Raw genomic sequence first — 56,022 nt, forward strand, 5'->3', positions numbered from 1 at the left:
AATTTGCTTTTCTGTAAGTGTATATTTCTGACACGCCGATCGCACTTTATTCGCCACCTGAACGTCCCCTAGCGAAGTCACGTAATCGATCGTTTTGCTCGTTTCTTCGGCCAGTTGCTCTCGCTCCAGACCTTCCGCTTCCTGGATGACAAATTTCAGGGTCGTGATTTTCTTCCGTTCCTTCGCTGCAATTTCCCAATCAAAGTATAAGCCACAGCGTTCAGAAAGCTCTTTTTGGGTATACTTTAGAATCCTGGTCTCAAAGTCCGTAAAGCTTTTATAAGCGGTCAGATTCAAGCCAAGCAAGCCTTTAAGCCGATCAATTTCGATGACCCATTCATTTTTCTTGCGGTACATCATCAGCAGTTCATACATTCGAATGGCATGAACGCTTTTAAGACTCAGAATGGTCTGTAAATCAGTCGTAGTGTAACCGTTGGCAAGCTCCAGGAAAAGTTTATTGCATCGATTGTTCAACTCAACCGTAATCGTTGAATGGGCTCCCACTTTGGCTTCGTAGTTCGCGTAAGTGAATGGAACAATGTATCCGAAATAGTCTTTGCTCTTGGTAGACTCGTCGAAAAAGATTTTCCGCGATGTAATTTTATCCAGAGATTCTTTAATCCTAACCAGATTTGTTTCCTTGATATCGGTAGCCGGAAACGTAACAACCAGCTTGTCATCAACATTCACTCCAAAGCCTTGCCGATTTTTCAAATGCAGCAGGGTAATCAACAGAATATGCTTTTCTACAGTAGTGAATTCCTGTTTCGTTAAGTTAAGACTGTTACTGATATGAATTAAACTTTTCATAGACAGGCACGAACGGTTAAACAATCAGCTAAAATTAAAAACTATTACCACAATAAAAAACTACATGTTGCTTTTTACTGTGGTAATAGTGCCAACCTCATGCAATTTGTGGTAATACCTCATGCAATTTGTGGTAATACGATTTTATAATAAACTGACTGTCAATATTTTATCATAGTTATCCACACTCCAGCAATCAATCAATTAATATAATATCAATTTTATCAATTAATTGGCCCCGCTCTTTTTCGGCCTGCGTCGGCTCCGCCGCACGCTCATTTTTGAAAGGAAAGTGAAATCAAAAAAGGTAAAAAAATTAGCGGTGAACTATGTTTTTAGTTTTAAATGGTTCAACTCGTTTTGTATTGTAGTAGAATATTTAACGGTCTGTCTAACAATCAATTACATATTATACAAAAACCTTCTACAACAATCGCAAAGTTTTGACTCTATCAACTTCTAGATTTTTTGCCATTCGACCTAGTACCGATGAATGATGAACTTAGAAAATCTCATGCATTTTGTGGTTATTACAGGCCTACAAACTACTGATAATCAAGCAACTAAGTCAACCTCATGCAATTTGTGGTTTTTCCCACTATTTGTAGATTACTGATCTGATTATCAGCACTATATAACCTACTAATTCCAGCTATTTCCCAATGTTTTACTGAAGTTTTGTAAAATCTCATGCATTTTGTGGTTATTTGACTGAACCGCTGAAGCAACGATATACTGATTATCAGTCAGTTATCAAAACGTCATATGTCTTACCTAAGCAATAAGCTCATGCATTTTGTGGTTATTTTCATTGATATCTTCAACTCTTTTAGGCGTTTATGCTTCTGGGGGGCATTTTTTCAAACCTCATGCAATTTGTGGTAATAGTTTTGCTATTAATCACAAGGTGCGAAGCCGACGTTTCAGAAGAACTGTTTACTATTCCCATGAAAAAGGGCACGTGAATACATGCCCTTTTTCATGGTTGTCTTGTCTGACCTATTTCTCTGAAAGCTCTTTCAGGTCTTTCTCTAGCTGACTGTAAATTGCTTTCAAAAGGTATTTTCGAATGGACAATTTTTCAATTCGGGTACTCTTTGCTTTGACGATCTTCTGGATACTTTCTAACTCACTTTGATGAAACTGTAATGTAAAGCTTTTCAATGGGTCCGTTTCTTCCTTTTCTACGGCCTTGCTGATCCCGTGGTCGGGCTCTGCCTCTGCCGAGATACTTCCCCCCTTATGAATGAATTCAAGTGCCTTAGCGTTGAAGTCTGGGCTTTCCTTCGTAGGCATCTTGACCTGGATTTTTGCCTTTGCCATGCTTATACTTGTTTAGAGTTCTGAACCCGTTCCATTAACTTTTGCAGAAAATCCGTAAACTCCCGAATCGCAGTCGCATCTTTTGGCTTATATTCATTGATTCCCATACCGCGGATAGCCGCATGACTGTATACGACCCGATCGCCTAACTGAGCGTCTAAAAATTCAATATCCTCCGATGCTTTGAGGTACTCCATCCATGACTCTACGTACTGGCTCCGGGCCTCTACCCGATTAAGCACTGAAAAAGATTTTAGTTTCGGGTTGATTAATCGTACTTCCTTGACCAGCTTCTCAACCTTGGCAAGGGTCCACATTTCAAAACTACGTGGAACAAAAGGGACCAGATATACGTCTGAGACTGTCAGCGAAGCCCGCTGGGAGATCGTATCCCTGCCACCCGTATCAATGACCACATCAGAAAATACCTCTCCCAGATCGCGAATTGACGTATAAATTTTATCCCCATTAAGCTTTACCAACGTATAGCCTACGACGCCTTCAAAGGTATCATGCCTGAATTCCGTGAAATCCGCTGAGGTTTCCTGCTCATCCGCATCAACCAAAAGTACCTTTCTGCCCTGTTCGGCAAGAAAAATAGCCACGTTCGTAGCTACCGTAGTCTTTCCACTTCCTCCCTTTGTACCCCCTACTGTGATGATCATACGTTCTGTTATAGGTTGTTATATAGATTCCTAAAATAGTTCCTGATTCAGTTCTTAGTAAGGAACCATACAAACCTATTGAAATTTTTCTGACCTTCATAAAAGATTTTATAAAAAGAACTAAAACAGGAACCATAAATAGAACTTATTCCAGTTCTATTCACAAAGAGCCACTTCGAGTAATTTTTAAAATGAGCATGTACTTTATAGTTTAAACAGGTTCTTATTTAAGGACCTGTTTAAATTCTTATTTAAGAACTTTGTTTATATAAAAATCTGGTAATCAGTTCATTTTACAATAACGCTGGCGGGCAGCTGAGAGGCTGAATCTTGAAGCTTTCTACTTTCGATTTCTATTGCTTTGGTCTTCCACATAAACTGTTTCGTTTTTACTGCGAAGGCAAAGAGCAGGTTTCCTCCCGACGCCTTCCGGAAATCAGCCCATTTTCCGAAACTATGTTTTCCAAAATTTCTGATAGTTACCTTCAGGGATTCGTCGTAGTACTAGATTGTCTTTGAAATGCGTTCGGTCAGAGCCACTCCCTTGTACCGCACCGACGGCTCAATAGTTCAAACGAACCGTTCAGGGCTTCAACTTTAATAATCTTGCCACTTTCCCACTAAAATTCTGGACGGCGTTTTCAGTTTAAGAATATAGCAGTCGTTTCGTGACTTCGATAGAATTGCATGGCTAGTACCTGACCATTCAGAATGAACTTGCAGTGACGGCCCTTCGTGTGGTAATCCTGCTCGGCTCCCTTCTTTTGAAACCGACGCCGTAACATTCTGGCCATTGCTAAGTAGAAAGTGTTTTGTAAAGAATACGACCTTCAAAATTTTGGGCAAAGTAATGAAAGCCTAAACGCAGTAAGACAACTCATTTTTCATGTATACTGTCAAGGAATTTAGGAAACTGGATCATTCATAAGGCCATCAGCAAATGACCTTTCATCTGCCAGTCAATACTTCCAGTTCACTTTACAAGCACACGGGAATTCCTCGTCCTTTTTGAGTAAGTTCTCTACTTGCTTCTTTAGAACTTGATCAAGTTCTAAAATTAAACCATTTTAAGTTCCAGATTAAGAACTGACCAATAGTTGGTTTTAATGAGAAAACTTTTCCATCAGGAATCTAATTAAGAACTTTTTTAAGTTCTTAATTAGATTCCTGATGGAAAACTAAATCCCTGATGATTAAGTAAATACAAAAACAGTATAACTTATAGTAATCTTTTAGCTGGTAGAAAGTCCTAAACCGATGGCCCAAGGAAACTAATTATGTTCCAGAGCCCGCCTTTATCGTTCACATACCTATTCATTTTTGAACAATGAAGGCAGATAAAGCTATTTTGATAGTGAATAGGTAAGCCGTCAGGATAGGTACAGAGCTTGCTCACGACGCGGTGAGATCCTGCGTTGGTCTTACTTTAAAGATGGGTGAAACAACTTCCTAGAGCATATACAACTAGCGTTAATGTCTCCATGGAACGAATGTATGCTTCTGTCGGAGGGTAAATAGTAGTACATCGCTAGAGTTGCTAGTGATTTGGACAGAAAGCAGGCTTCATATTACTGCCGTGGCCTTGTAGTAACTGACCTAATCTGAATCAGTTTTGCGGTACGTTTTCATGATTACACCATACTAACTCTGCCGAAAATACTGGACCCACACGCTATAGTAATTGCCAAAATTTAGGGTCAATACTTTTAACCGGCAGTTTGGCTTTTCTCAAGTGAAAGGGTCACAGTATCTATCTTTTGCAACACTTCACATCAATTTTTTGATAAAAAGAGGTACTACTAAAATCAAATTCAGACCCTGAACAAGCACTTATTTAAGGTCCAAAAAAGGTTCTTATTTATGGTCTGCCTTAATCTGACTGTAAGCGTTCACCAGATTTAGGACTCATTTTAAGTTTAGGTTCTTAAAATAGTTCCTGATTAAGAATAGTTTAAGAACTACTGAGAGACATTGAAAATAGATAGTTTAGAACTGTTGATAGAACTAAATTAGATTCTGAAATAGGAACCTTTTTAAGTTCCTAACTATTTGTAAATCATTAGTAGTGAGCCGTTTGAAGATGAATTAATAAATTATGCTTTGCTGTTGTATAGTGTCTGTGGAATAGCTGCGATTTTCTTCTGGAATTCCAATGTTCAACCGTTAAGGTACGAAAAAAGCGTAGAAAATTTTCGACCCAAAGGAGTCGGGTAGGGAAAGCAGTAGGTACATTTTAGCTCTATGCCTGCATACCGCCTGAACGGTTCTTCGTGAGATCTCTGTTTGGGTAATCAAAACATAGAGCAGTAAAAAGACGTATAAGCCACGTCCGTTGTTCATATTTAGAAAGTACAATGAAGTCCCGCTGGGCAGTCTTCCCCTATCGTTTACTGATTGCTCATCCAGCAACACGTACAAAGCCATAAGTGCTTTCAGGAAGTGACGGCTCTCTCAGATCGGCGGTACTCTAATTTTCGAGGAAGATTTTAACGCTTAACTCTTTCTTCATCCTAACGAGCAGAGCGTCGATTTCAGGGCGTAGTTCCGCCAAAATCGCGGAAATGATAAATGAAGCTTACCAGAAAGTACCGGGATAAGACCCGATTCTGTCGTTCTTCGGTATACAGCTCCGTAACGTTTCGGCTGACGTTTGTATTCTGCCTGAGCAAGTCAAAAACGAATAACTGAATTTCTGCCTGCTGCTTTTTCAGAAACTTCTGACTTAGCACAACGTTCCAAAGCGTATATCGCTGAGCCGGGCCAGCCGTATTCCCACCGTAACTCTGATAGGTTGCATCGGTACTAAGTCGCAGGTGAAAATCCCACTCATAATAGAAAGTACCCGAGATGGATGTATTCACGAAGGCCGTATTTCGCTGACTTTGGAGGGAATACCGGGCTGACTGATACGTAAGCGTCTTTCGGAGATTGTAGCCGAGTTGCTTCTCGTACGATGAGCTGAGTTGAAATTCCGGACTAATCAGTACGTTATTCAACTGATTGATCTGATCGTTAACCAGTGTCAGGCTGCGATTGTAAGTAATCGATGAGCCTGTACTCAGGTGTAGTTTGAGTCCCTGCAGTTGCCGACCATAGTTTGCATTGCCTGACACCAAATAATGACCATTTGTGTTGACGGGTAAGGTCGTCTGCACGCCCCGTTCATCAAAACGAACGGATTCTACAATCTTATTCGTCACCTGACTGGCGTTGACGTTCACAAAGAAATTTTCGAAGGTGCTGGGATTAAAGGAGTTGTAATTGAAGTTAAGTGAATGAGTAAACTCCTGCCGCAGATTAGGATTACCCTTCTGGATTAATAAAGGATTGGTATTGTTCGCAACGGGCTGTAGCTGATCCACACTCGGAGCCTGGGTCTGACCCTGATAATTGACCCGGAAATAACGGTCGTTTTTCAGACTTATGCTCATCATGGCTACTGGTAACAGGCTAATGAAATCCCTGGTAATCGTCCGGTTCTGGGAAACACTCTTCAATCGGGCCTGCTGTACGTCCATCCCAAGATTAAACAAATTTTTCCCCTGATTTCGCTGGAAGAGTAAACCTGCTGCCTGGCTGGGATAGCTGGACCGAAAGCGGTTGGAAAGCGAATCATTCCGACGGTCATACTGCTGAGTCGTTTCGTTGAAATCGCGTACTTCCCGGTTGGAATAACCCGGGTTGCTCTGGAACTGATAGTGAAATTCAAGTCGGTTCTTTTCCGAAAGCGGCTCACTGAAGGCTGCATTGAGCTGATGACGGCTGGAACGGGTCAATTGCTCGTTCTGCTGGTTTACTACTAAATTTTGTCGTTTCCCAAAGTATTCGTTGCTCGATCGCGTAAGCCCGCTGTTCTGCTGCCGATTCAGAAAAAGGGTATAGTTTAGCAGCAGATTTCTCCCTTTTTTTAGAAAATTCCGGTTAAAGCTGACATTTGTCGAACCGCTGATTCCGGTACCACCGCTCGTATTTTCAGTGCGACTTTCGTTGATTGGATTTATGAGATCAGTACCCGTCGGAAAGGTTTGGGAGTAGCGGTCAGAACGGTTCTCGGATTGCTGGAGTAGTAAGGACGAGTAAACGCGTAAGCTTGTCAGAGAGTCTATCTCATGATTAAAATGCATGTTCAGCGTATGACTCCAGTTTTCGGCGTCAGACAGGCTCGATTCACGCAAAAGATAAGACGTATCGGGTAGAGCGTAGGTTCGCAGGCTTTGTTGCTCGTTGCGGGACTTAATCCGGTTGCCCCGGTAGCTCAGACCCAAATCCGTATGCTTTCCCCAGCGATTCTGATAGTTCAGACCGCCCAGTAGCGTTCGATTAATGGAACTGCTACTGCCCGGTCCGTTATTGGTATTATTGATTTGAGCGATGACGGAAAACTGGTTGGCTTCCTGAAAACGGTTCAGGTTCAGACGAGCCGAATAGCGGGGCGTACGGCTCGTCTGATCCGGCCCTCCACTCAGCTCCTGATCGCCAAAGAGCCCTTTTCTACGATCTTTTTTGGTAACAATGTTGATGGTTTTATTACGCGTGCCATCATCCATTCCGGAAAGTTGAGTCTTATCCGATTTCTGATCGATCAGCTGAATTTTCTCCACCATATCAACCGGCAGATTCTTCGTAGCCATTTTAGGATCACCGTCAAAGAACGGTTTTCCATCCACTAAAATGCGAGGTACGTCCTGACCCTGTGCTTTGATGTTGCCCTCCTTATCGACCGTAATGCCGGGCAGTTTGCTGAGCAGTTTTTCGACGACGGCACTGGGTTCTGTCTGAAAAGCTTGCGGATTGTATTCGATGGTATCTTTTTTGACCGTCACCGGTGGAAGCTGACGACGAATGACCACCTCCGCCAAATCCCTGGCATTGGCCCGTAAGCGTATGGGATCGAGTTGAAGGGTTGAGTGGTTTACCTGAAGCGGGGAACGATGCATCTGGTAACCGATGTACGTAACGATGAGCCAGTAGGAGCCTTTCGGAACGGCTGGAAAAGCAAACTGGCCCGCCTCATTACTGCGGGTTCCTTGAACCAGTACTGAATCAGGAAAAGTAAACAAAGCGATACCGGCCTCAGAAAGAGCCGCATGACTGGCAGAGTCCTGAATCTGACCCTTCAGATGCACCTGCCCACTCGCCCATTGCCAGGTCCCACAAATCAATCCCAGAACGAAAAGCAGTCGCATTGTTTATCGAATAGACTTACCACAGTCACCAACCTTAGACAAAGATGGTAAATGCTTTTGATGAAATACCTGAATTTCAATCCAGTTGTTTACCTGAATTTCTGAGTTCTTTACCTAACAAATAGCAGGCTTCTTACCGGACGAAAAACGTACGGCTTGCGTTTAGCAGAAAAAGCTGCTGTGTAACCTCCAGCCGGAAGAGATCGCCAAAGAACTGAAAGACAAACGCAGCATAGAAGTTCAGTATTTCAGCTTCGTAGCCCTTCTTTTCAGGAATTTCAAATAAAAACAATGCGTATCTGTTTTTTCAGCTAGTGATAATCAGAAGCATTCGAATAGCCAGCCATTAGCTACTTCGGATGATTCAGAGTAGCTCAGCCGGAGGGATGGTGTTAGGGCAACAGCCACTGCTTTTTACTTACCCGCTTTGTTGAATTGCCTGTGAAAAAGTTTCGAAAGGTTATCAAACCAGAATGATTGTACACTCAAACCACTTATTTTTTCATTGCTGAAGATTGATGAGCAGAGGCATATTCACTCGGGGTTTGACCAAAATACTTTTTGAACTCTTTACTAAAGTACTTGCGATCATCGAAACCTACGGCGTAGGCGACCTCATAAATGGTGAGGGGCTGACTGGTCAGAAGCTGAGCTGCTTTCTTGAGCCGAATCGTTTTGATGAAATCATTAACCGATAAGTCAGTCAGGGCTTTTAATTTTCTATAAAGGACAGGTGTACTCATGCTACTGCTGAGGCCAGCATATTTACGCCAAAATCGGGATGATCCAGATGGTCTTCAATAATGTCAATCAGCTTATGAAGAAAAACTTCATCCTGCGTATTGATAGGAATTTGCTGCGGCTCCAGCGTCATCATACGGCTATATTTTTGCCGCAGGAGTTCCCGGGAGGCGAGCAGATTACGGATCTTAAGCTGAAGAATTTCAACGCTAAAGGGCTTGGTCACATAATCGTCTACGCCCAGAGCCAGGCCACTGACTTGATGAACCTGACTGGCCCTTGCCGTCAGGAGCATGAGTGGAATATGGCTGGTGCGATCGTCCTGCTTTAGCTTCTCGGCGAGCTCCAGCCCGTCCATTTCTGGCATAGTTACGTCACTCACAACCACATCGGGAATCTGAGTACTGGCTAATTGCCATCCTTCCCATCCGTTTCTGGCCGTTAGGATCCGATAGGAGGGGAGTAGGGTTTCCTGGATAAACGCCAGTACTTCCGCGTTATCTTCGATCAGGAGTAAAACGGGTTTACTCAAATCATCCGGCAAAGCCGCAGGTGTGATGAAAGGAGTAGGGAAAGGTACTGTACGCGTCTGCCAGGAGTCTGCTTCTACTAGTGGTTTTGATGCGGAATGATCCGCATGTTTGGGTAGAGCAATGGTGAACGTAGTTAAGCCCGTTCGGGAAGCATTGGGTAGGACACTTTCAACGGTTAAGGTTCCCTGATGAAGTTCAACGATGCTTTTGGACAACGCCAAGCCAATGCCATACCCGGTGGTCTGGTGGGTGAGTTCCTGGACCTGAAAGTAATTAGTAAAGAGTTTCTTCATGTTTTCAGGAGCAATGCCCTGACCGGTATTGGAAATCTGAATGAGTAGCTGACTGGATTGCTCGAAGATACAAACGTCGATGCATCCCTGTTCGGGCGTAAACTTAAAAGCATTAGTCAGCAAATTGAATAGCACTTTTTCCATCTGCTGCGGGTCAGCGTACAGTTTTAAAGCGGGTACCTGAGACTTAAAAGAGGTTTGGATCCGAAGGGCCTGGGCCGCATCCTCGAACGAGTCAAAAATCTCACCCACAAAAGCCACGATATTCAAGTGGGTAACCTTCAGCTCCAGCTTTTTTGACTCGATTCTACGAAAATCCATCAGCTCACTGACTAATCTAAGCAAACGGTTCGAGTGATTTTTTACGTGCTGAAGTTGCCGGGAAGCAGAAGGATCTTCTCGCAAAGCATCGATGAGGGTATCAATGGGTCCGAGGATTAACGTCAAATGCGTACGAATCTCGTGGGAGATGTTGGTAAAAAAATTCAGTTTTAACTGGTGAAGTTCCTGGTTTCGCCGGAGCGAAGCCCGCAGCCAGAAAAAACGGATGAGTATGAAAAGTAATCCGCTGAAACTGCAGGCGTACAGTAAATAAGCCCAGCCGGTAGCCCACCACGGAGGAAGGATTCGAATGCGAAGCGAAAGTGGCTCCGGGGTCCAGATGCCATCGTTGTTGGCCGCCTTGACCCGTAAGGTATACTCCCCCGGGGCGAGGTTAGTGTAAGTGACCGAAGGAATCCTGACGTAATTCCAGTTTTTTTCGAATCCCTGCAACTGATACGCATATTGATTTTTGCCCGGTTTGATGTAATTGAGCAGGGCGAAATCCAGTGAAAAAACATTTTGATCGTGCGTAAACGTAAGGCTTTGGGTGGAGCTAATGTCTTGGGTCAAAAGTCCCTGGGCATCTCCAACCTGAACGGGCTGGTTAAATAATTTAAGGGAAGTGAATGTCAGCGGTGGTAAAAACTGATTCAGAACGATGCGGCTGGGGTCAAAACTTACCAGGCCACTATTGGTGCCAAAATACAGTAAACCCTCCGGGCTTTGGTAGTAAGCCCGGGGACTGAATTCATTGCTGGGCAATCCGTCACTGGTCGTGTAGGTCTTAAACGTTTGTTGCGATGGGTTGAAGCGGCACAGGCCGTTTTCCGTACTTAACCATAGGTAGTGCTGGCGATCTTCAAGGATACCCAGTACATTATCATTGGGCAGTCCGTCTTTTTCGGTAAAGGTTGTGACGGATTTTTCATCCGGATTCAACCGACAAAGGCCCCCATAGTACGTACCTATCCAAATCTGACCCTGAGCATCTTCCGATACGCAATTGATGTCCTGCGATTTTAAATTCAGGGTATTTTCTGAAGTAAACCAGGTCATTTTTTTTCCCGTGGAGTCGAGCCGGTTGAGGCCCGCACCAGTAGCAATCCACAGGTTTTTTTTAGAATCCAGAAAGAAGCTACGGATGCCCTCTCCACTGATCTTGAGCGGAGTAGAATGCGTATGGATCGTTCGAAAGAGATCGATGTGGGGATCGAATACGCTAATACCGTTGCGATCGGTTCCCACCCAGATGTTGCCTTTGGCATCTTCGGCTACGGCAATGACGTTATCAGAGGCCAGAGAATGGGGATTACTGGGATCGTGCCTGAAATGCTCGAATCGTTGACTTTGCGGATGATACGCGTTAAGACCGCCCAAATGCGTACACACCCACAGAACGCCTCTTTTATCCCAATGCATGCTTTTGATTAAATTAGAGCTGATGCTGTGCGGATCGGAAGGCTGGTGTTTATAGGCCTGAAAGGATTCTTTCGTCGCATCGAAGGTGTTAAGTCCTCCGCCTTCGGTGCCAATCCAGAGCTTACCCCGGTCGTCGGCCGTAATGTAGCTAATGACATCGTTACTCAGACTACGGGTGGAGGGGTGATTCTGATAGATGGTAAAGGGTGTCAGGGACGAATAAATAATATCAACACCGCGGTAATACGTGCCGACCCAAATCGACCCGTTCGTGTCTTCAAAAAGCGAATAGATGGAATTCTGACTCAGGCTTTTGCGATTTTCCGGATCATGTCGGTACGTTTGGAGCTGCTGTACGTCTGGATCATACCTGTATAAGCCCTCCAGCGAAGCAATCCAGAGTTTCCCCCTTTTATCCGGCATGATCTTACGAATATTCGGATCAATCTTTGCGGGCAGCAAGGCGGAGAAGTGTCGCTGTCGGTACAGATTTACGCCACCATACTTGGTGCCAATCCACAGGTTCTTATCCTTATCCTTGGCCAGACTCGTAATGAAGTCGTCGGTTAAGCCGTCTTTTTTGGTAAACCAGTGGAAAGTCCCGTTTTGTGGGTGAATTCGAATCAGACCTTTAGACGTGCCCATCCAGACGTAGCCTTCCGGGTCTTCAACCAGGCTTCGTACTTCCAGGGAAGGCAGGGAAGCAACCGCCTTCAGCAAAGCCCGAGAACTGGGTTTGCGGGGGGTGGTTAAAACACGGACGCCCGCCGAAGTACCGACCCAAATGCTTCCTTTTGAATCTTCAAAGAGACAATGAATAGCCAGGGTCGCAAGGCCCTGCTGTTTTTCAAGGGGGCTATTCAGGCGATGAAAGACATTGTTCCGGGAATCATAGTAGTTAAGCCCCTGCGTGGTGCCTACCCATAGCTTACCCCGGGAATCGGACAACAGGGAAAGAATGTAATTATCGGAAAGGGTAGTGGAGTCGGAAGGATCGTTTTTAAATACGCTAAAATTCCGGGTGTCGTAGCGATTGAGTCCGTACCGGGTGCCCATCCAGATAAAGCCACGGCTATCTTGAGCAATGGCTAGAACCGAGTTCTGGGACAGTCCGTTCTCCGAACCCATATGATTAAAAGCAATGTTCTGGCCCTGGCAGAAGCTCTCCCCTAACAGGCCAAGTAGGCCCAGAATGATTCAAAATAAAGAGGGGTTCATGCGTACCTATCGAATATACCAGAGTCAGGCAAATTTTAGAAGGGGCATTCGGCGGAGGGGCATAGATTATTTTATGTGAGCCGTTATTCGCTAAGTCTTATTCCTAAGCCAAAAAGCCTCTTTTGCTGTTGATTTAAGATTTTCTACCCATTCTTTAAGGATTTTCTCCGCCCTTGCTCATGTCCTTGTCTGAGCTTTGTCTGCTCAAATCATCAAGCCTTTTCTATTACCTAACACTACTTCAATGATTCATTTAAGGAAACATAAAGCAGAGCCATGGTCGCTCCAGAATATTCCTTTTTCCCGGGCCTGGCTTCAATGGATGCTTACCTGGATATTACATGTTACTCCCCTTTGACGTCGGTATTTCTTAATACGAGTCAACAACCTAACCGGAGCTTATGGTTTTGCAGCTGCATGGAAGTCTCAATGAGCTTTTTTAACTGCCCCGCGTTTAATCCTGGCTCTGCTGCTGTCGCTTGCCCATTTTACCTGAGTAGATGAATTTGCCATCTTCCTATTGTAGACGGCAGCTACAGGGATTGGTCTGTGCAATCGACTGCACGTAAGTAGTGAACTGAGCCCAGTTGCCCCGGGCCTTCGCAGGTACCCGTAACCATTGCTGAATGCTGGCTAACCCATCCGGATTCGCCTACAGGTGCTGGTAGCCGGCTCAATAGCGGGCGAAGCAGGCGTGCGTCGGGGGGGTAAGGCCCGTGCCTGACGGCTTTCCCGCAGGACGTTGTGGCGATTAACCAACTCGTTGTACTTCTCAATGCGGGCCTGCCACTTTTGGCCATCTAACCACTCCTGCTCCAAGGTCAGCTCGAGTTGACTCAGCCGGACCGCTTGTGCCTCGTACGGCTGCCGTAGGCTCATTAGCGTATTAACCAGATCGGTTCGTAAGGCGATTGTTCCCGGCATGGAATCAAAAAGTAGGCTCATAAGCGTATTGACCAGATCGGATACGTTGTTGGCTTTATGCTTCGGGTGCACGTACCACTAGTGAGTTCGCTGGAGTTGCTGTGTCAGTTGCTCGATTGGAGTACGATCCGCCGAGTCGGGCTGAACGACCGTTTCAGACCGCTGATTCAGCAGGGCCTGTTGTATGGCCGTTTGCTTTCCGCAGGCTTGGCCGCATTCATCCCGTAACTGTTTCAGCTCGGTCCGCTTCGCCGGGTCAGGCCGTATAATTTTCACGACCACCAGCTTCTGCTCCAGTCCGTGTTTGAGCCGATTGGTTTCAGTCTCGTACTCAGCCGAGTTGGCCTTCTAGCACGTGACCAGCTGGTGATCTTTGTGGCCCGCTGCTGACCCTTTGATCGGCCGGACAGCTTCTGCCGAAAGCTGATCCCAAAAACACCCTTAGTATTGGTCGCAAACTGGGTAATAATCCCGTGCCCGGTCAGCACCTGAGTTAGCCTGGGTAGCTGTGCTGAGTGTACGGATTGTGATTTGCACAAGAATGAGTTCGGTCAGTTGCAACTTTTTATAAACGACTGCACATGATTTGCAAGCTTTTCATTAAATATAACTAATAATGATGATTTTGGCGTGCATATAACTTATATTAATGAACAATTATACTATAACATTTTACAGACGAGCCTTTAAGCTTTGTAATTATTCCTATTTTTGAAAATTTGCTCCGTGAAACAGTTAATTATTAAAATAATTTAAAATATGGGTTAGCCATTTGTTGCGTACTTCCGAGTCTCTACCCAAAAGTAGGGGGAAGTCGAGTCTCGGACTTGAAGCCCAGAAGCAAGCCGTTGAAAAATTTGTTGAATTGAAAGGAGAGGTGTTTAACTAGCCTCACCGATATTGAATCCGGTAAGAAGAATGAGCGGCCCCAGCTTCAAGCGACCATCGTTTATTATAGTAGTAACTCTAGCAGACCTGAGAAAGTAGGCTAAACGCGAGGGGATGCCGAATTGTCAACTTAATGCTTAGACTAATCAAATTAACCGTTAGATCAGAGCTTTAAATAGCTGAGATTACTTTTTATTTAGAATACAAGTATTTTATTATACACTTGAGAGAATATTTTATAATGAAACTAGTAGTTACACAACTGTTCATAGGTTTGAGGATTGATTGCTCATCATTCTCACATGATTTTTATAAGGTATATATATGTTAAAAAATAAACTATATTTAGTTATAAATAATGATGAAACTCTACAATAGAATATGGTGGCAACTCTATTACATAGTTTCATCATTATTTATAGGTACTAATAATTACTCTTAAAAGCTAACAACGAAGTATTTTTAAAATATTAGTTAGCTCTTAGATATTAGTTTCAAATTTTTAAATCAGTAGTAATAAACCCAGGTCACCTGTTTCTCTTCTTACAAAAAACGTAAGTGCAATATTCCTGTCCGTTACGCACTCTTACCTTAGTAAGGTTATCGTGGACTGTCTTTAATTGTTCATCTACGGATGATGTAAAAGGGAATAGAAGGGCATCACTTTGCCAGTAACCTAGGCCTTGATCAAACCGAAGTGTTAAACGATTTCCATTTTTAAAATAGAGCTCGAGATTACGAGCATGACTCATCTCTTTTGTGTTAGTGCAGTTCGTGACTATGCAATCTATGGATGTTTCTTCCAATATTGCTTGAGTAAAATCTTTCCGCGAATTCCTTTCATGGGGATACCAATTTGAATAAATTTTACGAGTGCTTAAAATTTGCTTTTCGGAAGAGTCAAGCACTTTTACTTCCATCCATGCGTCTTCATCTACCGAAAAAGGAAGAGCTTTTAAAATTTGAGCTAGTAATGTAACGGTTAAAGGAGAAACCAAATAACGATCGGTATAGTAAATAGAAGATATGGTGTTTTTACCAAAATCTGCTATATGTCCTGCAGCTTGTTTTTCAATTAATTTCCAAAACTTCTGACCAAACTCTGCTAAGCTGCCGTTGAGTTGAGTATCGATAACTATTTCTACTACATCTGGATTGCTAATAGGCAATAGGGTATGTTTATCTACTAGAGAACCAATAAGTAATGAAGAAAATTCGGAACTTCTTACTAACAGATGTCCATCAGTTTTTCCCCAGTTTTCATTTAATGCAAGGGCCTCTGAAGAAGTAGTAGCAAAAGCTAATAAGCAGTTTTGATTTCTTCCTATCAGAGCGGCAAGGTGGCCTACTTCTAGAGCCATTGGTGTGTCTAGCACATGCAAAGAAATCCGGCTATCGATTGATAGGAGGCTGTATAAATCCCTTTTCTGATCCTCATCGAGAGACTGTAGCTGATCCGTATGTAGCCAAAGTTCAAGGCCTGCAAATTTCTTCAGATAGTCGCTTAGCCATTTGCGTAAAGAGGACTCTGTACTATTCCATTGCGTACAGTCCCCACCTAAAAGTAGTTGCAAAACCTCCTCGTCTGATTCGGTCCTTCGATAACCTAAAGCCTGCTGAAGATTGTAAACGCAGTACTTGGAAGCAGAACCCAGGAGTTGATCCTGAGCTTTTAGGCCTAAGTTTTTAATGAAAACATCAGTTAACAGTTGTAAAGCTTTGTGGCGATCAAGCTTTGTGGCCACTTTTTGTGCGTCATGTTGTAAGAGGCAACTCTCACAGGCATTTTGACAATCAGCCGTACATTCTAACAACCGCTTGGCATTAGCAAACATTTCTGACAGAAAATGAGGAGCCTGAGAGGCAAATCCCGAGCCACCCCCATTAGTATCATACAGACAAATGCTATACATGGGCCGATCGTCCAGTTGCTGATTGCGAACCGGGCGGATTAGTACACCCATTTCTTCAGCATTAACACCCAGGGCTTGGGTCAATCCGTGCCGGAGGGCGATACCTAAAGACCAGGATAAATCTAGATTCTCAGGTACATCGGTTAACAAAAATTCCTGATTGGTGTCTTTGATAAAAAGCTCGAATACATCGGTGTGATGAACATGCCCTAAATGTATCTGACGTTGTATACTATATGTGTCGGGGGTACAGTACATTTCTCCTTCATGACGCCCGGCTTGTTTACCTCTTAGTTTTTTGTGGTGACTAAAGTTAGCAGGCATACTTCCATCTTCATTCATGGACTCGGCATATCCACAGGCTAAACAAACGGCAAAACCCTTACCCCACTGCCCGGAGTTATGATAGAAAATCTGACCACGTTCGTCGTTTTTATAAAATCCCAGGGAAGGATTAGGCAGTGGAACAATTGACGTAGTTGTGTTAATCCATGGAGTCTGAGTCGGTAAATATTTCTGCTGCGAAACATTGTTAGTCACCTTCTCGTAAAAGCCCGTAGCAAAGCCGGTGGGTTCAATATAGGTTAATACGTTCTTATCTTCTCTTTGACCAGTTAAAGATTGGCCGCATTCGGTACAAGCATCGGAGAAGCTAGGCCCGGCTACCCCTGACGCCCCGCAATGTGAGCACCGCCAGGCTGTCTTTAGTTGTTGGACTTCTTTCACGCTGTCATCAGGGCTATGCCAGTTTAGCGTAATTCCTTTTGAAGTAAATACCCGGCCATCTAATACAATCTCAGCACCCGGAGCGTACTCACTTAAGGCCAGAGCAATTCCTCGGGTGGGCTTGTCTTTAATCCGCCCGCCATTGTCTTCCCGCTGTGTAGAGACATTTTGTAGCGAAGTAGCTCGCTGAAAGTTAGCGATGGTATACGGATTGAAAGTTGCAATATTAGTAGGAAAACCGTACCCTGGTAGGAAACCTCCTGTAATGAGTTCCGTTAATAGGTATTCTTCTTTATGACGCTTTAAGTCAAACGAAATACGTTTTCCATAGGGCGTTTTTGCGTCACTATCACTTGAAGCTACCAGTTCCGTTTCTAGGTAATGTAGTTCATTTAACCATTTCTCTTCAATGTCTTCCAGACAGTGAGCTGCTTTTCTGCAAAGTGTTTCTAGGGACTCGGGGTCCAGAACGGTAATTCGTCGAATGGCATCCAGTGCTTGTTTCGTGGTGGCATCTACTGCTGTATCGGCTAGGCCCTTAAGCCAGTTTTTCATGCGTTGTCCGATCGAAAGCGTACCGTCACTGGGATTAAAGAACCAATGAGTAGTCAGTTTAACGGCATTGCCAGTGAGTTGGAGCTGGTCATTGATAAAGTGGCCGAACAACCAGGCGTTGAGGTGCCTTTGTACAATTCGATCACTTTCTAACGTAATCTTAGGTTGTTTCATTTTAGCCGTAAAGGGCCAAAGCGGATTACGAAATACTTGCTGATCCAGCGGATTGTTTTTGCATAAGGTGAGCGATAGCGAGCGAGATTCCTTCCGCCGTCCCGCTCGTCCAGCCCGTTGTAGGTAGTTCGAAGGATGGGGTGGAACGTTATTATTGTAGACAATGGTAAGTCCACCGATGTCTACGCCCATTTCCATGGTTGTAGAGCAGCTAAGTACATTAATTTCGCCCGCTTTGAATAAGCGTTCGTACCGTTGCAGTTTATGGGATGCTTGCTGAGCCGAGTGTTCGGCAGTTCGGTAAAAATAACCGCCGTCCGCAATTCGATCACTTTGTTCGGTCCATACGCCAATGCACCTTAGGCTCTCTACGGTGGGGTCAGTACGCAGCCAGTCTCTTATTTCCTGAGTGATTGCTGGGTAAACCTGAGCTTGAGCCTCTGGTACAGTTGGCATTTGAATGGGGGTACATTGGTACTGTCCCGCTTTTGCTCCAGTAGGTAAGTAGGGTGTAACGCCGTTTAAGGTAGTATCCAACACGCGGAGGGTTACCGGACACTGCCAAGCCTGAGTGACGGTTTTAAATTCAAATTTTTCTAAGGGTAACTGAAACTTGCCGGCAGAATCGCTTTCCAGAATTTGCGATTTAAAAGTCAAATCATGCCAGGCCCTTTCCATGAAGTATTCCAGCGTCTCGATCTGAAGATGCGTAAGGTTTTCCAGATCAAACTTAAGGATATACGCTAATAATCGAATGGTACGGTGTTGACGAATACCTTGTTTTCTGGAGTATGAAGCCCATCTTTGGTTATTCCGATCTGTACTTTCCTGGCTCGAAGGAGCTAATAAATACCGTGAAATAAGTCGGGTGCCTATCCAATTTAACCACGCTTGCTCCAGTCGAACGTAACCGCCATCCCGAACGTAAAAGTCCAGACAGATTTTTAGAAAATCTTTCCAGTCTGAAAAGGTAAGGCCATGGTTTTCCCAATGATCAGGAGCTGCAACAATTTGATCTAGCCCTTTATAGCTTACGGCACATAATCCTAAGGTTTCCAAAGAGTTAGCTCGCTTAGGTCGGCGACCAAACTCGCGTACCAAAAGCAATTGAGCCATTATCTGGTTCGTATGAAAAACGTCGGGTTCCAGTTCACGGTAGTACTCGTACATCCGACCTATGTCTTGTTCGCGAGTAAGCCACTGAAGCATTTCATGCCAGCTAACGGTCTTCTCTTCCAGGCGAACCAAATCCACTCGAAGCTTCTGTAAGGTATCTTTTAAGGCGGGTACTGTCTGAGCTAGTGGTTCAAGATTTTGAAGTTGCGTCCGAATCGAATCTATCTCCGCTTGATTACGATTTCTCTGCAATTTTTGATAGACCAAAGCTCTACCTTTAAGCCGTTCAGCGTCCTGCTGCATTTTCACAGCAATACGAGCCGTTCCCTGTCGACTATCCGTGAACGTAATAAGTGTTCGTCCACGCATGGGTCTTTCTAAGGGCTTGTCTCCATCGGGTAGATATTCGAGTAAAGTAGGGACTAGGGAGCTGGTGTAGAAGGGCATTCCCAGACGGGCCGGGCGGAAAGGTTCCTGTTGTCCCTGCCCTTTAAAATCACAACTTGTACAAAACTCGGCTTGCTGGGTCCAGTAGATATGGAGGGGCTGCTCGGCCTTTGACGAATCAAGAATTCCTTTGGAGTTTAAGGTGGATTTGCTGAAATGATCGTGTGAACGCTGGCTTATGATTACTGATGCGGAATTTAAGGGTTTCTCCAGTCGATCATTCCCATCATCGGGCAAGTCCAAATCGAATTGAAAATCATCGACATCCTCCAGGCCGGTTTGAATCAGTTTATTTTGGCCTTTTGAGGTGGTTTCCAGGCGAGCCCGTAAATGTCCAGCATTGCATTCATTGCAAAAGATCAATTCGTATACCGGAGCTCCGCAGTCACAGGTAAGTCGTTGTTGCGTATATACATACCCGAACCCCCAGCTCGGATCCATCAGCGAGGTACCATGTTTTTTAGTACAATTTTTATCCGTACAAGCCCAAAGTCCGTGTAAAACTTTGTGAAAGAAATGGCCTCGTAGCGGTAGAAAATGCACCCGGCCCTGACTACTATCCGTTTGGACCTGGTTTGATGAGGCTAGGTCAAGCCAGCCCAACGCCTCTCGTTGGCGGGTTTCAGAATCGGTATTAGAGGCACCGAGATGATTCGCTATGTCGGAGAGTTTACGAGGCTTGGGTTTGCCTTGATCCAGAAGAAAATTACGCAAGCGACGAGCCGTTTGATTGTTTGCTACGGCATTTCCCAGGTCTTCATCGGGTAGGGCTTGTAAGGCTGGCAGACTGTCTTGGTTGAGCGGCGTTACCTCCAGGGGCGGCACCATTCGGCTACCATCGATGACTTCAATGGAATCTTTTGCAATGCCCCCCAGATCCGCCAAGTATTGCTTAAGCCGATCTGTCGCTTCTTCATCAGATCCAATCGTAGCGGACGTGGCAATAAATCGTACATCTTTGGCCGCCACACCAAATCCAATTAAAACCCGCCGGATGAGCAAGGCCAGCTCGGCCGCCTGAGAACCAATATAGGTGTGAGCTTCGTCAAGTACAATGTATTTGAGTTTGCCCTGTGATTTTTCTAAAATGGGACGATCCTGACGACGAATGAGCATGTATTCCAACATCGTAGGATTCGTAATGAGCATAGGCGGGGGCGATTGCCAGAGCGTCTGCCGGTCGTAGACTTCGCTACGGGGCCGCTCCTTGAGAACAGTAGCCGATAATCTTTCCGGTGTAGTTCCATTGTACAGGCAAAAACGCAGTTTACTCTCATACGCATACGTCCAAGCTAGCAACCGTTCCCGCTGGCTATTAATCAGGGCATTTAAGGGATAAATAAAAAGGGCTTGAACGCCTTCCAAAGAGCCCCCTCCGGATTCAATTTGTCCGACCAAATCATTGAGTATCGGAACCATAAAACACTCTGTTTTACCCGAACCGGTACCACTAGTTACTACAATCGATGTGGGCTTTTCTTGAGCCAGAGTGTTCCAGGCCCTTACCTGGTGTGTATAGGGCTTATAATAGGATTTTAAAGCCTGGCCCGATAGGTCAAGCTTGTACGTATCAAAGGGCACGTTAGTGTGCTCCTGATCCAAGGCCTGAACTAGCGATGCTCGAAGTTTTTGCTCATCGGCCAATTGCTGAAAAGTAAACTCGCTGGGCGTCCATGGAAAAACGGGCTCAAATACAGGATCCCCCAGCATTCGGTTACCTGAACTCAGCTCGTAAGCCAATTGCTTCTGAATGTGCTGACGAAGGGGTTTAGACTTAATTCCTAAGGTACCGAGCGTTGCTTCTACCGAACGACTTTGAATGTCGTTAAAAAGAGCTTGAAAGTAAGGTTTCATCACTAAGGGGTACGGGTTAACCAGCAGTAGGCCTGGGTTAAATTATAGAGATATTCAAAGAAGGACTCGTCAAAGCCAATCAGGCAAGAACAGGGGTAGGGCTCCAGTTCGGCTAAACTCAGAGCATCCGGATGCACCGATTGAAAGGCCAGTACTACCGGTAAGTATACCAGTGGACGTAAGTAATGCTGAGGTACGGGAGGCAATAAGGCTCTTAGTGGGGCAGGTAAAAGTTTGAATCGTTCTTCGAGTTCCGCTTGTAAATGCGTGGGTACCCGGTTTTGGTGCTTTTGGAGCAGACCCACAATACCTTGGCTACCGAAGATTACATTCTGAATCATGCTAGACAGAATGAGGCTGTGCTGACACACAGTAAACTCCGGGCTCATGGCTTCTTCCAATACTTGGTAACGAATAATCTGAGCCAAGCTCTTCAAAGAATAGCCGATTTCAAGCTCTTGAAGCTTTTGCTGAAGAATAATCTGAACCACTGCTTCGGGCAGCGTTTGAAGCAGGTATTGGTGGTACGCTCGGAACCCTTCTACCCATACGTGCACCGGCATCTTGTGCCAATTGACCGAGACCTGCTGACTAAGCCGAGCGATGGTAGCGGATTCAAAACAAAGAAAAAAGTGAACTATGGCTTTTTCTGATTTGACCAGAGCCGGCCACACGTCCAAAGCTGTGAAGGCCAGATGTTTCGTTGCTTGATACAGCTCCTGAAGTGTAATCCAGTTTACATTCGCAAAATCGTAGGCAATTCGGTCGAATAAATCAATAAATAGTCGTTGACGATCTTTAAAGGAAAACGAGGAAGCCTCATGAAATTCTGCAATCGTTTCGGGGGGTTCTTTCAACCCTTTTCTGCCCGAATCGCTACCCCAGGCCGTAAGGCCAAGGGTGAATCCTGGCTTGAAAAATAAAACCATCGGCCCTGGGCGTATTCAGGCAAACGCCAACCCTCTTCATCCCAGGAAAGCGAAATAAGCTTTTGCTGGGTAAACCGTTCATCCAAACATAAAGCCTGTAAAGAAATGCCTGCCGTTGGGAAAACAGTACCCGTCACTCGAATACAACTTGTTTCTGGATTATAACCTGTGCTGTGCGTATATAAGCCGACGCAAATACTCAAACCCCCGTTATACTGAATCCGAACCTGTGCGTCAATGCCTTGGCCATACGATAGCAGCCGCTCGATGTCACTTTTATAGCTGAGTAGTGAAAGTTCCTGGTTACTGAAAGGCTCAATTTTAATGCGTCTGCTCAGCTGATGAAGTGAGGCATCTCGGTTGTGAATATCCTGAAGCGTAAATGTGAGATGACTTAACTGAGTTTGAGCCGTGATATTGTTTACCGTAAGTTGCGTTCCCAGTAAGCTTTGTACATCCACTTTCTGATAGTTAGTCATGAGTAGCCCCTGACCATCTTTAAAGCAACTTTGTACTGAAGGATAAGGTACTACTAGCGTAAGCTCATGGGTAGTCTGGGGAACAAGGCGTAGTCGAAGCAGCTCTCCCTGGCTTCCTTCTTTTACCTTGATTCGATAATCGCTGCCGTCTTTGATGATCTCCGGTTCCGCATCTAGCCCTTGGCAATCTACGCTCAGGCGAAGATCGGCTGTATTGCAAATTAGTATTTGTTGTCCTTCAAAACGCACTTGAAAATTGGCTGGTAGTACGGTGATTTCTCGACAAAAAATAACCTCACCCTCGGCCCCCACACTGCGTACTTTAAAACGACCAATTGGGCATCCATTTACCGGGAGGTTGGTCCAGATTCCCCGACTTTTGTATTGCAGCGTATCTCGGAGAGATACTGCCCGGTTACCGATTACCCTACGGATTCGGGGAAATCCTAGAAATACATTCGCATTCTTTTTGGAATAAAATGGGAGCGTACGAGTTTGGGGTTGGATGGAGATATAATACGAATCTTCACTGGGTTCGGCTAGTTTCACCCGAAACACCTGAGCTCCTGCGGATCTTCGAACAGGTAGGTGCCCGTAATGGCGTAGAGGGTTTGGCTGGGGGAGAAGGCACCCCAATGAATAATCTTTTCCGGCTCTCCCTTGGGAATGAAATCATTAGGGCAAATGACAAGGGCTTGGTTAGTAGACAGCCGTGTGCTACCCAGCCCTTTTAATTCAGGCTCCTCGGTATGACTAAATACCCAGGGCTGGCGTTCATCAAAACCGTCACTGAATGGTAAATGAACCACTGCCTGAAAATCGGTTTGAGCGTCGGTAAAAAGCAGTCGCCAGGGTTTCTGGTATATAAAAGGTGGTAATAAGTAGTGTTGTAAACCTTGAATGGATAAGTCGCCGGTACCGGTTTTGAAGCCCACTCCAATCAGTTGATCAGCTTCATTCGTACCAATTTTGATGAATACTTTACCCGATAACGCTTCGTACGCTTGCTCATCGATTTTTAGATTTGCAGGTTTGTAGAAGCCGTTCTGGAGCGAAAGAATCGAGCGTATCTGCCACCCATTTGAAGTTTGGGTCAACCTGTAGAATACGTTGATTTTAGATGCTTCTTCCTTTTTGATACGAACCACATCCACCAGTAAATCATCCAAAAATGAGGCTGCACTCGGACTATCATCAATTCGTAGGGGCAGTTTTTCCCGCCATTGCGGCAAGCATTCATTTAGATAGCTTAAGGGTTCAGGCTGTCGGCCTAAATCATACCTATTTTTAAATTCTAGTAGCGGGTCAATTACTTTATATACTAGTTCGTAAAACGCTTCCCCTCGCAGTGCCTTAGGCAGCGTTCCTGCCAGCTCACCAATGCAGTCAAACGTATCCTCTTTACGGGTATGGTAGGTTTGTAAAAATGAAAACGATTTTACCAGCAAGTCTTTAATATATCCTTCATGACTTAATAAACCTAGCGGTAAACCAGATTCAAAAAACTAGTGTAACCCAGTAAAAGAATTAGGACCTGTGTCGTGTTGGAAGATGGGTCTGTTCCAGTACCTACAGCCTTTACGCATTAAATCATCCCGCCGGGCGGGCGTGTTCCATTCGGGTCGTCGGATTTGCTCAAAGATAGGGAGCCATTCCCAGAACCCACCCTTATAGTGACGCCGCCACCACTCGGCCGCAAACAGTACAAAACAAGCAGCAGTCTGGTCCGTGAGTACCATAGTCGCTAAGAGCGTTCGTAATGATTCATACTCCTCCTGCGTTGTTTTATACGTATATAACGCAGTACCCTTTGGAATACGCAGGTTTCTTTGGGTTAAAAACGTTTGCAAAAATGCCGTATTAGCTGCTATAGTCAACATAAATTATAGAAGAAGGCTAAGAAATTGTGATTTACAAGGAGCAAACATTTTACCGACGAAACGACAAAATGCGTTCATAGGTAAGTGATTGATAATCAAAAAAATAAAGGAATACTTATCGAATAGAAATGATTAAAAGAGTAAGTAAGCCGAAGTACCGGCAAAGGAAAGTTTTAGAAAAGAATAGGTTCATAGTAAAGATGAGGGTTAAAGCATTAGTGATTTAAGATAACTAAAATCGTTTGTATAGTAGTTCACACTGAGTATAAGGCAAACTATTGAAACAAGAGTTGCTTGTATAATTATATATCTATATACAGGAAAAGGTTAACATACCTTTTCCTGTACTAATCCTTCGTTCAAGGGGTCATTACTGGTACGGAGTTGAATCTTAGCATAAAACGAAGGATATTATAGGCATGATTTAATATATAATTAGCTCTGTTCAAATTGTTTAAGCGGTATTCCTGCTTCACTTTTCCATTCCTGAGGGCCGCTGGCGGATCGGGTAAGGATGGCGTCGGCAGCTCTGGAAGAAGAAGTGAAGATATAATCCTGTTGCAGAACATAAAGGTTACCTTCTAATACCAGTAAACCTTCTTCAATCATTTTTTGACGCTCAACACGAATGCTTTTTGAAAGTGAAGACTGCTCTTGTGACATAAACAAGGAGTCTTTATAGACCACAAAACCTTCGGTAGAAGGGCTTCCTTTGGCTAGAGCACCAGCCGTTATTTTACAGTAAAAAACAGCTTTACTCACTTGAGTAGATTCGACGGTTTCTTCTAGTGTTTCAAAAATTCGGTGACCGAGTGTTGCGGTTAATAATTTAATGTAGTCTAGAAATTCTTCTAGTTCAGCTTGTTCGGCTTCAGATAGTTCTGAGCGAGTAGGTATATTCTGTTCAATCGTATACCGGTTAGCTGCACGAGCTAATTCGTAAAGTCGGTTCTCCAGATACTTTACACTGGCTTTATTGAGATATTTGTCTTTGCTGCTGAAGAAAATAACTTCATTCCAAAAGTCTTTACTGCGTAAATGATCTTCCAGCCGTGTAATGACCACTTCTGCTTCTCCAATGTAAGCCTTATCTTCATTATCAATCCCCTTACCCATTAGTAGGTATACGCCAGGCTTTTGGAATTCAGGTCTGTTTCGGTATTCCTTGAGTTTAATCCGAGGTATCTTTACGCCAATCCCAGTCCAATTGCTAAGTTCTGCGGTAGTTAAACCATTGGGAGTGCCATCAACCAGAAACAGACGTATTGTTTTACCGTAGGAGGCCATGCGTAAATTCTTGAAAAAAGTATGAATAAAAAGTAGAATAGAACGTCCTGATTAAATTATCAACTCACATTCGAAAACTCATTAATCCGCTTCAATTTCTCAATGAGCAAAGAAGACTTTTCCTGGAAGACCCCTTGTACGCCATCCTGATGATAATGCGTAAAAGGAGCTTCAAAGAGTAATCTGGGATGAACTGAACCCTGTTGCGTTAGTAAATCGATGAGTTCATTGATGAAATTCATTTGGGTAGAAGTTAGGGGGCCGTTTTGAAGAAAAACTGAAAAAGCCTCCTTCGCTGCAGATCGATCTAAGCCAACGATACTGCGGACGAATAGACCCAGGGGTTGATTACCTAGTTCTTTCTCAAAGGCCGTTCGGGAATCGAAGCCCGCTCCCTCAAACAACATACGATCCAGCTCCGCTAATTCTGCCTGAGTGATAGGCAGGCCCTTGTGTAATTTTCGAATGGTCAGGTGGTCACTGTTCTCCAGAATGATTCGTCTCAATTTGGCATAATGACTCTCCAGATTCCCGTAAGAACCTCTGAATTCTTTTACTTCAATGTCCGTCATTAATTCATCCTGGAAAGAGGTAAAGACGAGTTCCTGTTTTTCAGAACCAAGTAAAACCATTAATTCCCGCCATTCTTCCCGGATTTGCTCTAAACTAGTTATACTGACCTCATGCCAGAATTCAGGTTGTAATACTGCTTTGATGGAAGAGAGGTGAGCAGCCACCAGCGGCACATTACTTTTATTCTCAACAAAATCCCTGGCAATGTCCTGTACGCGGTTAATGTACCTCAGACGCGTAGGATCTGACCGCAACGTAGCCAGCTGAAGCGAGAGCATTAGGAGATCAAAGCGTTTAGTTAATTCGTGTGACTGCTGGTCATGAACCAAGGGGGCAATGTGCTCGGTTACTTCCCGAATATCTTTTTCCCGTAAGCCATTCCAGGCATCTCGCTGGTTGAAGGTCTCAACGGCCCGCCAATGCATTTGCACCTCAAATCGCTGCGGATCTAAATTGCTCGTTTGACGATGCAGATACGAATCAATAACCCGGGCGGCCAGAGTTGCATCCTCATGTGTAGGCCGGGACTGTTGTAGTAAATACACCAGCTCTGTACGGGATGTAAAAAGCTTTTCGCTCAGAGAAACCGTTCGGCTAGGCTTGATACCTTCAGGATTCTGATCGAAGAAATCAAAAACTTGACAAACGTCGAATACGTAAAAATCCTTTTTATCATCATCCGGACCATACAAATCTCTGCATAACCGCGTGCCCCGGCCCAACATCTGCCAGAATTTCGAAGCCGAATATACGGGTTTGAAAAACACGAGATTAACTACCTCCGGTACGTCAATTCCCGTATCGAGCATATCGACGGAAATGGCAATCTGAGGACGTCTATCTTTGTTTTTAAAGTTTTTGATCAGGTTCTCGGATTCACTGTTGTAGTTATCAATGACTTCCGCAAACTGGCCTGGCTGACTTCCCTTTTGAAATTGCGGGTAACGCGTATCAAAACGTTCTTTCAAAAACTCCGCGTGTCGGTGGTTACGGGCAAAAACAATGGTTTTACCGATCTTTTCACCGCCTTCCACATACTTTCCATGGGTTAGCAGAGCCTCCCAAACTTTATCAACGGTATCGGTATTGAAGAGCCAGGAATTAATGGCTCGGCCATCTACCTGATCGGGAATTTCACCCGTTAGGGGGTCACGAAATTTGCGTTCATACTCTTCTTTTTCTTCGGCCGTCAATTCGGCGTATCGAATGCCGGAAGTCGGGAATTTAAGACCCAGTTCTACTTTTTTAATAGGTACAAGAAAGCCATCGGCTACGGCCGTAGCGTACTCATAGGCATCCGTGGGCTGGCTTGATTCACAATGAAAAATAGCATAAGTGTCCCGGTCCGTTTCGTCTTTGGGTGTAGCCGTCAGTCCCAGATATAGGGCATCGAAGTATTCAAATAGGCTTCCGTATTTGTCGTATATCGAACGGTGAGCTTCATCGATTACCACTAAATCGAAATGACCGATGCCGTATAAACGTTGCCCGTTTTCGTAGTCGGTATCAATCCGATTGAGTATGGTCTGATACGTAGAAAAGACAATCCGGGCTTCTCCTAAATCATCGTCTTTAGTCAGGTCAATACTGGTAAGCGAAGGCAGGTTCTTATTGAAATCTTCCTTTGCCTGCGTGACTAATGCATTCCGATCCGCCAGAAATAGAATCCGCTTCGCCCAGTTCGCTTTTGATAATACGTCTACAATAGCTGCTGATACCCGGGTTTTGCCCGTACCCGTAGCCATGACCAGTAAGGCTCTTCGTTGATTTTCGTCCTCAAAGCGTTCACTTACTCGCTTAATCGCCCGTTTTTGATAGTAACGGTTGGCAATGGTTTGATTTACCGGAATCTCATGTAGGGACTTTTGCTGGGTCCGTCGGAAGATGGCCCGCTGCATTTCTTCTTTTTTATGAAAGCCGTATACTTTTCTCGGTGGGTATCTCAGATCATCCAGAAAGTACGTATCAAAACCATTGGTATAGTAGATCAGCGGACGCTGACCGTATTCTTTTTGCAAAGCATCCGCGTAGCGAATAGCCTGCCCCCGGCCCTTTTCTACTTGCACCCGTGTGCGTTTGGCTTCAACGACAGCCAAAGGTTTCCCATCATCGCCCCATAAGACGTAATCAGCCTTTAACAGCTTTATCTCGCCGGTTTCATCATCCACAGCGTGGATGGCAAACTCACTGGTGCGGGCAGCCAACGGATTCCAGGCGGCTTCTTTCAACAGCAGATTGATGTATAAATCCCGTGTCTGGGCTTCGCTGAGTACCTGAGGTGCAGCAACCTGGCCATTGTGCTGACGGCGTTCTTCATATTTGAGTTGCTTCTCGCGGAGTTGCTGTAACTCATCTTCCTGCTCGGTTTGTATAATTTTACTGCGTTCTAATTCCTGAGCCGCCGCCAGTACCTGAGCTTTCAATTGCTCCAGCTCTTTTTGCAATAGGCTGTCAGAGCTGGTTGGAATCAACGATTCATCAAAGCTTTGGGCTTCGGGAGGGTATTCGGCGAAGGTACGGACAATGAAGAGCGAGAATCGGAACAGATACTTGACGCAGGCCAGGGATTCCTCCGGCGTGATGGGGATGTGACTACTGGTATGAGCAGCCGTATTACCAACCTTCCGAATCAGATGTAATTCTTTACCGAACTGAATACCGTAGGAATTTTTGAAACTGTATTCGTGCAGTAAGTCGTTGATGTTGGGTTGTTCTTTTTTAGGTAGATCCAGGGAGGAATCCGTTTCATACAGCCAGCGAAGCAGGTTTTCAAGTACGTTGCGAGCGTACATGGCGGAAGCTTTGGGATCGCTAAAAACATATTTCTCAGCTTGAAGGGCGTCTTTCGCCAAAGAGGTCCATTCCGCTTTTAAAAAAGAGAAATTAGATTTCATAGTAGTGGTGTAGGTCGGGTAATGTTTTACGGGTACGGACGGTAGAGAAAAGGAAGCGGCTGAACCTCAGTCCAGCCGCTTCAGAAACTGGACTAAGCGTTGACTACGCTGTCTTTACTTAACATTTCCTTGAGTAACTCCAGGGCTGATTGACGCTGCCGGTCAAGCTCCTGAATTTGCTCGATGATGTCCTCGGGCCGGTCGTAGGTTTTGGCTTCGTATACCACTTCTTTGTATCGGTTGATGCTCAGGTCGTAGCCATTCGCCCGAATTTCTTCCAGGGGCACCAAAAAGCTTTGCTCGGTGCGGCTGCGGCTGGCTTCTTCGCTGAGGTTCTGCCAGCGGGTTAAGACATCCGCCAGGTTATTGTCTTCGTGCTTACTTCCGGCCAGCCATTCGTCAAACAGCGTCCAGTCGGACTTGGCGGTTTGACCGTCCGTTTCCAGCGTTTGGGGCTGGAAGCCCAGCGGCTGCCGCTTGTCGTCCAGGCTGTAGCCATCGGCTTTCAGGTCGTAGAACCACACGTTTTGCGTACCGCCCGAATTCGTTTTGGTGAAGATCAGAACCGCCGTGCTAACCCCCGCATACGGTTTGAACACGCCGGAAGGTAACGAGATAACCGCCTGAAGCTGATGATTCTCAATGATTTCTTTCCGGATCTGCGTATGAGCTTTAGAAGAACCGAACAGAACGCCATCGGGTACGATTACGGCGGCCCGACCGCCAATCTTAAGGCCGCGAAGGATTAAAGCCAGGAACAGCAATTCCGTCTTTTTCGTGGAAACGGTAGCGGCGATGTTTTTTTCTACGGCTTCCTGATCGAGCGTTCCCTTGAAGGGCGGGTTGGCCAGAATCAGACTGGCTTTTTCCACGAAGGCACTGTTGGCTTCCGAAAGGGCGTCTACGTCGTAGAGCTGGGGCGATTCGATGCCGTGCTGAAGCAGGTTCATGGCCCCGATCCGGATCATGGTGGCGTCGAATTCCATACCCATGAACAGGCTTTTTTCAAAGTGTTCTTTCGCCGCCGGATTACCGAAAATCTCCTGACGGTAATGCTGACTCAGGTATTCGGCGGTGCCGACCAGGAAGCCGCAGGAACCCGCCGAGGGATCGCACACGATGTCTTTGGGGTGGGAGCCATTAACTCCACAATCAGCTTGATAATGTGCCGCGGCGTGCGGAATTGCCCAGCCTGCTTGGCGACCGAAAGCTTACTGAGCAGGTACTCGTAAATATCGCCTTTCGTATCCTGATCGGTCATGGAAACCTGATCGATAAGATCGACAACTTGCTGGAGCAGGCGGGCGTTAGGAATAAGAAAGGTGGCCCCCTTCATGAATCGCTGAAAATCGCTGCCGGCGTAGTTTCGCATGAAATCAAAAACGCCGTCTTTCTGCGTAAACAGATTCAGCATTTCGCTGGATTCCAGTTCTTTGAACCGGCTCCAGCGGAGATGATAGTCTGATTCGGGGTACACCGGATCGGTAATGTCTTCGCCCAACAAGGAAGCTTTAAACTCTTTAGTAATTTGAAGATCATCGAGCCGTTTGATGAATAACAAATACGTGAATTGCTCGATAACGGTGAGCGGGTTAGAGATGCCTCCCGACCAGAAGGTATTCCAGATGCGATCTATTTGAGAGCGTTTTTCGCCAGTTAACATAGTGGTTCGTTGTTAGGGGAGGGTTGTTGAGATAGTTTGCTAACAACCGTCTAATCGTTGGTAATTTGTAGAGATCTTCTCTAGAAAGTTTCTACCGTTTTTTATACTTCTCCAGCGAATGCTTTGCTTAATAAGCTTTGAAATAAGGCTTCACTGGATTCTAATTGTCGCTGAACGATTTCCTTTTGTTCTTCTATTTCGGTGACTATTTGAGCGAACTCATTTTGTAATTGAATAGGAGGTAATATAAAAGGAATTTGTTTCAATTTAACTCCAGTTAAATGAGCAATTGTTGATATTGTTACAAAGTCTTTCAACTGATTATTGTCACAATAATATCTAAACAAGAATTGTATAAAAAGAGGATCGGCTGTTTCAAGATTTAATCTTAGTCTGTGTATAGCTTTTTGAAAATAAATATCAGTTAATTGATCTTTCCAAATAGCACATCTACCTACTTCGCCACCTTCACAAATTAATAAATCACCTGGTCTTAGTTTAAACTCTTCTCGTTCGTCTTCAGAAAAGTCCATTTTTGCTAGGTTATTTAGCTTGAACCTACCCCAAAGAACATTTGAATTTCCTAAATATGGGAAAGTATTATTGCCAGTCTGCTTTTTTGAATCAAGCATTTTCCCTAAGCGAGCTATGCCAAAATCTCCTAATTTTTTCACTTCCCACCCCATAGGATTACTCACCGGATCCCCGAACATCTCCAGAAACGTACTTTGAATCAATTGATTATAGTGTTGCAGGAGCTGGCGGTCTTTTTGCCGAAGCTCATCCGCCTGATCTAAAATCGCCGCAATTCGCTTTTGCTCGGAAAGGGGGGGGAGGGGAATTTCTAAGGACTTAACTATGCCTAATGAAATATTTTGCAATGTTCCGCCAACAGCTCTATTCAAAAGGAAATCTCTTTGTGACACAAACCAAAACTTTAAGTATTGTAAATCAACTTGATTGGTATGATTTGGTCTAATTCCTAAAATAGCCTGATTTGTTGACATCGAACAAGCTGTAATCCCTACTTTACCAACTGATCCATACATTGCTAATAGCAATGTATTTTCTTCAAATATTCTATTGTTGATAGAAGCTAACCCTTTTTCAGTTATTTTTTCTTCAGTGTCTATTATATATCCACCTTGAGCGGTTTCTATATCACTAATTTTAGCCCAAGGTATTGTGCCATTTTCATAGAATTCACTATTACTTCGAGAAGGTGTACCTCCACTATTCATTTTGCATACTTCTCCCAACTTCACCGTTTTCCAACTCATCTTCATTGAATTAAAAGTTAATAGCAGCCACAACTGCCGTATCTACAAAAGTAAAAAATCGCGAACTGAGATACTAATGCAAGGTTAGTAATTAGTTTAGTATCCAATTTTCATTGAAAAGGTTAACAGTTCATTGATTGTACCTCTCTGTTTTTCATGTCTTTACCTACGCTCAAGACCCTGCTGCTCATTGAAGAACTGCCCACGGATGGGCACGCTCCCATGAAGTTTCTCTGTGAGGACAGGCAGGTTTATTACTGCAAGTATCGCAAAGCGGTCAAGAAAGAAGAGATTGACATGCTGGGGTACGAGGTCATTTGTCATTCGTTTCTGCGTCAGCTCGGGGTACCCACTCCATCGATTGCCCTGATTGAATTGCAAGAGGAGTCTTTTGATCCGAAGCAATTACTTCAGAACCGGAAATACGCCAAGCCCGGCTGTATTCTGTTTGGGTCGTTGGAAGTGCCGGGGGCGGATATGGTTCGGGATACGGAGTTGATCCGAACCGAGCGAGACTTTTCTAAACTTGAAAATCCCGCTGATCTCATTCGAATTGCTGTTTTTGATCTCTGGGTGGATAACATCGACCGAGGTCGCTCCATTGCCCCACACGCCTATAATTACAACCTGCTGACGGCTCCGGTAGAGAAAAAAAGACAAATCATCGCTTTCGATCACGCCTTTGCTTTCGGTGGTGAAAACGGTCTGCGATTCTACAATCCCCAATTGCCCTTTTCGGCCCGAGACCGACTCATCACCAGTCCCTTTTTTGTATCTATTGTGAAACATATTCCGCCCGTGGAACGTTTGAACATAGCTCATGAGTTTTTACATTTGTGCGGTGAAACTGCTAGTCACACGATATCGAACGCTTTCAGGGATTTTTCGCCGAGCTGGCAAATCCCGTTACCGCTTGAAAAGCGGATGGTAATGTTTTTGTCTGATCAGCCACGATTAGATCAGATTGAAGCCATGATTGACTCTTGTCTAAAAGCCTTTTAAGTACTACCATGCAATCCTATATCGTACCCGTTTATATTCAAACCAATACCCTTTCGCTGGAACGAATCACCATTGGCCTGCTGGGCCTTTCGGAACAGGTTTTGTTCCAGGTATCGGCGACTAAAATTTCCGTAGCCAGTAAGCTCAGCAAAACCTCGGTCAAGTCTTTTATACAGGAAACGCTGGACTTGCTCAAGCAAACCGTAGATGAGCAGAATACGATGTCAGCTCAAACCTACGCTTTTCCTAAAAAAGAGCTTTTTCAGAAAGAATACCTAAACTACCTCAAGCAATACAGTCATGGACTGCTGCAATTTGGAGAGGCCATGCCCGTAGCTATGGCTTTAACTGAGCAAAGCTTTGCACCTTTGTACGAAGCCTTTGTAGGAGAGGCCTATTCCGTCTCAAAACCGGCTCCGAAGAAAAATCTACGTACGAAAGTCAAAGAGATCTTATCCATTCCGGCCCTCGAAGAGAAAGCAGACATTGAATACAAAGTGGAACCCAGCAAGCTGGAGGGAATTCTGAAAGAGGTCACGGTGAGTTTGCTGACCAAGAATGGTACGTTTCAAGCCATTCAGGCGGTAGACTTTTCTACTTCCGACGAAACCATTAATAAGAATCTTAATGAGTTTCAGGTGTTTGCCTCCAGCCTTACCAAGCTCTCCCAGAAAAAATTCAACAAACCGGGGGAATACAAAGTAGTGGCAGAAGTTCCTGAAATCAACACGCCTCAGTATGAGCTTTATCAGGAAGTAAAGGCCATCAAGAAAGACGTGTTTGAAATCGTTTCTCCGGCTGAGCTACCCCAGATTACGCAGTATATCTTATCGCATTCTTATTCCAAAGCTTCGGATTATTTGTAGGGAGCCCACCGCGTGTATTTCGGTACACGCGGTGGATTGCGTATTACTCTTCCAATAAACCCGCAGGTTCTGGAAGTTCTTCAAAGTCGTCAAACTCCGCCAGTGCGTGCCCGGCAATACCGTTAATCGAGCCCACGATTCCGGTCATGGAGTCCAGTACCGAATCCAGCATCTTTTCACGTCGTTTCCAGCGGCTTTGTGTCTGCTTTTTTTCCTGCTGTAGTTCCTGACGGAACCCTTCAAAGACATCGTGGATGAGTCGTAAGTGCGTGGCAAACTCCCGTCCGGTCATGTATTCATACAACCGCTGGGTTTTCGTACCCTGATTGGCCTGCACGACCTTCACACTGTCCACCTGCATCACCGTACTGCGTAACAGCTTCGAGACGGCAATGACTTCTTCCAGGGTACAGATGACAATACCTTCTTGGCGAAGCTCAAAACGCGTACAGCCTTTGGGTAAGGTTTGCGTGACTAACACCCCCACATCGGCCTTTCGCAGTTGCATATCGGCTTTTAACTTAGAAAGCCAGTCGTCATTGAAAACCTTTGTGCGTTTACTTTCGTAGAGAATAGTGCCGCAACTCTTTCCGTGAGCATTCCGAACACTTTGCACTAAATCGGCTCCATTTTCCCCTTTCTTTATTTCCTCGAAAGCATCGAAGGGAAACTCAGCTTTTAACACTTGCTCGAGCACTGCTTCCTGAGCTTCGCCCTGTACCTGCATCGAGCCCTGCTCCATTTTCCGCTTCATGTCTTCCACGCGTTCATTCAACTGCCGAATCAACGTATCGCGTTCCTGCAAGGCCAGTTGCGATTGTTGCTGAGCCCGCTCCATAGCTCGGGCTTCGAGTTGCTGGCGTTCGCTGGCTAATTGACGTTCCAGTTCAGCCGTCATGCCGGCCTTCGCTTCTTCCAGTTCTCGCTGTTTACGAAGCAATTCGCCTTCCTGACGACGCAACTGGGAGATTTGCGACGACTGATCGGATAGCTGCTGACGAAGCTGCTGGGTTTCGGCTGCGTTTTTACTCGTCAGCTCCTGCTGTAACGACTGGCGGAGCTGAGCTTCCAGGGTTTGCCGTTGCGTAGAAAGTTTTCGCTCAACTTCCGCATCCAGAGCTGTTTGACGAGCGTGCAGATCATACGCCCGCTTATTCAATTCATCGGAACGAAGGGACCACTTCGAGCGGTACCGAGCTTCAATCTGTTCGGCTAATACGGACTCAATGTTGATTTCGTGCTGACACTGGGGGCAATGAATGTGCTGTTGCATAAGAAAGGGGTTTGGTGTGATTAATTCATTTCGCCCTTACTGATGAAAAGGATATGCCTTAAAAAATTAAACGATTCAAAAAAGTGATATAATTACATTTAAATGTCTGTATTTCAACAATATGTAAAATATAATAAATATTTTACAGGTGATTGCTTAGTGATTTTATATATCAATAAATGATATTACATGTACCAATAAATGATATATGAAAACACTTATTTCCTGGTTAGCCTTCAACAACGATTTCAAACCGGATACTCCTGGCGTGAATAAGGAGGGCCCAACGTTTCAGTTCCACCAGCATTTTTATAAGACTTACGATCGGCATGTCCTATTGTCAAGTGGAAATGAAAGAAAAGAAGACTTGAAGTTGACGCATTTGCTCAATGAAATCATGCGGAACTTCCCGAACCATCGGGTCGAGCCTCGTTACCTTTCGATCAGCGACGTGATTGATGTCAACGAAATCCGTAGTAAAATAGAACGCCTGCTACTGGAGATGAGAGGCGACGAAATTGACATATTCATTTCTCCAGGAACACCCGCCATGCAAATGGCTTGGTATTTGTGTCATATTTCATTAGGCCTAAGGACCCGACTGCTTCAAACTCGGTCACTCCGCTACTCTAAATCTTCCATTCCAGAGTTAATAGAGGTAAAAATAGAACAGTCGAGTGTACCCGTATCAGCTATTTTAAGTGAGGAACGAAAATCGGATTCAACGTCAAGCTATGCTATAACCGAATCATTACAACCCCTATATAAACAGGCCCAGCTGGCCGCTCAGGCGGATCGAGTAACTTGTCTGATTCGAGGTGAGCACGGTACGGGCAAGGAACACTTGGCCCGGTATATTCATGACCAGTCTGCTCGGCGTAAGGAGAGTTTTGTGTCCATTAACTGCTCAGCACTCGGCGATACCTTGCTAGAGTCTCGCTTATTTGGATATAAGAAAGGAGCATTCACGGGAGCCGACAAGGATACCAAAGGCTTGTTGGAAACGGCCCATGGCGGAACCGTTTTTCTGGATGAAATCGGTGATGTTTCGCTTTACATGCAACAGAGTTTACTCCGGGTACTTCAAAATGGCGAAATTCTGCCCGTAGGAGCCACAAAACCCGTACAGATTGACATTCGTATCATTGCTGCTACAAACAAGCCACTCGAGCAGATGGCAGAACGCGAGCAGTTTCGCTGGGATTTATATTACCGGCTTTCCGTAGTAGAGCTGCATTTGCCTCGTGTAAAGGACCGCAATCAAAAGGAAGTGGAAGAACTTTTGACTCTGTTTTCAAAACAAATTCCTCTTGAAATGAGGCGTGAAAAACCGCTTACTTTATCGACTGAAGCTAAAAAAGCGATTCTAAACTATTCGTTTCCTGGGAATGTCAGAGAATTAGAAAACCTAATCCGACAACTATGCGTGTTCTATACCGAAGAAGTACAGCTTAGAGATTTACCGCCCAAAATTCAAAGCCCTAAGCGATCATCCACCGAACCAGAAGGCTTTAATTGGGCTGACCATGAAAAAGCATTAATTCAGCGAGCGTTTGTCCACTTTAAGGGGGTACAACGTCAAATGTGCCAGGCTTTAGGATACGGATCTATTAATACGTTACGGAAAAAGATTGAGGAGTATGGCATTAAATGATCGTACACTGTTCAATGCTCGCACCACTGGTGCGAGCATTGAGTTAATACGTTGCTATTCAGCTCAAGAACTCAAGCCAGTAGTTTATTCTTGCCGGGAGTATTTTTTTATTTTGGCAAACGAATGCATACAGTTCTTCAGCCTGGAGCACCGTGAAATCATTTGAATCCGCAGTAACTACGCCTTCAGTGCAAAATAAAAAGACATGATCAGCTATACCATGTAACCGATCATCAAGAAGGACCGTGCCCTGCTTTACTTGAGCAATAGCCGTTTTCGAAGTGATGGAATGTTTAAGGATAAATTCATAACCAATAGTGGTCTGTTTACAAGAACTTGGAATCAGATAATACCCTTTCACTTTCTGCAGATAGATTCCTACAATATCTTCACAATCATCAGACCCAATAAAACGGAAAAATTCTTGACTTGACCGAGTAGCTGAAAACTTTTTGTTGGCATCCCCAGAAAAGGCCCATTTTGAAAAGCTTTCCATAAGCGGGTCGTAAATAGCTTGAAACGTTTTAGCAGGACGGAAACAAGCTACTATTTTCCCTGGTACATTCTCTTCGCTTCCAACTTTTATCCACTCGCATGCCCGTTGGTTGGGAATGTCGAGTTCCAGATGAAGAGGATCGTTGGAATAATACCAATCCCCTTGAATACATCCCAAGTAATAGTTCCCATTTTTATCACGAGCCCAGACATAATCACCTATGATAGGATCCTGTGCAAAGGGGATGGAAGCTACTCGAACGCCGTATTCTACTCTAGCGGCTTGTTCATACGCTTCGGGAGATGATACTTCAGCAGGAACTGGCCATCCAATACCGGCAATATGATGGTTAATACAATAACTCACCACATCGTCGTGAGTTTTTTCATTTTTCGGTTCAGGCCGGAGGTGAAGACGCCAGAGCATAATAGGTAACTCGTTGTTTATGAAAAAGCAGATATTTCTTGTAAAATAAAATAAAGCGAATCCTTTAGATCAATGGGAATAAGATCTATGTCTTTCCCAAATATACAGTTAGGATTGAGCTGGCGATCATAAAGGTTAGATAGGAAATGATAGTATACTGGAACACAGCATATTTTTAGTTATTGAGTTGTTATCTTTAATGGTCTCCTTATGATAAATTGGCTATAAGTTCCGAACATACTATCTACAAAAAATCCTATGGCATTTTACAAACGAACCTTTTCAAAACGTTATTAAAAGTAACGTTAATTCTTTATGATTTTAATTCATTATCTACACAAGTATGTCTAGATAGAGGATTAAGATAGTCACTAAGCTACAACCTGCTTTAGAAATGCTGATTTACTTTCAAATACCGGTGTATGAACTTGCCTTGCAAATTTGTTCATGAGCACAAGCACGTTCAAGTGGTTTGGGTATGAGTCTTGATGTATTGTTTAGGCGTAAGATGCGTAGCTTTTTTGAAGGTCGTGTAAAACGTAGTTTTGGAATTAAAACCCGCTTTGAGACCCATACCCAGCAGATCTATATGCTTGAGGTCATCAGATAATAGCAGGGCTTTCGCTTCCTGAATTCGCAGTTCATTAATAAACTGGTAAAAGTTCTTACCTAATCCAGTATTGAGTACGTACGATAACTCATGGGTGGTAATGCCTGTTTTTAGTGCCAAGGCTGACAGGGTTAGTTGCGGATTCAGATAGAGCTTTTCGTCCTGAGTTTTTTGCAGGATGATCCTTTGGAGTTCGCTAACCTGAGCGGGCGTCAGTCGTTCATTATGCTCTTTCTTAGCTTCTATCTCGTCTTTTTCTACGGGAAGAGAAGATTCTGTTAAGTAAATGGATTGTTGAGTTAAGCTAGTATAAGCCAGCACAATGATCCCAGCAAAATAGAGAATCGGGGAAAAAGCAGTGATTTTAGTAATGAATAGGCTCAGGAGGCGAATACAGATCAACACCAATACCGAAGCCAGGAGGTAGCTGAGCCACTTCAGATCAATGTTTTCGGTAAATGAAGAGAGCAATTGGATGTTTGTTCGGTGGCGACGGAGCAGAGCAAAGCAGCTCATCCAATAATAAATCATTTGGCCCAGGAAAAAATACCGGACTATAAACCTGATCCAGGCCGGTAGAGAAGGTACATAAGCTTCAGGACTAGTGAGAGCGGGTGTTAAGTAGACTAAAGAAAAGAGAAGAAAAAGAAGAAAAGGCACGAAATGCAAAAGCCTGTTTTGAGGAGATAAAGTTGGGGCCACGTAATAATTTACGGCCATATATAAACAGGGAAGCATCGCCCACCTGGGTAATTCCAGGAGATGAGACCACCCGCCGGCATCCAGCTTAAATGCTTCCAGAAAAAGCTGGGTAAAAGTACAGGCAAGGATCAAACAGAAGGCTCCCAGCCATCGGTCGGCGGAGGGGTTCACCTTCGTGAACCCCATTAAAAATAAAGATCCTAACAGCCCTAATGCTCCCGCTGAAAAGGCAAAGAACGTAGCTAAGACAGGTAAGTCGGACATAAGATCATGGGCAAGGCTGCTGAATGAATTGAGTACAAAACCTTTGATGGCTCTATAGCCAGAGGGGAACACCAATCCAGCCGTGTATCGTCAGTACTACAACCAGGTAAACCAAAAAGATACTATTGAAAAGCAAGGCAAATCTTACCCAGGGTCTCGTTAGCTCATCCCACTGGCGATACAAAGCGTAGGCTCCAAGGATAATTCCCAGGGCAAATAAGATCATACCGGCGAAGATAGAGAAACTGGTTGCATTTAGGTAAGTAAAGAGTTCTTTATGAATTTCATCCGTTGCTCCCAGGAGTCGATAGGATAGACCCAAACAAAGGATTCCCACTGATGAGAAAAGTGGTATAGAAAGCTGCGTCAGGTTAATCTTTTTAGCTGATAAGAGAGGTATGCCCGCCATTGTATAGAGCAGGGACAAGCAAGCAGCAAGGAATCCCAGGTAGATAGGGATTTTTTGCAGGAGAATGGGTGCGTATGATGTTTTTCTGTAAAATCGGTTGCCGTACCCTTGAAAAAACGCACGGCCTTCTCCATCCTGGCTTATTACTGCAGAAGGGATGATGTCTCCCTTGAATCGAAATATTCCCTTCCCCACGTGAATCAGTGAATCAATTGGACCATTTCCTGCATCAATGATGAGTTTATCTTGATGAATAGATACGAGTGTAATGCCGGAAAATATTCTCTTGTAAAACTCCCACCTTTCATTTTTGGGATTCATGAATTGATAATAACCTAACAGCGGTTTCATCGTTGACTGATCAATCGGTAGAGCGGTTAGCGGGGGTGCCTGGATATCTTTCGTTAAGAAATCTTCAATAACCTGGGAGACGGGCCATAGATTCGTGTTACAATTGGTGGAAACGGAGTACGCTATCCCCGCTTTGCGGTTAAAGAATACCCAGGAGCTAAAGCCTTCCCCTTTCCATTATGCCCTCTGAAGGTTAGTTTGTGATTATTGGGAAAGAGCTCATTGCCCAGAGCATAGCCCGTTTGTAGCCCCTTCTGACTAGCTAAGGTGCTGTGGATGGTTTCCATCTGTACCTGATCATGCTCACCCAGCAACTCAGCAGCACGGTCAGCATGGACCAGGGAACGCATAAATTTAGTCAGGTCCGAGGCCGTTGAAACCAGCGATCCCGCAGCTCCATTGCCGCTGGGTCCATAAAGAGGTAACGAGGTAAAGGCTTTATTCGTAAAGTTATATCCTTGGGCATAGAATGGGAGTTTCTTACCATCTCGATCAAACAGGGTATGGTCCATTTTTAAGGGTCGAAGGATCACCTGATTTAGATACTGATCCCAGGGCAACCCCGACGCTTTCTCGAGTAGATACCCTAACACCACATAACCCGGATTGGAATAGGACATCATCTGACCGGGTTTCCAGCGGGCATTCAGGGAGTGCTGTACCGATTGAACGGCCTGAAGGCCTTCGAGCGGTATTCCGCTGGTATGGACCATTTTACTTAATTCAATGTCTTCAAAACCCGCCGTATGCTCTAATAGGTGCACCAGCCTTACGGGGTGCGTGGATTCCCAGGGGTTGGTAAAAGGGATTTCGGGGGCAATGATGCGTAAGGGATCATTCAGATGCAGTTTACCCGTTGCGATTAGTTTCTGAATACCTATGGCTACGAAAAACTTGGTGATGGAGGCCAGATGAAACTGCGTATGGACATCAACTTTGAGGTGTTGCTGTATATCGGCATAACCAAGCCCGGCCGAAAAGTGGCTGTCCTTCGTTACCATGGCAATCATCAATCCCGGCAGGTGCTCTTTTTCGATGACTTGCCTGAGTTTTTTCATCAGTGAGTCGGTGGAAGCCTTTGGAAAGCCAGGAGTTTGGGCGTTAACAGCAGGGCAGGAAAACACCAGTAGAAATAGGATCACGCGTAAAGTGCGACTTTGGCTCATTGTTTTTTTGCCAAAGTACACCAGGCCCCTTATTTGGGAGTTCGGTTCTATCCAAGCGAACTAAAAAGGGAAAGGTTATAGAAAAACCAGTAGTAGGAGAGGGAGATAAATTCAACCATAAAAGAAACCTTTACGCTCATGCCTGCTATTTTAAACGCTCCATTTCGTCCGGGCTTACGTCCCGTTTATTGGTTAACGTTACCTGTGACCGACCAAAAGTATAGTTCAACGTAAGCCGTAGGATCCGACTCTGCCATTTTTTTAAGGTTTCCTGTTGAATGTTCTGATAGTCATAGCTAGTCTTATAGCGGTCGCTGTAGAACAGATCACTTCCTTCCAGAGCGACAAAGCCTTTTCCTTTCACAACCATTTTCTTTATTCCTGCCGAAGCAGTACCTACCGAAAAAACCCGGGATAATTCATAGAGACTAGGGGATGCATATTTCAGGAGTAACCAAGCCGACCAGCCTTTTTTCAACTGCCAGTCGGAATTAAGCTGAGCCGTCCAGTTCCATTGAGCCTGATGAAGAGGTGTGCTGATGCGATTATACAATAAGGCCAGATCCGTGCTTAGCGACCAACTTTGTTGAGTTGCAGGGCCTGACCCGTAGCGATGTACCAGGTTTGCAACTGGCCTATGCTCTGAGGGCTGGATTTACTGACTTGCCGGAGCGGATCATACGTGAATACGTCCAGGGTCGCATCTTTTAAATAAATATAATTGACCGTTAAAAGTCGGGTGTTGTTTACTACATAGTTGAATTCTGCGATTTGAGCTAAAGCAGGTTTCAAGGCGGGATTTCCGGCTTGAAGGGTATAAGAATCGGTGTAGTAGGAGAAGGGATTTAGATTCGTATAAACTGGTCGGATGATACTCTTTCGATAGGAAAAGGTAAGCTGATGGGTTCCTGGCCGGACCATCAGAGAAGCGGATGGGAATAAGTATCCATACTGGCGATGAACGAGTTGACGCGTGTCGTCAAAGCCCTGGGTGTGCTCATACCGAACACCCACCTTTAGATCCAGAGGCCCGAATGGTTTCTGAAGGGATACATAGAAGGCTTGAATGTGTTCCCGATACGTAAAGGCATTGGCATATCCAACGATAGGTCGCTGATCGGATCCTAACAGGGAATCCTGGTTAACGACGTTTGTATTGGTAACCTGGCCAGTCTTTACTCCCGATTCTAACGTGGCAAAGGCCGTTTTTTTGATCCAGTCTGCTTTAAAAGCGTAAAGGGTGGAGGAACGAAGCAGATTCTGCCTGGAATCAAAACGAAACTCAGGTGCAGAGCCCATGGTGTAGAAATTGCTAAACCAGTCCTTCTGATCTGATTTGATGTGGTAGTAGTCGCCGTCAAGGGTGAGGGTGGAACCCAGCGTATCCAGCGTTCGCTTATAAAATGCATGGAGAGCCCCACTCTGAGCCTGAGACTGATGGTTATCTTGCCGGTTTACATATACTGGGTTTATGGACCCTTCTTGCGATAGCTGACTCTCCGTTTGTCGCGTAGTCCACTGTTGCATGAGCTTACCATCCAGGCCTAAGACTTCGTGCGGAGAGCGTTGATAACTCAGACCCATGAGGCTTGAAAAACCTTTGGGCCGGGTGAGTTGCTGACTTATCTGATCCATGCGATGGTTCTGGGTTTGTCGGTTCGTCGTTTCTATCTCGAAAGAAGGACTATAATCCGCTCCCCATTGACCATATCCCTGCCATCGGCCTTTCCGGATCGTAGTCATGGTAGATAGCCCGGATCGGGTTCTGGCCAGTGGTGTGATGGAAAGCGAGGTGTTTACGGAATAGCCATCTTCACTACGCTGGTTGAGGTGAATGTCTATCACCCCTCCCGAGCCCGCTGCATCGTAGGATGACGGTGGCGTGGGCAAAAAGTCAATGGATGCAATGTCACCCGCCGATAAGCTTTTTAGATAGCTCAGCAGGGCACTTCCCGTCAGGTAGCTTTGCTTCCCATTGATATAGACTAGGACATTCATTTTTCCCTGTAAACTTAAGTCACCCGATTGTTCCAGCTTGACGCCCGGAATGCGTTGCAAAAGATCAAGAGCCTGATCGCCCCGGGTATGCATGGCCTGAACGTCCACCCGGAACCGATCGGACTCATAATAAATCACCGGCTTTTTGGTCCGGATTACTACTTCATTCAAGGTCTGTGAGTAAGCCAGTAAACTCAGCTTTCCTAAATCCATTCGCGAAGAGTAACAACGGATTGAATCCGTAACCAGGGTTTGATAGCCTACATGCGACAGGCTTAGTCGGTAAAGTCCTTCGTTTATTTTCTCGAAGGAAAATCGCCCGTCACTCTGCGAAACGGCATCGTGGGAACGAACAGGGCTGGAATAAGACTCCAGAATCACCTGTACCCCTGCCAACGGCTGGCTGTCCGTGGAACTTCTGACTTGACCACTCAGGGCGAAAGACTGGCTATAGGCAGCATTCAAAGGAAATAGAGTCAAATTGCTTAACAGGGTAAGACAATAGAGAGAGAAAATGAATCGGGGCATAACCGGTAGGAGGGGAGGTGTACGGATAGCAAAGATTCCATGGCCCTCGAACCGATCCTAGTTTATTATCCCAATGCCCTGAACCGGTATGTGAAAGCGGGTAAACAGCATTTACATAATAGATCAGGCCACTAACATAATGTTCAGCCATTCGCTGGATTAAGCTGTATTTTTGAAGGATGAAGCGAAGTCAGTTGCCCTTGATTTTTGTGCTGGTCTGGTTTATATCTACCCTGTATTTACTAACCGGGGCTATTGTATTTAACCGGGTATCCCTGCAAAGCATCCTGCTGATTGTAAGCTCACAGCTACTGCAAATGGGCGTGATTCTGGCCAGTGCTCTCTACATCTTTCCCCGGTACTTGAAGGGGCAAACGCTGGCTAAACTATTCGGAAGCATTGGGGCTGTTCTGACCGGATTTGTCCTGACCCGCTATGGGCTGGAAGAAATCCTGCTCGTTGACTGGCTGGGTCTGTCCACCCGGGAACGAATCGATTTACCCTTTTTCATCTATGAAAACATGTATTACTCGTTCCCGGGCGTGTTTATTGGCTTTATCATTTATCTGTTAACCAGATCGTACGCGACCCAGACTCACAATCAGCAGTTAGCTCAGGAGCTTCGGCAGGCTGAGCTTTCCTTGCTGAAGTCGCAGCTCAACCCGCATTTTCTTTACAATACCCTGAATTATCTTTACGCGATGGCCTTACCCCTGCCGGGTCCCCTGGCTCCGGCCGTGATGAAACTTTCGAAAACGTTGCAGTATACGCTCACCAGAAACCGCAGGGAGCAGGTATCCTTGGAAGAAGAGATCCAGTTTATTCAGGATTATCTGAGTCTATACCAGCTACGCTTTTCCCCGGCTTTTCACTACCAGCTACGGGTGGAGGGGCCCGTGAAGTCCGTAGAAATACCTCCCTTATTGCTGCTGCCGTTCATCGAGAATGTTCTCAAACATGGGGTGACCAATGATCCGGAGTTTCCCATCTCGATTACGCTAACGATCCGTGATTCCCAGCTCCTCTTTCAGATCCGGAATCGCGTGAATCGCCATTCCCAACTTCCATCGACCGGCATTGGACTGGAAAACGTAAAACGGCGGCTGGCCCTGCTGTACGCAGACCGCCACGCCCTGACCATCCGAAGCCAGGTCGACACCTTCCATGTTTCTCTGATGCTAAGCTTATGAGTATAAAACGACCCTACCGCTGTTTAGCCCTCGATGACGAGCTCTATGCTACGCAGGTAATTGAAACGTACCTGGCTGAAAACGCTGACTTTACCTTGGTCAAAGCTACTACGGATGTATACGAAAGCATACGGCTGGTGAACGCCGGACTCATTGACCTGGTGTTTGTAGACATTCAGATGCCGGAACTGACCGGGCTTCAATTCGTCAAAATTTGTGGGGATTCGTGTAAAGTGATCCTGACTACGGCTTATCCTGAGTACGCTCTGGAAGGCTTCAATCTGGACGTAGTGGACTACCTGGTTAAGCCGATTGCGTTGGAACGCTTTCAGAAAGCCTTGTCCAAATTTATGGCTCTGCAGGGGGTGGACTCCTCAGGTTCCACGCCGGAGAAAACGCACCTCTTTCTGAAAGGAGATGCCAAACACACCTTTCATCGGGTTGCTTTTAGTGACATCCTTTACATTGAAGGATTGAATAACTACATATCGGTGTATACTACTCAGCAACGCATCGTGACGTATATGGCCCTGAAAGAGATCCTGGAGCTACTGCCGCCCAGGCAGTTTTGCCGGGTCCACCGCTCCTACATCGTTTCACTCGCCCACATTCGGCTGATTGATGGAGGGATGATTTACCTGGGTTCGAAAGCCATTCCTGTTAGTGACACGTACAAGGCGGGCTTTTACGAATTAATTAATAATCCCTAGGACAGGGTATAAAGGTTTCTATTGATACAGGTAAATAATAGTACTCCTATTGCTAAAAGTAAGACCGTTTAGAAAAGCTATCATACGTTCTTTTATGGTGAGATGTAATAGTATTGAACCTTCGAATTACTTCAATTTCGTTAAATAAATGGGTTCCACTGTATAGCCCTGGTTCCGTAGCAGACTAATGACTCCCGTTCTGTAAAAAAGGTGCCCTATTCCTACCGCAATCAGACAGGGCTTACTGGAAATACAGGTAATAATTTTAGGGATCCAATTTTTATTTCGCTGCTCGATGGGAATGAAATCAAAATCGCTAGAGTGCTCCATCGGGGTAGGTTCATGATCCAGTTGATAATCAAATTTCATTTGCCGATAATAGAGCCGAGCCTGATCGGCATCGTCTAACCCATAGACATTCCAGTGGGGCTTATCGCTATTTTCAATGTACTTCAGCGAACGGGAGAGATAGGCTTTTGCGTAATCTATCGTTGTTGAATCAAAAGCAGTAAAAGGAACACGGTCCAGACGATCCACTTGCTTGCCTTTGGACTCATAAAGTTTGAATAAATCCAGATCCATGAATTGAGTAATGCCATCCGGTTTTGAAGATGAGGCCAGGAGTACGGTTAGAATCGCCGTTTCCATTTCGGGTACGGTCATGGCTTCGGCTTCTGTATTGTGTTTGATGCCTTCGCCTACCCGGGCCACAAAGAAAGAATCTAGTGTGTTATACTGAGAAGGGGTCAATAAGGGTAGTGCCTTAAGCAAAGATGCTTTAACGGAAGGTTGGTTGGATTGAGTCGTAAACGCTTCGGTAAGCAGGTGTTCGGTATGATCTAGTACGTTTAAAATTTCAGAGTGCTTGTAGAGCCATTCCACCTCCATTAAATGCATCGTTCCCAGCAGATAAGAAGGCTGAGATAGGGTTTTTCCTGAAATTTTCCAAAGAACCGTGGCAGGACTTGAGGGGGAAGGATGCTCGCAGGGGAATTGTGCCCAGTTGGAGAATGACATTCCTGTCCACATCCACATCACTGCGATCAAGTGAACGAGTGCTTTCATAAGCTAGAGGTTAAACGATAGAAGGTAGTCAACGTATAAGGTTGACGGTACTTCTGACCTGGATGAAGTTAATGCAGCAGCTTCATTTTCCATTCAACTCCTGGTGTGGAATCGTGATTGGAGACTCTTCGTAAATGATAGGCCTGGTTTAAAAAACCTGCTTATGCCTGCTTTGCCGGTACATCAGAGTGAAATAAAAGCCCAAAAGAGTAATGAATGAACCAATAATCACGTAAGACAGACTAGTCAGATTTTTCTCTATTTTACGGTTATGCTCATCAATGGTATACTGCATGAATCTGGTTTTGACCCGGGCTTTTCCACTGCGAAAGTAAGTACCAGAAAGGTATTCCGGTTCGGCAATGATTCTTCCCTGACGGGTAACATAGCCGATGCGTTCGTTTTTAATTAGTAGAGCTATGCCCTCGTGAAATATAGAAACGTTATCATAGGAAACCGGAACGATAAGCCGGCCTACAGAATCTACTATTCCTTTTTTCTGCTTTTCCTGAATGATCGTATATCCATCTTTGATACTAACGATGGAGTCTACACGAAAGGGATAGGCTACCTGTTGACGTGCTTGAAGCAATCCCCATTTCTATTCTTCTTCGCCCAGAGGCTGCTAAAAGAAGCGGGCCTAAGATCCTCAAAAACAGGCTTCATGATTTCAACTCCCGTCTCTGCGTCCAGATACCCATATCCCTGATTCCACCTGGTTTGATACCAGCCCCGCCACTGGTTCTTTCGGGTCGTGTCAATCAGATCATAAGTCAGAGGTAGTTGTAACTGGGCATTCGCTCCTAATAACCCGTATTTGCCGCTTTTAGCCACTACTCGCAGCGGACGAGAATAAGCCACGTCTTCAATAAAATCAAACACCCGGGGCATGAGTAACTCGCCCTGATGAGTGAGGTAATTGGGCTGGTGATTCCGGTCAACCACCAGGCAGATGCCGTTGTGAAATTGAGTGGTGATGAAAGGACTAAATTTCTCTTTGAAGACGACCCGGTTGTGTCGGTCAATGAAAAATCCATATCGCTCCAGTGAATCGCCCACAAAAGCCACTCCTTCATGGAAATTACTAATCCAGGTATAGATCAGAGGAATCACTACTTCTCCTTTTGTATTGATAAATCCTGTTCGTCCTTTTCCATGAATGCCCACAAAGTTTCCATCGTGAAGGGGCTTTTTGATCACTACCGGAGCCAGTCCTTCGGTGAAGGCTCCAATGTCATCGTAAGGCTGAGAGGAGAGTCGTTTGCCTTCAGTGGAATACAGATAAGTCTTGAAACTTCGCCGGTATGAAATCGTATCGTTCTGGTAGAGATTGGGGGTATGTATGTATTTACGACAAATAAAAACGCCTTCGCTATACCCAACTTCATCAAATTCCCGGGCCCAATGGGGTTTGTGACTGGTGTAATCAATCATTCCCTGGAACACTTTACTTTCAATAGTATGGAGTGGATCGAGGCTCTGAGCAAAGCCCGGGAAAGGCAGGCAAATCAGTAGCATAGACAGCAACCGTTTCATAAGCTTTTCAGGAGTAAGGATAGATAGAGGTCAGAGGAACGTCCCTGGGTAAATAGACAAACTTAGGTACGCTGAGTAGGTAAAGGTAGAAAGTTAATGTTGTATGATAGATGTATGATTTTTTTATAATAAAACGGATACGTTCTAAACGTTTGGATTCCTACCACCACTGATGCCTTCTAACGAATATAAGACCATTTACATGCTTCAAACGTACCTCGATAAAAGGTTAACCTTGATACGGATAGCTGGAACCGATGAGCTTGATCCAGAACGTACATCAGCCAATTAGGACTACTATCCGGATTATATTTATAGTGGTCAGCATAGTAACTTAATGTTTTAATCTGGTCCCGATGGCTATAAATTAAACTTGGGCTTGTGATACCGAGTTGACTCAATACCACAAGCCCGTTAAAACACCGCTTATTTTCGCACCATCGGGAATTGAGAAATACGCAGATTGGTACACCCGTAAGGAATTAGCGTAATATCTTCCAGATCGTTGGCTGTCTCCAGTTGATAAGTCAGACTGTACGGAATTGGTCCAGCCATTTCATTGTAGATACCCCATGAAGGAATCCGCCGACCTTTCGTTTTAATTTGCAACGGCGTGCTTTCTGGGTTCCATGGATAAATAGAAACTGGTTTCACTTTTTCTACTCTATACTGATCTGCCAGCTTAGTTTCCGGCACCTGAATTAGGGCATAATTCCAGGGTGTGGTCGGGCGAAGTTCGTTATACGTAGCTCCGTATTCGATCGGGTCTTTGTCGTTTTTGACGGTAGTTACTTCGTCGCCGACTTTCAGAGCATAGGTGATTGGCCCGCGTTCTATGGACACCGAGTTTTCATACCAGGTGTTGTTGAAAACGTGCATTGGCAGGTACAGTTCCAGCACATCACCCGCTTGCCATGCCCGGTTGATTTTCACTACTTGATTCCCCGCTGACTGCTGTACTACGTTTCCGTTGATTCTGATTGTCGCCTGCTTACACCAGGCTGGAATGCGCAGGTGGAACGGAAACGAAGCCTTTCTCGATGGGTTCACAACAAACCGAATTATTTCCTCGAAGGGATAACCCGTTTCTTCTTTTACCGAAACGTGAAGCCCATTGGACAGGCCGATGGTGGCTTCACTAGGCGAATAAGCCAGTGCTGCAATTCCTCGATCGGCTGTAGCATACCATAGATTTTGAACAAATTTGGGCCAACCCTGGTGCATGTTCGACGTACAGCATGGATAGCCCGATAGCAAGCCGAAGCAGACATCGGTGCCACCGTGATTATCGCCAAAGTTGCGCACATGCCGGGTTGCCATCACCTGATTGGCCTGTTGAAAATACTGATGAGTCATATAATCGTCAGATACCTGCGTCGGCAAGGCGTTAAAGGCAATTTTTTCAAGTTGATCAGCATAGGATACCTCCCCCGTGATTTCGAGAATACTTTCCAGCGAAAACATCATCTCAACCGCTGAGCAAAGCTCTGATCCCTGCGTTGGGTTGTTGCCGTGCAGTGCTTCATCGCCACCATAAAGACCGTGCGCCATGCCGTTGTATTGCCGAATATCGGAAAAGGCTTTTTTCGTAGCATCGAGGTATTTTTTGTCAGGATGATGCTGATAGTATATAATGGGTTCTTTGATACCCTGTGCCAGATTTACGCAGTGAATGCTACCGGGTCTGGCCAGAAAATCAGTATTCAAAAAGCCATTGGTATAGTTGAATGTTTGTTTATGAACAAGATCACCCAGGTCGAGCAGAAATTTATCGCCAGTGATGTTGTAGAGCCAATAGATCACTGCCAGATTATCGCCACCCCGATAACGTGCCCAGAACGTCCAGTGATCAAGTGGTTTTTGGGGTAGTTCTTTGAGCTGATACTTGAAATAATTGGTCATCAATGTGATGACTCGTTTGTCCCCTGTAGCCGAGTAATATTGCTTCAAAACCTTCAACATGACCATCTTAGGCCACCAGTCCCGGCTATTGTCACGCTGGATGCCGGGTTCTGGACTATAATCTTTGGCAGGTCCAAAGTAGCCGTCGGGTTGCTGACTGGTAAGCGCCCATTCTACCCATGGTTTTGTCTTGGCAATCAGCGCTGAATCGTCCAGAATGTAGGCGAGGGGTAAAAGACCATCAATCCAGTACGGGCCCCGCTCCCACTGATCACCATCACCACCCAGCCAGCCGTTACGCTGATTCATCACGAGTGGATACAGCTCGTCCAATTGACCGGTTGCCCCGTTTTTCTGGCGAATGAGCATTTCCTTCAACCAGCCCAGCGGTTTAATGGTACCCAGCGGTAATTCGACATAAGGGTTTTGGTGTAGAGGAGCCCGGCTATGAACGTGGGCTATAGGCTGAGGCTTAGTTGTTCTTACTTGACCAACCGCTGTCAGGCTAAAACTTATCAAAAGAAGGTGAAACGTACCGTTTAATTTCATATAGTATAGTTAAATTTTAATCAAAGCTTGCTCTAAAAAGTAGAACCGGTCATTTCTATACTATTTACGAAAACCAAACAGAGCACCAAATAAGGTATTGGTGTTCTGTTTGGTTTTCGTCGCCCTGAACGGTTCTACAATAAATTAACTGGGCACAAGCCACATTACGCACACAGGTAGAGCAGAAGTGGTTCGGATAGCTTACCAGAAGTCGGTTCAAGCTATTGCCAGAAAGTACTTCAACTCATTTGATGCTCCTAATGAGACCAAGTAAAGATTGAACAGTACAGCTAACGATTAACAAAGTACTGACTTTGCTCAATAGATCATCTTGAGAAGACATCCTTACCCAACTCATATAGGCATGCGTTTAGTGCATTCCTCCAGAAACAGCTAACTTTTCACCCGTGATCCAGCCCGCGTTCTCTGATGCCAAGAATGCAACTGCTGGGGCTATTTCTTCCGGTTTGCCAAATCTACCCATTGGTATAGCCGCAAGCATACCTTCTTCCATAGCACTGCCTGCCAGTCCCAGTGTCCTTGATCCTTCAGTATCAGTTGGGCCCGGTGCCACCGTATTGACCCGGATGTGGCGGTTCACCAATTCTCTGGATAGAGAAACGGTTAAGGCGTTCAGGGCCGCCTTCGATGAGGTATAAATACTGGTGTATGGTCCCGGATTCTGTCCGCCTACTGAACTAACGTTGACAATGCTGCCTCCTGTTTGGGGAAAATACTTTAACGACTCCTGGATCGTCAGTATGGGACCTAATACATTGACCCGGTACTGTTCCAGGAAATCATCCTCCGTAACCGCTTCGATGGGCCCGAATCGGGCGGTGGCAGCATTATTCACCAGCACATCTAACTTACCAAACTGCTCCTTGACCTGTTTGAACAAATTAATAATATCGGCATGTCGGGCCATATCAGCCTGAAGGGCAATGGCCTGTCCGCCTGCCTCGCGGATGGCACTAACTACGCCTTCTGCATCGCTTGCCGCCGAACGATAGTTTACAATGACAATTGCCCCACAAGAGGCAAGTTCCTTGGCAATGGCAGCACCAATACCCTTAGAGCTACCAGTAACGACGGCCACTTTCTGCGTCAAATCTATTTTCATGAGCTTTCTTTTTTGACAAAGATAAATGAGCCAACTTTACCTGGGGTATGAGTTTCCCTTTAGAAAGTAGTTTCCTTTGAGAAACTAGGATGCACCAAGACAAATGAAAAAGAAAGTTTTTATTGATCAAAAGCCTCGGAACTGTCCAGGTCAGCTCATGGCTATCCATGATGTGATGGATATTTTAAGCGGTAAATGGAAAATCATAATTATCGTGTGTTTGAGTTTCGGCGACAAACGGTTTATGGACTTAATGCGGGAAGTAAAAGGGATAGGTTCCAAAATGCTGTCCAAGGAGTTACAAGAACTGGAGATTAACGGTTTAGTCAGTCGCACGGTGAAGCCTACTAAACCGATCACGGTAGAATACGCGCTTACCGATTATGGTCAGACCTTGAGGCCTATCCTCTTGGAAATGGCTAATTGGGGGCAACATCACAGAATAAAAGTAAAAGCATCATTCAAGGGAGAAGTTAACAATAGTTAGCACATACATAACTTGAGCCTACTTAGATTTTAGGTTACTTCAATTGATTAATTTACTATAAAGACTAGGTCAAGAGAACATATCATTTAGTAAAAGATGTTGGTTGCAGGCTTGAAAAGGATAGATTATAATCACCTTACTTGGAAAGGAAAGTGATGGATTAAAATAGAGCTTTCTCAGCAAGAAAGCTCTATGGGTTTTTCCTAACCAAAACTTAAACAGTCTCTAGTACTTTTAGCATTATTGAACCAGGGGCTCGGACCAAACGAACAGAAACGCTTGGGCAGGCGGGCAGGGGCTACCCAAGAACTTCGTCAGGATTGATCCAAAAGCCGGTTGATGAAGATAGAACTTCCTCAAGCGAGAAAGCCCTATCGATCTCCTCTTAACCAAAACGTGTTCACTACTTTTTATTGAGTTTGCTCGCTAGGCCCGTATTTAGAAAAGCGAGAAATTCATTGGTGTCATAATTAGCACCCTGGGGCTTTACCAAGGCCTGTTCGGTGTTCGCATCCAGCAGCACGTAGTACGGCTGAGAATTGGATAAAAAGTGGCTGGCCTGCAGATTGCTCCACTTCTTGCCAATCGTGCTTATGGGCTTGCCATTCACCACGGTTTGTTCCGCAGCCGCTAGCTCGGTTTTATCATCGACGTAGAGTTGAATCAAGACGTACTTTTCCCGGATGGTTTGTAAAACCGCGGGGTCCGGCCAGACAGTAGCCTCCATCTTTCGACAATTCACGCAGGCATGTCCCGTAAAATCAATCAACACGGGCTTATTCACCTGTCGGGCGTAGGCCAGCCCTTCCTCGTAATCAAAGAAGGCATCCAGGCCCAGCGGGGCATGAAACAAATCGCTGTACTTATGAGTCGGGTGACTTTGGGCAGCTGAACCTGCATTTCCAGTTAGACTGGCGGAGTACAGATCAAAATCCTGGGTCTGCTGCGGGGGCAGAAAGGCCGCAATGGCTTTTAAAGGGGCTCCCCACAGGCCCGGAATCATGTAGAGCGAAAAGCTTAGGGCGAGCACCGCCAGAAAAAAGCGGGGTACCGACAAGGAAACCAGCGGCGAATCGTGAGCAAAGCGAAGCTTGCCGAGCAAATAAAAACCCAGCACGCCAAAGAGAATAATCCAGAGCACCAGAAACACTTCCCGGTCAAACCACTGCCAGTGGTAGGCCAGATCGACGTTGGATAAAAACTTCAGGGCCAGGGCCAGCTCCAGAATCCCCAGCGTCACCTTCACGGAATTCAACCAGCCCCCCGATTTAGGCAGGGTTTTCATCCAAGAGGGAAATAGGGAAAACAGGGTGAAGGGCAGGGCCAGGGCCAAAGCAAAACCGAACATACCCACGGCGGGCCCCAGCAAGGCTCCCATGGAAGCCGCCTGCACCAGCAGCGTACCAATGATGGGACCCGTGCAGGAGAAGCTCACCAGGGAAAGCGTCGTGGCCATGAAGAAAATGCCCAGCAGTCCACCCTGATCGGCTTTCTGATCCATCTTGTTGGCCCAGGCAGTGGGCAGCATGATCTCAAAAGCTCCCAGAAAGGACGCGGCAAAAATCACCAGCAGCAAAAAGAAAGCAAAGTTGAAGAGGCCGTTGGTGGACAGGTTATTTAGAGCATCGGCCCCGAAGAGAACGGTAATGAGCAAGCCCAGCGAGACGTAGATGACAATAATGGAAAGTCCGTAGATGAGGGCATTGCGGATTCCCGAGGCTTTGCTTTCGGCCTGCTTGGTAAAAAAGCTGACGGTCATGGGCAACAGCGGAAAAATGCAGGGCATGAAGATGGCGGCAAGGCCCCCCAGAAGTCCCGCTACAAAAGTCATCCACAAGGACTGGCTTTCGGCCGAGGGCGTAGCCGGGGTGTTGGCTACGCCGCTCAGAGCCTGAGCACTAGTGTCCGCGGGCATCGTTGCCTGAGTCGAGGCACCCACCGAATCGGTCGTCTCTTCGACGGGGGTGAACTCCAGATCGTCGATGGAAAGCGAGTCCTGAGCCCAGCCGGAGGTGGTGCTCAGCAGACCCAGCAGCACGAGTAAGCCCATGGCCCCTAGCCGAAGCCACTGCTTCAGGGGTAAGAAATTGATTACCATACTCGCTACTTATTTTACAGGGACAGTGAAGCTTACTTCTTCGGGGGGCAGGCACTGCTTGTCATCGCAGACCATGTATTCCAGCGTGCCTTTAACGGTCAGGGGCGTCTTGCCAGTTAGTTTGAGCTTTTGCTGAAAAATGACCTGCTTCTCAAAATAGCTGACTTCCATACCGAACACCTTTTCCAGTTTGGTAATGGGGGTAGGTTCCTGGGTAGGTCCCTGCAGGGCATAGCTTCCGGGGCTAAATTTGAAAGAGGTAGCCACGGGGCCCCCTTCCTTGACATGCTGGGAGTAGACGTGCCAGCCGGGATCAAGGGTGGCCTTCAAATACACGACGGCTTCGGTAGGACTGGTTTTCTTGGCGGCGTAGCTCCACTTGACCGGTTTTAAAATCTGAGCCTGTAGCGAGCTACCCACCAGCAAAGCGATGCTGGCTAACCATACTTTTTTCATACAAGGAAAACTTAAGAATCGTGAGAACGTATACGGTGCCTGTTAACCCTTAACGAAGCAAAGGAGCCGCCAATCGGCTGATGGGTCGGTAATCCAGAAAATGAACGCTGGAAGAGAAGTACCCGGACTGGATGGGTTCCTGACGGACCAGGTCCGTACTCAGGTATTTTTTATTGCTATCGCATAAAATGGTCACCACGCGAGCCTGTGGACCCATTTGATTTTGCAGTTGAATGGCTCCAATTAAATTGGCTCCCGAAGATATGCCCACGGCCAAGCCTAGCTCGGTAGCCAGTTTTTGAGCCATCAGAATCGAATCCCCATCGGAAGCCTGCACGATGCTATCGAGTTCACTCAGGTTCACTAATTCGGGAATGTATTCGTCAAAAAGCCCCTGGATGCGATGCGTACCGGTTTTATAGCCGACGGATAAGGTTGGCGATTCAGCGGGTTCCAGCGGGTGTACCCGGATCGCGGGGTTGCGTTTTTTCAAGTATCGGCCCACGCCCATCACCGTTCCACCGGTACCCACCCCGGCGACAAAAGCATCGGGGGTAATGTCGATCGCTTGCAGTTGCAGCCAAATCTCGCGACCCGTCGTTAAGTAATTGGCTTCGGCATTGAATTGATTGGCAAACTGACGCGGTAGAAACAGGCGGGGGTCGCTGGCGGCCAGTTCTTCCGAACGCTGCTGAGCCCCTCTAAATCCCCCTTGTTCTTTGGTAAATACTTCAATGTCAGCTCCCAAACTGCTGATGATGTCCATGCGTTCCTGACTCATGCGCCGGCATGAGGATGGTGACCGGATGCCCCAGGGCTCTGCCCACCGCGGCAAATGAAATGCCGGTACTGCCGCTGGTGGCTTCAATGATGCGATCGCCCGCCTGAATTTTTCCTTCCCGGTACGATTGATGTAACACGTGAAGAGCCATGCGGTCCTTGATACTACCGGTCAGGTTGTAATGCTCGCATTTGACGAAAATCGAACGCTCCTGGCCCTGATAGGAGTAAAAAATTTCCAGCATGGGCGTGTTCCCGACCAGATGCCAGAGGTGATTGAATTT

General features: G+C 45.5%; 36 protein-coding genes and 2 pseudogenes. 6 read left to right on the top strand and 32 right to left on the bottom strand.

Annotation, left to right across the window (positions count from 1 at the left end; all coding sequences use genetic code 11):
- The 17 genes and pseudogenes from BWI93_RS16915 to BWI93_RS17020 form a co-directional block, all read right to left on the bottom strand.
- Positions 1–813 (bottom strand): replication initiation protein (locus BWI93_RS16915; protein WP_141217498.1); only part of this gene is annotated, 813 nt, incomplete at its 3' end.
- Between the two features lie 999 nt (positions 814–1,812).
- A complete protein-coding gene (locus tag BWI93_RS16920) occupies positions 1,813–2,136 on the bottom strand; it encodes a hypothetical protein (protein ID WP_094813382.1) in 324 nt (107 codons plus the stop codon).
- 2 nt (positions 2,137–2,138) lie between these two features.
- Entirely contained in the window at positions 2,139–2,801 is a 663-nt protein-coding gene (locus tag BWI93_RS16925) for an AAA family ATPase (RefSeq protein ID WP_094813384.1), read from the bottom strand.
- A 641-nt stretch (positions 2,802–3,442) separates the two neighbouring features.
- A complete protein-coding gene (locus BWI93_RS27875) occupies positions 3,443–3,595 on the bottom strand; it encodes a hypothetical protein (RefSeq protein ID WP_158242876.1) in 153 nt (50 codons plus the stop codon).
- Between the two features lie 1,737 nt (positions 3,596–5,332).
- Positions 5,333–7,987 carry a TonB-dependent receptor gene (locus BWI93_RS16930; RefSeq protein ID WP_094813386.1) on the bottom strand — a complete coding sequence of 885 codons (2,655 nt, stop codon included), beginning with the start codon at positions 7,985–7,987 and terminating at the stop codon, positions 5,333–5,335.
- Between the two features lie 494 nt (positions 7,988–8,481).
- Entirely contained in the window at positions 8,482–8,730 is a 249-nt protein-coding gene (locus tag BWI93_RS28285; RefSeq protein WP_217902300.1) for an AraC family transcriptional regulator, read from the bottom strand.
- On the bottom strand, positions 8,727–12,425 hold the full coding sequence (locus tag BWI93_RS28290) for a two-component regulator propeller domain-containing protein (protein ID WP_217902301.1): 3,699 nt from the start codon (positions 12,423–12,425) through the stop codon (positions 8,727–8,729). Before BWI93_RS28290 ends, BWI93_RS28285 begins: the two co-directional genes overlap by 4 nt.
- Before the next feature lie 723 nt (positions 12,426–13,148).
- Positions 13,149–13,511: a hypothetical protein gene (locus BWI93_RS16970; RefSeq protein WP_094813388.1), complete on the bottom strand. Its 363-nt coding sequence runs from the start codon at positions 13,509–13,511 to the stop codon at positions 13,149–13,151.
- A 6-nt stretch (positions 13,512–13,517) separates the two neighbouring features.
- Positions 13,518–13,715 carry a hypothetical protein gene (locus tag BWI93_RS16975; protein ID WP_141217499.1) on the bottom strand — a complete coding sequence of 66 codons (198 nt, stop codon included), beginning with the start codon at positions 13,713–13,715 and terminating at the stop codon, positions 13,518–13,520.
- A gap of 1,139 nt (positions 13,716–14,854) precedes the next feature.
- Positions 14,855–21,112 carry a DEAD/DEAH box helicase gene (locus tag BWI93_RS16980; protein ID WP_094813392.1) on the bottom strand — a complete coding sequence of 2,086 codons (6,258 nt, stop codon included), beginning with the start codon at positions 21,110–21,112 and terminating at the stop codon, positions 14,855–14,857.
- A gap of 2 nt (positions 21,113–21,114) precedes the next feature.
- Positions 21,115–21,969 carry a hypothetical protein gene (locus tag BWI93_RS16985; RefSeq protein ID WP_094813394.1) on the bottom strand — a complete coding sequence of 285 codons (855 nt, stop codon included), beginning with the start codon at positions 21,967–21,969 and terminating at the stop codon, positions 21,115–21,117.
- The gene (locus BWI93_RS16990) at positions 21,966–22,769 is read right to left on the bottom strand and encodes a hypothetical protein (RefSeq protein ID WP_141217501.1); all 804 of its coding nucleotides are present in this window, start codon (positions 22,767–22,769) and stop codon (positions 21,966–21,968) included. Before BWI93_RS16990 ends, BWI93_RS16985 begins: the two co-directional genes overlap by 4 nt.
- A 296-nt stretch (positions 22,770–23,065) precedes the next feature.
- Positions 23,066–23,968 (bottom strand): hypothetical protein, encoded by a 903-nt coding sequence (locus tag BWI93_RS16995; protein WP_094813398.1) that lies wholly within the window; start codon positions 23,966–23,968, stop codon positions 23,066–23,068.
- A gap of 867 nt (positions 23,969–24,835) precedes the next feature.
- On the bottom strand, positions 24,836–25,687 hold the full coding sequence (locus tag BWI93_RS17005) for a GIY-YIG nuclease family protein (RefSeq protein WP_094813402.1): 852 nt from the start codon (positions 25,685–25,687) through the stop codon (positions 24,836–24,838).
- Between the two features lie 59 nt (positions 25,688–25,746).
- A complete protein-coding gene (locus BWI93_RS17010; protein WP_094813404.1) occupies positions 25,747–29,154 on the bottom strand; it encodes a DEAD/DEAH box helicase family protein in 3,408 nt (1,135 codons plus the stop codon).
- Positions 29,155–29,246: 92 nt separating this feature from the next.
- Positions 29,247–30,817, bottom strand: a pseudogene (locus BWI93_RS17015) (N-6 DNA methylase).
- 101 nt (positions 30,818–30,918) lie between these two features.
- Entirely contained in the window at positions 30,919–32,082 is a 1,164-nt protein-coding gene (locus BWI93_RS17020) for a restriction endonuclease subunit S (protein WP_176454248.1), read from the bottom strand.
- A 171-nt stretch (positions 32,083–32,253) separates the two neighbouring features.
- Here BWI93_RS17020 and BWI93_RS17025 point away from each other — a divergent pair, with 171 nt between their 5' ends.
- Both BWI93_RS17025 and BWI93_RS17030 read left to right on the top strand, forming a co-directional pair.
- Entirely contained in the window at positions 32,254–33,099 is an 846-nt protein-coding gene (locus BWI93_RS17025; protein ID WP_094813408.1) for a HipA family kinase, read from the top strand.
- An 8-nt stretch (positions 33,100–33,107) separates the two neighbouring features.
- Positions 33,108–33,965 (top strand): hypothetical protein, encoded by an 858-nt coding sequence (locus tag BWI93_RS17030; protein ID WP_094813410.1) that lies wholly within the window; start codon positions 33,108–33,110, stop codon positions 33,963–33,965.
- A gap of 43 nt (positions 33,966–34,008) precedes the next feature.
- On the opposite strand, the gene BWI93_RS17035 is transcribed toward BWI93_RS17030, so the two are convergent.
- Positions 34,009–35,238 (bottom strand): DUF2130 domain-containing protein, encoded by a 1,230-nt coding sequence (locus BWI93_RS17035; protein ID WP_094813412.1) that lies wholly within the window; start codon positions 35,236–35,238, stop codon positions 34,009–34,011.
- A 208-nt stretch (positions 35,239–35,446) separates the two neighbouring features.
- Here BWI93_RS17035 and BWI93_RS17040 point away from each other — a divergent pair, with 208 nt between their 5' ends.
- The gene (locus tag BWI93_RS17040) at positions 35,447–36,892 is read left to right on the top strand and encodes a sigma 54-interacting transcriptional regulator (RefSeq protein ID WP_094813414.1); all 1,446 of its coding nucleotides are present in this window, start codon (positions 35,447–35,449) and stop codon (positions 36,890–36,892) included.
- Between the two features lie 58 nt (positions 36,893–36,950).
- Here BWI93_RS17040 and BWI93_RS17045 read toward each other — a convergent pair whose 3' ends face one another.
- The 6 genes from BWI93_RS17045 to BWI93_RS17070 form a co-directional block, all read right to left on the bottom strand.
- Positions 36,951–37,814: a hypothetical protein gene (locus BWI93_RS17045; protein ID WP_094813416.1), complete on the bottom strand. Its 864-nt coding sequence runs from the start codon at positions 37,812–37,814 to the stop codon at positions 36,951–36,953.
- Positions 37,815–38,277: 463 nt separating this feature from the next.
- Complete coding sequence (locus BWI93_RS27890; protein WP_176454249.1) at positions 38,278–38,955, bottom strand: AraC family transcriptional regulator; 678 nt, start codon at positions 38,953–38,955, stop codon at positions 38,278–38,280.
- A 487-nt stretch (positions 38,956–39,442) separates the two neighbouring features.
- Positions 39,443–40,150 carry a hypothetical protein gene (locus BWI93_RS17055; protein WP_094813420.1) on the bottom strand — a complete coding sequence of 236 codons (708 nt, stop codon included), beginning with the start codon at positions 40,148–40,150 and terminating at the stop codon, positions 39,443–39,445.
- Between the two features lie 122 nt (positions 40,151–40,272).
- Positions 40,273–41,316, bottom strand: coding sequence for a serine hydrolase (locus tag BWI93_RS17060; RefSeq protein ID WP_094813422.1), 1,044 nt, complete (start codon positions 41,314–41,316; stop codon positions 40,273–40,275).
- 145 nt (positions 41,317–41,461) lie between these two features.
- Positions 41,462–41,869, bottom strand: a complete 408-nt coding sequence (locus BWI93_RS17065) for an outer membrane beta-barrel protein (protein WP_176454250.1) — start codon at positions 41,867–41,869, stop codon at positions 41,462–41,464.
- A gap of 17 nt (positions 41,870–41,886) precedes the next feature.
- Positions 41,887–43,779 (bottom strand): TonB-dependent receptor, encoded by a 1,893-nt coding sequence (locus BWI93_RS17070; protein WP_176454251.1) that lies wholly within the window; start codon positions 43,777–43,779, stop codon positions 41,887–41,889.
- A gap of 242 nt (positions 43,780–44,021) precedes the next feature.
- Here BWI93_RS17070 and BWI93_RS17075 point away from each other — a divergent pair, with 242 nt between their 5' ends.
- Both BWI93_RS17075 and BWI93_RS17080 read left to right on the top strand, forming a co-directional pair.
- Positions 44,022–45,032, top strand: a complete 1,011-nt coding sequence (locus BWI93_RS17075) for a sensor histidine kinase (protein WP_094813428.1) — start codon at positions 44,022–44,024, stop codon at positions 45,030–45,032.
- Complete coding sequence (locus BWI93_RS17080; RefSeq protein WP_094813430.1) at positions 45,029–45,742, top strand: LytTR family DNA-binding domain-containing protein; 714 nt, start codon at positions 45,029–45,031, stop codon at positions 45,740–45,742. The genes BWI93_RS17075 and BWI93_RS17080 overlap by 4 nt, the downstream gene beginning before the upstream one ends.
- Positions 45,743–45,868: 126 nt before the next feature.
- Here the strand turns inward: BWI93_RS17080 and BWI93_RS17085 are convergent, their stop codons facing one another.
- The 5 genes from BWI93_RS17085 to BWI93_RS17105 all read right to left on the bottom strand — a co-directional run bounded on the left by BWI93_RS17085 (position 45,869) and on the right by BWI93_RS17105 (position 51,917).
- Positions 45,869–46,807 carry a TraB/GumN family protein gene (locus BWI93_RS17085; protein WP_094813432.1) on the bottom strand — a complete coding sequence of 313 codons (939 nt, stop codon included), beginning with the start codon at positions 46,805–46,807 and terminating at the stop codon, positions 45,869–45,871.
- A 148-nt stretch (positions 46,808–46,955) separates the two neighbouring features.
- The gene (locus BWI93_RS17090; RefSeq protein WP_094813434.1) at positions 46,956–47,399 is read right to left on the bottom strand and encodes a WG repeat-containing protein; all 444 of its coding nucleotides are present in this window, start codon (positions 47,397–47,399) and stop codon (positions 46,956–46,958) included.
- Positions 47,375–48,325 carry a WG repeat-containing protein gene (locus BWI93_RS17095; protein WP_176454252.1) on the bottom strand — a complete coding sequence of 317 codons (951 nt, stop codon included), beginning with the start codon at positions 48,323–48,325 and terminating at the stop codon, positions 47,375–47,377. The genes BWI93_RS17090 and BWI93_RS17095 overlap by 25 nt, the downstream gene beginning before the upstream one ends.
- 444 nt (positions 48,326–48,769) lie before the next feature.
- Entirely contained in the window at positions 48,770–50,794 is a 2,025-nt protein-coding gene (locus BWI93_RS17100; RefSeq protein WP_094813438.1) for a beta-L-arabinofuranosidase domain-containing protein, read from the bottom strand.
- Positions 50,795–51,164: 370 nt separating this feature from the next.
- Positions 51,165–51,917: an SDR family NAD(P)-dependent oxidoreductase gene (locus BWI93_RS17105; protein WP_094813440.1), complete on the bottom strand. Its 753-nt coding sequence runs from the start codon at positions 51,915–51,917 to the stop codon at positions 51,165–51,167.
- Between the two features lie 103 nt (positions 51,918–52,020).
- Here BWI93_RS17105 and BWI93_RS17110 point away from each other — a divergent pair, with 103 nt between their 5' ends.
- On the top strand, positions 52,021–52,404 hold the full coding sequence (locus tag BWI93_RS17110) for a helix-turn-helix domain-containing protein (protein WP_094813442.1): 384 nt from the start codon (positions 52,021–52,023) through the stop codon (positions 52,402–52,404).
- A 403-nt stretch (positions 52,405–52,807) separates the two neighbouring features.
- On the opposite strand, the gene BWI93_RS17115 is transcribed toward BWI93_RS17110, so the two are convergent.
- The 3 genes and pseudogenes from BWI93_RS17115 to BWI93_RS17125 all read right to left on the bottom strand — a co-directional run bounded on the left by BWI93_RS17115 (position 52,808) and on the right by BWI93_RS17125 (position 55,983).
- The gene (locus BWI93_RS17115; RefSeq protein ID WP_217902302.1) at positions 52,808–54,502 is read right to left on the bottom strand and encodes a protein-disulfide reductase DsbD; all 1,695 of its coding nucleotides are present in this window, start codon (positions 54,500–54,502) and stop codon (positions 52,808–52,810) included.
- A gap of 9 nt (positions 54,503–54,511) precedes the next feature.
- A complete protein-coding gene (locus BWI93_RS28295; protein ID WP_094813444.1) occupies positions 54,512–54,958 on the bottom strand; it encodes a protein-disulfide reductase DsbD N-terminal domain-containing protein in 447 nt (148 codons plus the stop codon).
- Positions 54,959–55,007: 49 nt separating this feature from the next.
- Positions 55,008–55,983 (bottom strand): annotated as a pseudogene (locus tag BWI93_RS17125) (PLP-dependent cysteine synthase family protein).
- Positions 55,984–56,022 lie beyond the last annotated feature (39 nt).

Source organism: Siphonobacter sp. BAB-5385, assembly GCF_002261125.1.
Taxonomy (GTDB): Bacteria; Bacteroidota; Bacteroidia; order Cytophagales; family Spirosomataceae; genus Siphonobacter.

Bases quoted from the DNA above. Each gene is read 5' to 3' on its own strand.
- BWI93_RS16920 (WP_094813382.1), bottom strand. From the start codon at position 2,136: ATGGCAAAGGCAAAAATCCAGGTCAAGATGCCTACGAAGGAAAGCCCA.
- BWI93_RS16925 (WP_094813384.1), bottom strand. From the start codon at position 2,801: ATGATCATCACAGTAGGGGGTACAAAGGGAGGAAGTGGAAAGACTACG.
- BWI93_RS27875 (WP_158242876.1), bottom strand. From the start codon at position 3,595: ATGGCCAGAATGTTACGGCGTCGGTTTCAAAAGAAGGGAGCCGAGCAG.
- BWI93_RS16930 (WP_094813386.1), bottom strand. From the start codon at position 7,987: ATGCGACTGCTTTTCGTTCTGGGATTGATTTGTGGGACCTGGCAATGG.
- BWI93_RS28285 (WP_217902300.1), bottom strand. From the start codon at position 8,730: ATGAGTACACCTGTCCTTTATAGAAAATTAAAAGCCCTGACTGACTTA.
- BWI93_RS28290 (WP_217902301.1), bottom strand. From the start codon at position 12,425: ATGGGTTCGGAGAACGGACTGTCCCAGAACTCGGTTCTAGCCATTGCT.
- BWI93_RS16980 (WP_094813392.1), bottom strand. From the start codon at position 21,112: ATGAAACCTTACTTTCAAGCTCTTTTTAACGACATTCAAAGTCGTTCG.
- BWI93_RS17005 (WP_094813402.1), bottom strand. From the start codon at position 25,687: ATGGCCTCCTACGGTAAAACAATACGTCTGTTTCTGGTTGATGGCACT.
- BWI93_RS17010 (WP_094813404.1), bottom strand. From the start codon at position 29,154: ATGAAATCTAATTTCTCTTTTTTAAAAGCGGAATGGACCTCTTTGGCG.
- BWI93_RS17025 (WP_094813408.1), top strand. From the start codon at position 32,254: ATGTCTTTACCTACGCTCAAGACCCTGCTGCTCATTGAAGAACTGCCC.
- BWI93_RS17030 (WP_094813410.1), top strand. From the start codon at position 33,108: ATGCAATCCTATATCGTACCCGTTTATATTCAAACCAATACCCTTTCG.
- BWI93_RS17035 (WP_094813412.1), bottom strand. From the start codon at position 35,238: ATGCAACAGCACATTCATTGCCCCCAGTGTCAGCACGAAATCAACATT.
- BWI93_RS17040 (WP_094813414.1), top strand. From the start codon at position 35,447: ATGAAAACACTTATTTCCTGGTTAGCCTTCAACAACGATTTCAAACCG.
- BWI93_RS17045 (WP_094813416.1), bottom strand. From the start codon at position 37,814: ATGCTCTGGCGTCTTCACCTCCGGCCTGAACCGAAAAATGAAAAAACT.
- BWI93_RS27890 (WP_176454249.1), bottom strand. From the start codon at position 38,955: ATGATTTATTATTGGATGAGCTGCTTTGCTCTGCTCCGTCGCCACCGA.
- BWI93_RS17055 (WP_094813420.1), bottom strand. From the start codon at position 40,150: ATGAAACCGCTGTTAGGTTATTATCAATTCATGAATCCCAAAAATGAA.
- BWI93_RS17060 (WP_094813422.1), bottom strand. From the start codon at position 41,316: ATGAGCCAAAGTCGCACTTTACGCGTGATCCTATTTCTACTGGTGTTT.
- BWI93_RS17075 (WP_094813428.1), top strand. From the start codon at position 44,022: ATGAAGCGAAGTCAGTTGCCCTTGATTTTTGTGCTGGTCTGGTTTATA.
- BWI93_RS17080 (WP_094813430.1), top strand. From the start codon at position 45,029: ATGAGTATAAAACGACCCTACCGCTGTTTAGCCCTCGATGACGAGCTC.
- BWI93_RS17085 (WP_094813432.1), bottom strand. From the start codon at position 46,807: ATGAAAGCACTCGTTCACTTGATCGCAGTGATGTGGATGTGGACAGGA.
- BWI93_RS17095 (WP_176454252.1), bottom strand. From the start codon at position 48,325: ATGCTACTGATTTGCCTGCCTTTCCCGGGCTTTGCTCAGAGCCTCGAT.
- BWI93_RS17100 (WP_094813438.1), bottom strand. From the start codon at position 50,794: ATGAAATTAAACGGTACGTTTCACCTTCTTTTGATAAGTTTTAGCCTG.
- BWI93_RS17105 (WP_094813440.1), bottom strand. From the start codon at position 51,917: ATGAAAATAGATTTGACGCAGAAAGTGGCCGTCGTTACTGGTAGCTCT.
- BWI93_RS17110 (WP_094813442.1), top strand. From the start codon at position 52,021: ATGAAAAAGAAAGTTTTTATTGATCAAAAGCCTCGGAACTGTCCAGGT.
- BWI93_RS17115 (WP_217902302.1), bottom strand. From the start codon at position 54,502: ATGGTAATCAATTTCTTACCCCTGAAGCAGTGGCTTCGGCTAGGGGCC.
- BWI93_RS28295 (WP_094813444.1), bottom strand. From the start codon at position 54,958: ATGAAAAAAGTATGGTTAGCCAGCATCGCTTTGCTGGTGGGTAGCTCG.